General features: G+C 60.5%; 40 protein-coding genes (2 of these 40 only partly in view). 14 read left to right on the forward strand and 26 right to left on the reverse strand.

What is annotated here, in order from left to right:
- On the reverse strand, positions 1-1,210 hold the 5' portion of the coding sequence (locus tag R3C98_RS10760) for an amidohydrolase family protein (protein WP_371314089.1). The gene continues 248 nt to the left of window position 1, outside the view; the window shows 1,210 of its 1,458 coding nt (coding positions 1-1,210); its start codon is at positions 1,208-1,210; its stop codon lies beyond the left edge, outside the window.
- A 40-nt stretch (positions 1,211-1,250) separates the two neighbouring features.
- Positions 1,251-2,546: a phosphoribosylamine--glycine ligase gene (gene purD, locus R3C98_RS10765; RefSeq protein WP_371314090.1), complete on the reverse strand. Its 1,296-nt coding sequence runs from the start codon at positions 2,544-2,546 to the stop codon at positions 1,251-1,253.
- 42 nt (positions 2,547-2,588) lie between these two features.
- Here purD and R3C98_RS10770 point away from each other — a divergent pair, with 42 nt between their 5' ends.
- The gene (locus R3C98_RS10770) at positions 2,589-3,002 is read left to right on the forward strand and encodes a hypothetical protein (RefSeq protein ID WP_371314091.1); all 414 of its coding nucleotides are present in this window, start codon (positions 2,589-2,591) and stop codon (positions 3,000-3,002) included.
- Here R3C98_RS10770 and R3C98_RS10775 read toward each other — a convergent pair.
- On the reverse strand, positions 2,999-4,195 hold the full coding sequence (locus tag R3C98_RS10775; RefSeq protein ID WP_371314092.1) for a hypothetical protein: 1,197 nt from the start codon (positions 4,193-4,195) through the stop codon (positions 2,999-3,001). The two genes, R3C98_RS10770 and R3C98_RS10775, sit on opposite strands and share 4 nt — an antisense overlap.
- 320 nt (positions 4,196-4,515) lie before the next feature.
- Between R3C98_RS10775 and R3C98_RS10780 the strand changes: the two genes are divergently transcribed.
- The 3 genes from R3C98_RS10780 to R3C98_RS10790 all read left to right on the forward strand — a co-directional run bounded on the left by R3C98_RS10780 (position 4,516) and on the right by R3C98_RS10790 (position 7,333).
- Positions 4,516-5,133, forward strand: coding sequence for a hypothetical protein (locus tag R3C98_RS10780; protein WP_371314093.1), 618 nt, complete (start codon positions 4,516-4,518; stop codon positions 5,131-5,133).
- A 126-nt stretch (positions 5,134-5,259) separates the two neighbouring features.
- Positions 5,260-6,663, forward strand: a complete 1,404-nt coding sequence (xseA, locus tag R3C98_RS10785) for an exodeoxyribonuclease VII large subunit (RefSeq protein WP_371314094.1) — start codon at positions 5,260-5,262, stop codon at positions 6,661-6,663.
- 241 nt (positions 6,664-6,904) lie between these two features.
- Entirely contained in the window at positions 6,905-7,333 is a 429-nt protein-coding gene (locus R3C98_RS10790; RefSeq protein ID WP_371314095.1) for a hypothetical protein, read from the forward strand.
- Positions 7,334-7,389: 56 nt separating this feature from the next.
- On the opposite strand, the gene R3C98_RS10795 is transcribed toward R3C98_RS10790, so the two are convergent.
- The 6 genes from R3C98_RS10795 to R3C98_RS10820 all read right to left on the reverse strand — a co-directional run bounded on the left by R3C98_RS10795 (position 7,390) and on the right by R3C98_RS10820 (position 14,281).
- Entirely contained in the window at positions 7,390-7,599 is a 210-nt protein-coding gene (locus R3C98_RS10795) for a DUF3126 family protein (protein ID WP_371314096.1), read from the reverse strand.
- Between the two features lie 69 nt (positions 7,600-7,668).
- Positions 7,669-9,054 (reverse strand): hypothetical protein, encoded by a 1,386-nt coding sequence (locus R3C98_RS10800; RefSeq protein WP_371314097.1) that lies wholly within the window; start codon positions 9,052-9,054, stop codon positions 7,669-7,671.
- Positions 9,048-9,455, reverse strand: coding sequence for a hypothetical protein (locus R3C98_RS10805; protein ID WP_371314098.1), 408 nt, complete (start codon positions 9,453-9,455; stop codon positions 9,048-9,050). The genes R3C98_RS10800 and R3C98_RS10805 overlap by 7 nt, the downstream gene beginning before the upstream one ends.
- Complete coding sequence (locus R3C98_RS10810; RefSeq protein WP_371314099.1) at positions 9,452-11,185, reverse strand: SUMF1/EgtB/PvdO family nonheme iron enzyme; 1,734 nt, start codon at positions 11,183-11,185, stop codon at positions 9,452-9,454. The genes R3C98_RS10805 and R3C98_RS10810 overlap by 4 nt, the downstream gene beginning before the upstream one ends.
- A gap of 116 nt (positions 11,186-11,301) precedes the next feature.
- Positions 11,302-13,032: a hypothetical protein gene (locus tag R3C98_RS10815; RefSeq protein WP_371314100.1), complete on the reverse strand. Its 1,731-nt coding sequence runs from the start codon at positions 13,030-13,032 to the stop codon at positions 11,302-11,304.
- Positions 13,033-13,078: 46 nt separating this feature from the next.
- The gene (locus R3C98_RS10820; protein ID WP_371314101.1) at positions 13,079-14,281 is read right to left on the reverse strand and encodes an OmpA family protein; all 1,203 of its coding nucleotides are present in this window, start codon (positions 14,279-14,281) and stop codon (positions 13,079-13,081) included.
- Positions 14,282-14,648: 367 nt separating this feature from the next.
- Here R3C98_RS10820 and R3C98_RS10825 point away from each other — a divergent pair, with 367 nt between their 5' ends.
- Complete coding sequence (locus R3C98_RS10825) at positions 14,649-15,305, forward strand: phytochelatin synthase family protein (RefSeq protein ID WP_371314102.1); 657 nt, start codon at positions 14,649-14,651, stop codon at positions 15,303-15,305.
- Between the two features lie 11 nt (positions 15,306-15,316).
- Here R3C98_RS10825 and cysE read toward each other — a convergent pair whose 3' ends face one another.
- From cysE to R3C98_RS10845, 4 genes are all read right to left on the reverse strand, one after another.
- Entirely contained in the window at positions 15,317-16,129 is an 813-nt protein-coding gene (gene cysE / locus R3C98_RS10830) for a serine O-acetyltransferase (protein WP_371314103.1), read from the reverse strand.
- An 83-nt stretch (positions 16,130-16,212) separates the two neighbouring features.
- Positions 16,213-19,344 carry an efflux RND transporter permease subunit gene (locus R3C98_RS10835; protein WP_371314104.1) on the reverse strand — a complete coding sequence of 1,044 codons (3,132 nt, stop codon included), beginning with the start codon at positions 19,342-19,344 and terminating at the stop codon, positions 16,213-16,215.
- Positions 19,345-19,349: 5 nt separating this feature from the next.
- Entirely contained in the window at positions 19,350-20,531 is a 1,182-nt protein-coding gene (locus R3C98_RS10840; RefSeq protein WP_371314105.1) for an efflux RND transporter periplasmic adaptor subunit, read from the reverse strand.
- Complete coding sequence (locus tag R3C98_RS10845) at positions 20,528-21,226, reverse strand: TetR/AcrR family transcriptional regulator (RefSeq protein WP_371314106.1); 699 nt, start codon at positions 21,224-21,226, stop codon at positions 20,528-20,530. Before R3C98_RS10845 ends, R3C98_RS10840 begins: the two co-directional genes overlap by 4 nt.
- 128 nt (positions 21,227-21,354) lie before the next feature.
- Between R3C98_RS10845 and R3C98_RS10850 the strand changes: the two genes are divergently transcribed.
- Entirely contained in the window at positions 21,355-21,978 is a 624-nt protein-coding gene (locus tag R3C98_RS10850) for a nitroreductase (protein ID WP_371314107.1), read from the forward strand.
- Between the two features lie 3 nt (positions 21,979-21,981).
- On the opposite strand, the gene queF is transcribed toward R3C98_RS10850, so the two are convergent.
- Both queF and R3C98_RS10860 read right to left on the reverse strand, forming a co-directional pair.
- Positions 21,982-22,449, reverse strand: a complete 468-nt coding sequence (gene queF, locus R3C98_RS10855; protein ID WP_371314108.1) for a preQ(1) synthase — start codon at positions 22,447-22,449, stop codon at positions 21,982-21,984.
- A complete protein-coding gene (locus R3C98_RS10860) occupies positions 22,442-23,470 on the reverse strand; it encodes a calcium/sodium antiporter (protein ID WP_371314109.1) in 1,029 nt (342 codons plus the stop codon). Before R3C98_RS10860 ends, queF begins: the two co-directional genes overlap by 8 nt.
- Positions 23,471-23,639: 169 nt before the next feature.
- Between R3C98_RS10860 and R3C98_RS10865 the strand changes: the two genes are divergently transcribed.
- From R3C98_RS10865 to R3C98_RS10875, 3 genes are all read left to right on the forward strand, one after another.
- Complete coding sequence (locus R3C98_RS10865) at positions 23,640-25,487, forward strand: autotransporter assembly complex family protein (RefSeq protein WP_371314110.1); 1,848 nt, start codon at positions 23,640-23,642, stop codon at positions 25,485-25,487.
- Entirely contained in the window at positions 25,487-29,605 is a 4,119-nt protein-coding gene (locus tag R3C98_RS10870) for a translocation/assembly module TamB domain-containing protein (RefSeq protein WP_371314111.1), read from the forward strand. Before R3C98_RS10865 ends, R3C98_RS10870 begins: the two co-directional genes overlap by 1 nt.
- A gap of 265 nt (positions 29,606-29,870) precedes the next feature.
- Complete coding sequence (locus R3C98_RS10875) at positions 29,871-30,248, forward strand: helix-turn-helix domain-containing protein (RefSeq protein WP_371314112.1); 378 nt, start codon at positions 29,871-29,873, stop codon at positions 30,246-30,248.
- Positions 30,249-30,293: 45 nt separating this feature from the next.
- On the opposite strand, the gene R3C98_RS10880 is transcribed toward R3C98_RS10875, so the two are convergent.
- Positions 30,294-31,283: a LysR family transcriptional regulator gene (locus tag R3C98_RS10880; RefSeq protein ID WP_371314113.1), complete on the reverse strand. Its 990-nt coding sequence runs from the start codon at positions 31,281-31,283 to the stop codon at positions 30,294-30,296.
- 341 nt (positions 31,284-31,624) lie between these two features.
- Here R3C98_RS10880 and R3C98_RS10885 point away from each other — a divergent pair, with 341 nt between their 5' ends.
- Together R3C98_RS10885 and R3C98_RS10890 are read left to right on the forward strand one after the other, a co-directional pair.
- The gene (locus tag R3C98_RS10885) at positions 31,625-32,788 is read left to right on the forward strand and encodes a tyrosine-type recombinase/integrase (protein ID WP_371314114.1); all 1,164 of its coding nucleotides are present in this window, start codon (positions 31,625-31,627) and stop codon (positions 32,786-32,788) included.
- A gap of 637 nt (positions 32,789-33,425) precedes the next feature.
- Complete coding sequence (locus R3C98_RS10890) at positions 33,426-34,793, forward strand: tyrosine-type recombinase/integrase (RefSeq protein WP_371314115.1); 1,368 nt, start codon at positions 33,426-33,428, stop codon at positions 34,791-34,793.
- A 661-nt stretch (positions 34,794-35,454) separates the two neighbouring features.
- On the opposite strand, the gene R3C98_RS10895 is transcribed toward R3C98_RS10890, so the two are convergent.
- The 4 genes from R3C98_RS10895 to R3C98_RS10910 all read right to left on the reverse strand — a co-directional run bounded on the left by R3C98_RS10895 (position 35,455) and on the right by R3C98_RS10910 (position 40,292).
- Positions 35,455-35,610 carry a hypothetical protein gene (locus R3C98_RS10895; protein ID WP_371314116.1) on the reverse strand — a complete coding sequence of 52 codons (156 nt, stop codon included), beginning with the start codon at positions 35,608-35,610 and terminating at the stop codon, positions 35,455-35,457.
- A gap of 38 nt (positions 35,611-35,648) precedes the next feature.
- On the reverse strand, positions 35,649-36,758 hold the full coding sequence (locus R3C98_RS10900; protein WP_371314117.1) for a PepSY-associated TM helix domain-containing protein: 1,110 nt from the start codon (positions 36,756-36,758) through the stop codon (positions 35,649-35,651).
- Positions 36,759-36,768: 10 nt separating this feature from the next.
- Positions 36,769-38,946, reverse strand: coding sequence for a TonB-dependent receptor (locus R3C98_RS10905; protein ID WP_371314118.1), 2,178 nt, complete (start codon positions 38,944-38,946; stop codon positions 36,769-36,771).
- A 281-nt stretch (positions 38,947-39,227) separates the two neighbouring features.
- On the reverse strand, positions 39,228-40,292 hold the full coding sequence (locus R3C98_RS10910) for a GGDEF domain-containing protein (protein WP_371314119.1): 1,065 nt from the start codon (positions 40,290-40,292) through the stop codon (positions 39,228-39,230).
- A gap of 340 nt (positions 40,293-40,632) precedes the next feature.
- On the opposite strand from R3C98_RS10910, the gene R3C98_RS10915 reads away from it, so the two are divergent.
- Positions 40,633-41,247 (forward strand): MarR family transcriptional regulator, encoded by a 615-nt coding sequence (locus R3C98_RS10915; RefSeq protein WP_371314120.1) that lies wholly within the window; start codon positions 40,633-40,635, stop codon positions 41,245-41,247.
- 441 nt (positions 41,248-41,688) lie between these two features.
- Here the strand turns inward: R3C98_RS10915 and R3C98_RS10920 are convergent, their stop codons facing one another.
- From R3C98_RS10920 to R3C98_RS10930, 3 genes are all read right to left on the reverse strand, one after another.
- Positions 41,689-43,971, reverse strand: a complete 2,283-nt coding sequence (locus tag R3C98_RS10920; protein WP_371314121.1) for a hypothetical protein — start codon at positions 43,969-43,971, stop codon at positions 41,689-41,691.
- A gap of 785 nt (positions 43,972-44,756) precedes the next feature.
- On the reverse strand, positions 44,757-46,838 hold the full coding sequence (locus R3C98_RS10925) for a putative bifunctional diguanylate cyclase/phosphodiesterase (protein WP_371314122.1): 2,082 nt from the start codon (positions 46,836-46,838) through the stop codon (positions 44,757-44,759).
- Positions 46,839-47,704: 866 nt separating this feature from the next.
- Positions 47,705-50,044: a putative bifunctional diguanylate cyclase/phosphodiesterase gene (locus tag R3C98_RS10930; RefSeq protein WP_371314123.1), complete on the reverse strand. Its 2,340-nt coding sequence runs from the start codon at positions 50,042-50,044 to the stop codon at positions 47,705-47,707.
- Positions 50,045-50,228: 184 nt separating this feature from the next.
- On the opposite strand from R3C98_RS10930, the gene R3C98_RS10935 reads away from it, so the two are divergent.
- Both R3C98_RS10935 and R3C98_RS10940 read left to right on the forward strand, forming a co-directional pair.
- Complete coding sequence (locus tag R3C98_RS10935; RefSeq protein ID WP_371314124.1) at positions 50,229-50,591, forward strand: helix-turn-helix domain-containing protein; 363 nt, start codon at positions 50,229-50,231, stop codon at positions 50,589-50,591.
- The gene (locus R3C98_RS10940) at positions 50,588-51,895 is read left to right on the forward strand and encodes a type II toxin-antitoxin system HipA family toxin (RefSeq protein ID WP_371314125.1); all 1,308 of its coding nucleotides are present in this window, start codon (positions 50,588-50,590) and stop codon (positions 51,893-51,895) included. Before R3C98_RS10935 ends, R3C98_RS10940 begins: the two co-directional genes overlap by 4 nt.
- A gap of 295 nt (positions 51,896-52,190) precedes the next feature.
- Here the strand turns inward: R3C98_RS10940 and R3C98_RS10945 are convergent, their stop codons facing one another.
- From R3C98_RS10945 to R3C98_RS10955, 3 genes are all read right to left on the reverse strand, one after another.
- Positions 52,191-53,315 (reverse strand): PAS domain-containing protein, encoded by a 1,125-nt coding sequence (locus tag R3C98_RS10945; protein ID WP_371314126.1) that lies wholly within the window; start codon positions 53,313-53,315, stop codon positions 52,191-52,193.
- 212 nt (positions 53,316-53,527) lie between these two features.
- Complete coding sequence (locus R3C98_RS10950) at positions 53,528-56,044, reverse strand: cellulose synthase subunit BcsC-related outer membrane protein (protein WP_371314127.1); 2,517 nt, start codon at positions 56,042-56,044, stop codon at positions 53,528-53,530.
- A 2-nt stretch (positions 56,045-56,046) separates the two neighbouring features.
- A protein-coding gene (locus R3C98_RS10955; RefSeq protein WP_371314128.1) for a cellulose biosynthesis cyclic di-GMP-binding regulatory protein BcsB crosses the window boundary here: on the reverse strand, positions 56,047-57,671 show its 3' portion. It continues 583 nt past the right edge of the window; only the last 1,625 of its 2,208 coding nucleotides appear in the window; the start codon falls outside the window, past its right edge; the stop codon is at positions 56,047-56,049.

Here is a 57,671-nt window from a genome sequence, read left to right on the forward strand (position 1 = left end):
CCGCCGTACCCAATACGACGGATGGCGCATAGGTGGCCGCGCGGAGCGCCTGGTATGGCGACAGGCCAGCGCCCGCCAGCAGGACCAGTTCCTCTCCCAGCGACTTGCCGGGAATGTTGGTGAAGATGCCCGCATCCGTACCGGCCAGAAGCGTCACGCCTTCCTGCTGGAAGATGTCGGCCACGCGGGCATAGAACGCAGCGTCATCCGCCACCGGCGCCGGATCGTGCCCGGCCCAGTATGCGAAGTTCGGCGCTTCGGTCTGCTGTTCGACCGCGTTCAGCAGTTCCGTTCCCGGACGGCTTGTCGCGGCACCCTCCGTTTCCGCCACCAGCAGCAGGTTGCGGTGCGCCAGAAGCGTCGCCGTCACCGGCACGCCTTGAGCCGCGATCTTGCGGGCTAGGTCCCGCGCCGCGGCCTCATCATGGCGATTCCGCAGGCCGTGCCAGACGATGGATTCAATGTGCTCGATGGACTCGAAATCATCGGCCAGCACTTCCTCGAAACCGATATCGAACGGCTTTTCGTCCGGCATGCCGTCTTCGCGCACGCCTTCCGGCGAATGGCCAGTGACAGGCATGCCGCGCGCGGTAGCCTCTTCGATGATCGCCTCATAGGCCGGGCGGGTCAGGTTGGAGTAGACTTTGATGCGCTGGAAACCGGCCTCAACCTGCCAGTCGATGGCGGCCCGCGCCTCCTCGGCTGTGACGACCATCTGGTGGTTGATCTGCGCGTTCGGGCCGGGGCTATTGAGGATCGGCCCGGTGGTGACGAGGTGCGGCCCCATTACCTCGCCCATCTCGATCCGCTCTGCCAGCGGCAGATGGAACGGCAGGCCAGACATGTTGCGCACCCGCGTCACGCCCCAGGAGAGATAAGCGCCAAGCTCTGCCTCATCCCAGATGTGGACATGCATGTCGGTCAGGCCCGGCACCAGCGTCTGCCCGGCGCCATCCACCACTTCCTGCGCAGAGAGACCATCAGCGGTATCGCTTACGGTCAAGATCTTCCCGTCCTTTACCAGCACGAAGGCGTTTTCACGGATCGCGGGCGTTTCCCGCTCGAACCCAATGGTGCGCACATCTCGGATCAGGAGGTCACCATCGCGCCGGTCCGGTTGCGGCATCGGCTGTGGCAGCTGATCCATCGCGCAGGCCGACAGGGATCCCAGGGCAAGCACCGCCCCGAACCGTTTCAGGCAGAGTTTCACTCGTGTCTCCAATTCAACGCTGACCCGTCTCAGCCAAGGTTCAGCCGCGTTCCAGCGCGCGCCAACCGATGTCGCGGCGGCAGAAGCCTTCCGGCCAGTCGATGATGTCCACCCCGGCATAAGCCCGGTCGATCGCTTCGCGCAGCGTGCTTCCGCTGGCCGTCACGTTCAGCACGCGCCCGCCATTCGACGTCAGCATGCCCAGATCGTTGCGATCGGTCCCGGCATGGAAGACATGCACGCCAGGCAGATCGTTCGCCTTGCCGACATGCTTGATGACCGATCCCTTCTCGACGGAACCCGGATAGCCGGTCATCGCCATCACGATCGTGGCGGACGGCTCGAACTGGTCCAGTTCCAGCAGCGCCTCGAAGGCTTCTTCATTGCCATTCAGGCCGCCGGTCGCCGAAGCGAGCAGCGCCGGGACAATGTCGCCCTTCAGGCCCTTCATCAGCACCTGGCATTCCGGGTCGCCGAAGCGGGCGTTGAACTCCACCACTTTCGGGCCCTCGGCCGTTACCATGATGCCGATATAGAGCACGCCCTGATACGGCATGCCGTCCTTCGCCATGCCCTTCAGCATCGGCTCGGCAATCTCGCGTTTGACCCGCGTCATGATCTCGTCAGTGACGACCGGCGCCGGGGCATAGGCGCCCATGCCGCCCGTGTTCGGTCCGGTATCGCCATCGCCCACGCGCTTGTGGTCCTGCGCGGCAGGCAGGTAGATCGCGCCCTCGCCATCGGTGATCACGAAGACGCTTGCTTCCTCGCCATGCATGAACTCCTCGATCACCAGTGTCGCGGAGGCATCGCCGAAACGTCCGCCCAGCATTTCATCCACCGCCGCGTCGGCATCGTCCAGCGTTTCGGCGATCACCACACCCTTGCCGCCTGCCAGCCCGTCGGCCTTCAGCACGTAAGGTGCCTGCATTTTGCGCAAAAAGGCTTTTGCGAGCCCAGGTTCCGTGAATTCGCCATAAGCCGCCGTCGGCACGCCATAGGCTGACATCCGGCCCTTGGAAAAAGATTTTGATGCTTCGAGCTGTGCGGCTTCCTGGCTCGGTCCGAAGACATCGAATCCGCGCGCCCGCAGCACATCCGCCAGCCCCTCTGCCAGCGGCGCCTCAGGCCCCACGACAACAAGGTCCGGTTCCACCTGAAGTGTAAGTTTTACAAGGTTTTCGATGTCCGTGGCGCTGACGTCGAAGCACGGGCCGATCTCGTCCATGCCCGGATTGCCCGGCGTCGAATGCACGACGTCCACGAGCGGCGACTGGGCCATTTTCCAGGCCAGCGCATGCTCGCGGCCACCCGATCCAATGAGAAGAATATTCATGAAGCGCTTGATGCTCGGCTCTGCGTCTGAGATCAAGTAGGTATGAACGGACTAAAAGACATGAGCGGCCTGTGGAGCGGAGAGTTCCGGTACGATGCCAATGGCGAGTGCGTGAGCTTCACGGCGATGCTGACCGAAATCGACAGCAGGCTGTGCGGCACAACGCTGGAACCGGTGACGTTTGGCCCGATGCTGGGCTATGAGCCGGAATATGACGCGACCATCCGGGGCGACCGGTGCGGCCAGCATGTCCTGTTCTCGAAACGGTATCGGGCTGCGACCGGGATCATCCAGCCCGACCTGATCTATTGCGGCGCGGTGGATGCATCCTTCTCCCTGTTCACAGGGCGCTGGTCCTTCTCGGAAGACGCCCGCATCTCCGGCACCTTCTCGCTCAGCCGCGTCGCCACCAGCAGGGCCGCCTCGCTCGCCGTCCAGCTCGCCGCGGGCGCCTAAGTCGCCCCGGCCGGCATATCCAGCCGGCTGCCGCCAATCGGCCGAGCGCCCGCATCCGCCCCGCGCGGCGCCGCCTTGCACAGCCACATCATGTAAGCCAGGTCGAACGCGATCTTCATCACCACGATCAGCAACGAAACGAGGATGCCGTAGTAGGCAATCGAGATGTCCATATCGCCTGTCGCCGCCAGCGCCTGAGGCAGGCCGAAGATCGACATCGTGTAGAAGCCGAGCGCGACCGCGGCCATCGCCTTCCACGCCTCCAGGTCGAGCCAGTTCACCGTCTCCCCGCTCATCGCATCCGGCTGCAGCAACCCTATCGCCAAGGATGGCGCAACGATCAGGACAAGGATGGACAACAGCGCCAGCGACAGGGAGAAGCCCGTCGCCGCCACATGCACCCAGCGGCTCCAGCCCGCATCTTCCAGCCGCTTGCCATAGACGCAAAACGCCATCGGGAACAGGATCAGGTGAATCAGCAGAGTCACCGGCCCCAGCAGGAACGAACCGAAGCGGACAATCGACAACGCCGTGAAGCCGCGCACGAAGTCTTCCGGTCCGATACGCCCGGCCGGATTGAACAGGATATCGCCAAGGCTTGCCTTCCCGCCGGCCCGCAAGGCGCGGACTTCATAGGGCCGCGGTACTTCATAAGGCCGCGGCGCCTCCTGAGGCCGAGGCGCGATCGCCTCTGCCCGGCGCGGGGCCTGCCGCGGCCGCAACACCGCCAGTACGATCAACAGCGCGCCCGATCCGAACGCCATCGCAGCGGCCTTGATCAGCACCATCTGCATTGCCGCCTTACCGAATAGGATACGGAACTCCGCATGCATCTCTGCCGTGCTGTGCAGCTGCTGCCCGATCTCCGCAACCCGGGCCTTCAGCGCCGCCGTGTCCGGACCCCAGGCATTGGTCAGCACGCCTTCGAACAGGCCCGCCGCAAGCGCATACACACCGAACAGCCCCAGCGTGGCCAGTATGCCCTTGTTCAGCGGCCGTGCCGCCGACGAGACGACATACCAGGTCGGCCACGCGGTCAGCGCTGCCGCAACGGCGAAACTGATCACATAGAGAACGGGAAACAGGGCCGCCGCCGCCGCGAACACAATCAGCTTTACCAGCAACAGCAGGCACAGCCGTGCGGCAACACCGGATAGACCGGGCTGTCGCGGATTTCCGGATTGAGCAGTCATTCTGGCGTCTCCCTCTGCGGAAACAGTATTGCTCTCATGGGTTGATATTTCCCGTGACCACCGGTGCAATCCGGCGGGCCATCTTCACCGCTTGGAAAGTACCTTGCCGCTGATGGCGCCCATCTTGTTTGCAATCGCTCACTTATACGTGCAGGCAGGAACGGCCAAACCCGCCTTCAAATCGGGCGGGAATGTCCAAGGACGCCCTGGCCCGTTTTCGTTGGACGGGACCGGGTCTATCCGCCACCCTTTTCCTTTGATTGCGACACAGCCTGCCGCGTCTATCCAACCGGAAGGCCGCGCTGGGCAAGCTTGCGGGTATGAGCTTTCCAGTCCCTGCCCGCATGCACAGCCTGATCTCGCATTGGTGGTCCACCGTGCAGAGCGCTGTCGCCGACATGCTGGCGCGCTATGCTCCGGTCCGTGACGCAACAGAGCAAGCCGCGCCCCTGCGGTTGTCGCATGCCGAAGCGTGGGCCGTGCGGACCGCCATCGGCATCTTCGAGGCGCTTGTCCGCCGCATGCTGGTCGTCATGTGCGCGGAGTACGGCCCCATGGCAGCGCTGCCGGAGGGCGCAAAGCTCCTGTTCCGTATCGATGAATGCCCGCCCGTGCCCGTTATCCGGCGCGCACCTGCGGCTGATCCGGACTATTTCCTGAAAGCCCCTTCCGCCGGGGTACCGGCAGCCGACCGGCCCGCGGACGGTCTCGTCTCCGCCGCGCCGCTCCTGAAGCGCCTCGTCGCGCTCGCTGACGTGTTCGAGAATGGAGACCTCTACCTTCTGGCCATGAGCGCGCGGCTGCATGCCCCGCTGAAGCCCCTTCTGGCGCCCCAGCCCAAAGCCTTCACCGATCCGGCCCTGTCGCCGGAGCAGGCAGGCAACATGCAGCACCTGCACGAGGTCGCGCTGGACGCGCAGAGCCACGACTCCTCCTGACGCCGTAGCGGCAATCTGAATTCCCCGCTCCCTCACGCCTGTGACGGGAGGCGAAGGCGCTGGCCCCTTTGCTCCCCCTTGCCCCCGCCTCTTGCTCTGGCCCGCAACCGCGTCCAGAAAAGGGCCATGTCAGATACGCCCGCCTCCAATGATCCCGCCCTCAGCGTCTCCGATCTCGCCGCCAGCCTGAAGCGGACGATCGAGACCAATTACGACCACGTCGTCGTGCGCGGAGAATTGGGCCGGGTCACCATCGCCCGCTCGGGCCACATGTATTGCGACCTGAAGGACGACAAGGCCGTACTGAATACGGTGATGTGGAAAGGCCAGGTCGACCGGCTGCCGTTCCGCCCCGAGGAAGGCCTGGAAGTCATCGCGACGGGCAAGCTGTCGATCTATGCCGGCCGTTCAAACTATCAGATGATCGCCGCGTCCATGCGCCCTGCCGGGGCCGGGGCGCTGATGGCCCTGCTGGAAGAGCGCAAGAAAAAACTCGCTGCCGAAGGCCTCTTCGCGGCGGAACACAAGAAGCAGCTGCCTTTCCTTCCGCGGACCATCGGCGTGGTGACCAGCCCCACCGGCGCCGTCATCCGCGATATCCTGCACCGTATCCGCGACCGGTTCCCAGTCCGTGTGATCGTCTGGCCAGCCCTCGTCCAGGGCGACAGCGCCGCGGCTCAGATCACGGCCGGCATCAAGGGCTTCAACGCCATGACCGGCGAAGATCGACCGGACGTGTTGATCGTCGCCCGCGGCGGCGGCTCGATTGAGGACCTCTGGCCTTTCAATGAAGAGATCGTTGTCCGCGCGGCCTTCGAGAGCGAGATTCCGCTGATCTCCGCCGTCGGCCACGAGACGGACACGACGCTGATCGACTATGTCTCCGACGCCCGCGCGCCGACGCCGACTGGCGCCGCCGAGATCGCCGTGCCGGTGCGCCAGGAACTGCTGCTGCAAACCGGTGAAGCCGGGGAGCGCCTGAAGCGCGCCCTCTCCCGCCGGACCGGACAAGCGAAGGACAAGCTCTCCGCCGCCCGCCTGCCGCGCCCCGAAACCCTGCTGCAGACCAAGCGCCAGCGGCTGGATTATGCCGCCGCGACCCTGCCGCGCGCGGCCCTCGCCCTGACGCAGAAAGCGCGCGTCCGCCTCTCGCGCCTGACCATCAGCCCGGCCAGCCTGCGCAGTGAAATCCGCACTTCCAAACAGCGCCTGCGCGATGTCGCCGTGCGCGCCCGGCCCGCGCTGAACCGCCTGATGCAGCAGCGCGAAACCGCGCTCGCCAGCCAGGGCAAGCTGCTGGAGACTTTGTCCTACCAGTCGACGCTGAAGCGCGGTTATGCCCTTGTCCGCGACGATGCAGGCAAGCTTGTCCGCTCCGCCGGGCCGGCCGCCAGCGCTGCCAGCCTGAAGATCAGTTTCGCAGATGGGGACATCACCGCCGTACCTGGCGGATCTTCCGGCCCATCCCCAGCGCCTGCCTCGAAACCAGCCAGGGCCAAACCAAAAGGCCAGCAAGGCTCGCTTTTCTAGGGCGCTTCCGCCTACGGATAAATAAGGACTTGCAATCGAAAGCCGGAATCGTTACCCCGCCCACATGCACAAACACGCGCCCACCACCCAACAACAGACCCGGCTCATCCAGCCGGCGCGTGCTTGTGCCTGGCGACTGCCTGACTGACCCACACGTCCGACAGGTATTCGACCCAACAAGCCCCGCCAACCCGGCGGGGCTTTTGTTTTGGTCCCGCCAGAATAATGAAGGAACTGGAAGATGAGTTTTGAGACCGATGACGACATCGCGGAAGTGCTGGAAGGCTTCCGCGGCCGCACCTTGCCGAAGGAAAAATGGACCCATGCCGCACACTGGGCCGCTGCCCTCGGCCTGATTGCAGAAGATGCGGCAGCCGCCCATCGCGATATGCCCGGCATGATCCGCGCCTATAATGAATCCGTAGGCGGCAGGAACACGGACGCCGAAGGCTATCACGAGACGATCACCATCGCTTCGCTGAAAGCGGCCGAACATGCATGGCGCTCGGCGCCGGAGGGTGCCGCGCTGCACACGGTCCTGTCCGGTCTGCTGGCCGGCCCCTGCGGAAAGCCGGACTGGATTTTTGAGTATTGGCACCGCGACACGCTGTTCAGCGTGCAAGCCCGGCGAACGTGGGTCGACCCGGACATTCGCGCTCTGCCCTATTAGAGCAGGTACAAATGGCTGGAAGAGGACCGTTCCGATGCCGGGACGGTCCTGTCAGGCTAGCCAGTAATGTCTTCTTCCAGCACGGTCATCTGGAACTGGTAGGAGGTCTCGCCCTCGTCCACATCCTTGTAGACGACGGCCAGGAATTCGGCGCCGAGATAGACTTCGACAGAATCGTCCGTCTTGTCGCGCGGCAGCAGGCGCAGGCCGGGGTTCAGCTTCTCTTTGAGATAGGCTTCGAGGCGGAGCGTTTCTTCGCGGTTCATTATCGGTGTCCTTTTCTTCGCGAGGCGCAACCTAGTTGGTTTCGCTTGGGGTTCAACAGCAAGGCTGCATCAAATCCCGCCCGATTCCACAAGACAATGGGCCGCAAGCTCGTCCACATCATCGGAATAAGTCTGTGGCAACAGGCGCATCAGCTCAGCCTTGTCGATCTGGCCGCAATCCATCAGGGACAACACCATGGCCGTATCGGTCTGGATGCGCTTCATTTCCTGCACCGCTTCGCGGCTGGAGCCGGCCCGTTTCAACGCCTTCTCGTTTTCACGCGCTGCAATGTTCCGCACGGTCAGGTTCCAGGCCAGCGGCAGGATGTGATCGATGTTCTCGGTATGGGACAGCGCAGCGAGCCAGTCTTCTTCCAGGATATAGATAAAGCCCATGTTTTCTTCCGTGTACGCGACACCGACACGCGTAGCGCCACGGTCTGCCCTGATCTTGGCCGCGGTCCGCAACTCCGAAAGCGCTTCCTGCAAGGCGAGACTCCGGTCCTGCCCTTCCGGCAATTGCGACTGAGCCGCCAGCGCGATCAATGTGGTACCAACACCATGGTGCGCCATCTGGGACTGTTCCAGCGTGATGTCCTCTGGGTCATCTTCCATCAGCTTCGCCGCGCGGCTGAATGCGTTGTAGGCCAGCAAGGCGTCACCGCGTTTGCGCAGGCATTGGCCTTTCCAGAGCAGCAGCATCGGCTCGTTCAGCCCCCTCGCCACGGCTTGGTTCACATAGTCCACGACTGTCGAGCAACCCCGGTTCCAGCCCAGCGAATTGCCGTTCGCCTTGCGGTATTCCAGCATGGCGAGGCCAGCCGCACCAATGGACTGATCGGGCAGATCCAAACTGTCATCCAGCAGCGACTGGAACTCGCTGCGCACGGTTGCAGATTCCACCTGTCCACCCCAATCGTCCAGAGCGGCCTGCATCAGTACCCGTTCGCCGCTCGTCAGCAGGCTGACACTGCTCGTCTGGTCCGCGCGCAGCACCATGGCGACGACTTGGGAGGTCACCTCGTTCATCGTCTTGCCGAGAATGTGCCCGCGGGCGATGGACACGGCCCGGTCCTTGTAGGAGGCGATCTGTCCGGGTGATCCGGCTTGCTGAAGTTCCCGCGAAAGTTCGGCCTGCCGGCGGGCGGCCTCATTCTCTTCGCGGATGGCAACCAGCTGGGCCTGCGTCGATTCCCTCTGGCGGCTGGCTTCCCCCGCCACGATGCGCAGGTTCACTTCGTTCAGCCGCGCCTGCCGCACATATTCCGAGCGCAGGCCCTGAAGCTCAAAATAGAAATAGATCACGCTGCCGACCGCGATGACCGCTGCAGTCGCCAGCAGGGCTGCCAGAGCCCGCACGAGAAAGCGGAAGGATTGCTGCTCACCCTGCAGCTCCATCAGTAGGTCCAGCGAAGTAACCGGTGACCGGCTTGTCTCGTTTTCCTTGTTCACCACTCTGTGCCCCCGGATTCGTTCAACTTCGTGCCTCGCCAGACGCTCGGACCGAACATCGGCTCCAGCAACAGGCGCAGGCCGGTTTCGTCTTCATTCTCGCGCAGAAACGCCTCCGCGATCAGCAGCTTGATCCGCGTCTGGCGCATCCGCCACATCCTGAAAGCCGCACCGATGGCTGTGGCGACGAAGAAGTTCGACGCGCCGAGAATTCTCTCTGGATTACCGGAAAAAATGCGCTCGCCCACAGGCAGAGGATAGTGCCCGAACAGCGTCAGCAGGAACACGCTGAACGCAGCCAGCGCCGCCAGCATCGCCCCGATCAGAAGAGTCCGGTTCAGCCGGGATTCAGCTTTCAGCTGGTCCCGGTGATGGCTGATCAGGGGGCTGATGGACTGGATCATGACGGATCTGGATCCCTCGCGACGCGGAAGCCGATCGCATCGTCGCGGCCGCTGGACGGGAACGCATCGCGCACGGCAGAGCGGACATAGGACGGGATTTTCTCCCAGCTACCGCCTCGGACAGACCGCGAGCATTTCTCGGCGCCCGGCTCGGCCTCGGCCTTGCCAATGCGGCCCAGATAATCGTGGCTCCAGCAATCGGCGACCCATTCGGCCGCATTGCCATGCATGTCGTACAGACCAAAAGCGTTGGGCGGATAGGATCCGACCGGCATCGGCTGACGCGGCCATTTCCCTTTCGGCCCGCCATTGTAGAGGCGTCCGCCTGCATTGAAGTTCGCGTCCTTGTCGGTGAGATAGTCGCCGGTATTGAACGCTGTCGTCGTACCCGCGCGGGCGGCATATTCCCACTCGGCCTCGTTCAGCAGGCGATAGGGTTCACCCTCCACCTGTCCGTTCAGCCAGCGGACATAATCCATCGCTTCCCACCAGGTGATATTGATGGCGGGCATGGCGCCGCGCTTCCATTGGTCAGATCGCGTTTCGGCCTTCGCTTCATTCCCGGCGCACCCGCCTGCAGCGATGCAGGCGTCGAGATCGGCCCAGGTGATTTCCTTTTCGGAGGCTGCAAACAACGCGACCGCAGGTTCCCATTGCGGACCTTCGGTGTCCTTGCGCTCCGGCTCGCTTTCCGGGGAGCCCATCAGGAACGTGCCCGCCGGGATCGCCACCATTTGCGGGCAATCGGCGCAGTCCTTGAACTTGCGCGCTTCGACAGGACCGCCGCTAACCGCCGCTGCGAACGCCCCCTGACGCAGAAGGCCTGACACCGTTCCCGCGGCAGGTGATGCTGCCGGTCCCGCGACAGGCGCCTCACCTGTCGAAGCCGTGGAGCGCGTCCCGGCTGGCAGGCGGGTGGAGAGCACAGAGTCCGACACCACTGTCGGTGCTGGCGCTGCGGCGCCGCTGCAGCCAGCGAAGCAGAAATCCGCCCCCGTCAGGCCGGAATTGTAGAACGGCGTCTGCAAGCCCCCGGTCGCCGCATTCACGCGGTCTGCGACGCGCTTGAACACTTGTTCCGCGATCAAATTCTGCTGGGAAAGGGTCTGCGCCAGCGCGACGGCGAAGGCGGAATTCGCACCGTCACCATCATAGGCGACATAGCCGGGCGCAGTGGAATAGGAAATGAGCAGGCCGCGCGCCGGTTTCACTTCAGCCAGACCGCCAGCCGCACTGCGCGTTGCACTCGGCAGCGGATTGTCCCGGCAGGCATCCAGGATCACGAAGTTTACCGCATTGCCCGCATCCTCGACATAGCGCAGCGCATCGCCGAGGCGCGGTGCCTGGCGCCAGATGTCCTGTTCGGACCGGGCGTTGGCATCCACCGGCACGAGATAGTTCAGTCCCTGCGACTGAACGCCATGCCCGGCATAATAGATCAGGCCCACCGAGCCTTTGCCGCCGGCCTTCAGGCGCGCGCCATGATTGGCGAACGCCTCCTCCATCTGGTCTTCGCTGGCATTGAGAACCAGATCGACCTGAAACCCGACACCGGACAGGGATTCAGCCATCAGGCTGGCGTCATTTGCGGGATTGGCGAGCTGCCATCCCCGCTGCTGGTAGTCAGAATTTCCTATGACCAGCGCATAGCGCGGCGGCTGAACCGTATCGGCGCGCGCGGACAGCATGACAAAAAAGCCTGCAATTCCAAGCAGCAACAGACGAAGCATGGCACGCGTCCCCTTCCCTTGAGATCGTCACCTTCATCCCCAGCACTGGAACCTACCCTAACCGCAATTCGGCGGAGGGGAAAAGGGGGAGATAAAAACCGGCCGGGAAGACTTGGTCAGCTGGCTGGATGCTTTGCAGATGTGGGCAGCTTGGCCAGTTCCTTTGCCTGGCTGACCCATTCATCCCGCTCGATCCGGCCCTTGAAATGTTCCAGCTTGTTGTCCACCCATTCGATCTCCGCCGGTCCCCATTCAGCAATCTGCCAGTAATAGTACACGCCGATTTCGTTCAGCAGTTCGCACAGCATCGGGCCGATGCCGTTGACGACTTCCAGATCGTCCTCATTGCCGAAAGCCGGCTCGACCAAAAGGTTCGCCTTGTCACCGGGGCGCAGGGCGATTTTCAGCAGCTGAGCCGTGTTTTCGGGGTTCGCTTCAGGTTCTGCCTCATGTCCGGAGGCAGGCTCAGCCATGTGTGGCGGCGGTGCGGTTTTCGGGAACACCTGATCGATTGGCGCGAAGGCCGGCGGCTCCGTCCGTGGTGGAGTATAGGCCGGCTGGCGGTAGGTATACTCGCCCTCCCCGCGCAGGTGGCCGAAATCGCGCGCGCGGAGGATGTGGTTCAGGGCAGCCAACGTGTACTCGATATTGGCAAGACGGCTGTCGACCGCGCCCATGTCGAGCCGGGCATCCAGCTTGCGCATGGAGGACAGAACCGGAGTAAGGTCCGGCAGCGATTGCATCTCCACCCGCAGCGAAGCCAGCGCGGATTCGACGCTCGACAGCCGCGCCTGAACCGGCGTCAGGTCCACGCCCGACCGCGCCAGCATGGAGACCGTATGTTCCACGCCCGACAGTTTGGAGTGCAGCGACGCGCTGCCGCCTTCAATATCGGCGAGCTTGGTCTGCACGATGCGCATATCGTCCGACGGTGCGCGCAGCATGCCTTCGATGTTGCGGAACTCGTTGACCAGCGGCGTGAAATCCGTTTCCGGCAGGTCGATATTCGCGATCGCGTCCTCGATCTTCGACAGGCGCTCCTTCACCGAATCGAGATCCGGCACACGCAGGCCCGCCAGCGAAGACGACAGCGTCGACATGCGGATCATCAGCTCTTCGATATCGGCCTTGCGCGCCGTGTCGATCCGGTCAGCGAATTCGGCAAGCCGGGCTTCCATTGCCGCCATGTGAGTGCGAACAGGTTCGAGGAAGGCTGCCGGGGCCTCCCTGTTTTCGATGGCGAGTTCCAGCCGGGCGAGACCGGAATGGATCGGCCCGAGGTCTACTTCGGGTACCGTCTGGCCACGGACGAGTTCTTCCAGTTGAGCAAGACGAATCTCCACCGGATCGAGATCGGCATTCTGCAGGCCGGCCACTTCGTTCGAAACGGACAGAAGCGAGCTCTCAATATCCGACAGGCGGCCGAGCACGCCTTCCAGCGCGTCATCCGGCTGCTGCATCAGTGTTTCCATCCGGCCAAGGCGGCCTTCAAGCCCGCCCATGCCAGTCTCGCGAACTTCAGTGATCAGGCCGCGCATTTCGGTGAAGCGGTCATTGATCGCACCGAGGCCCGCACTCCCTGTCAGCGACAGGGCGCTTTCGATCCGGGCGAGACGCTCAACAAGCGGCGAAAGATCCGGCGGGGCGAGGCTGGAAAGGCTTTCCTTCAACTCTTCCTTTGTTACCGCCGCAGGCTTGTCTTTCGCGTTTTCGGCGCCCGCCACCAGCTCTTCATGATAGACCGTGACGTCCTCGAAGTTCCGGCGGAACCACCACCAGGCGAGGCCCGCCCCGCAAGCGGCAGCAAGAACCATCAACAGGAAAATCTGGAGCAGTAGGAACAGCATGGATTCTACTCGTGGCGGAGGCCGGAGCCCCCTATTGGGTTAAACTTCATTCCGACGCCCGCACAACGCGGATCTCGATCCGGCGGTTGCGCGCGCGCCCCTCCGGCGTGGTGTTTCCGGCGACCGGACGGGTTGCGCCATAGCCTTCGGCGATCAGGCGCTGTGGGTCGAGATTGCGGGCGATCAGCGCATTGCGCACAGCAATCGCCCGGTTGCGGCTCAGCGTCTCATTCTCGTCTTCCGGACCGGTGGAGTCCGTATGGCCTTCGATGCGCAGCGTGCCGGGGCACCTCCTCACAGCTGCCGCGACGGCATCCAGCAGCGTATTGCTGGAGGCATCAATCACGGAACTCGATGAGTCGAATTCGATGCGCGCATCCATCAGTAAATCGCTGAGTTCCGCCTCACACGTGATCACCGCCTCGTGCGGCAGGATGTCGACCTTGCCGACGGTGCCGAGCGGCATCGAGGCATTCGCATCCCGGCGCACCGCAGCCGCATCTGCTTCCGGCAGTTCGCAGCGCAGGCTGAACCGCCCCTTCTCGAACGCAGCCTGGCCAGTATCGCACCTGGTGATCGTGTTCACACCGCGCATCGCAACCTGGACATATCCTGCCGGCGGCTCGACATCCGCAATCTTCAACTGGTCGTCGACGCCGGTGATGTACGGAGGCGCAATCTTGTTGAAGGCATGACGCACCACCGTGTCCTTCGTGGCCTGGTCCGGCATCGCACCTGCCAGCGTCAGCACACCACTGGCGATTGTAAAATGCCAGGATGGCGAGGCAGCAGCCTCTGCAGTCACATCCTGAAGCGGAGCGACCGCGATGGTTTCGGACTCATCACGCGTCTCCGGCCGGGACTTGTACGGGCCTTGCGGCACCGTCACGCGGGTCACTGGCCGGGCCAATCCGAACGGCGTTGCAGAGGCGGCTTCCCGGGCGATCATCCGCGCCTTGTGCGCTTCCGCACCGGATGCAGGCTCGCCCGAAATCGTGACCGATTGTCCGCTGGCGGATATCCTTGCCCAGTCCACACCATTGGCGGCAAGCGCCTCCGTCACCGCGCGCCGGGTTGCACTCTGCACGCCAAAGGCAAACGGGCCGATCGCGATCAGGAACAGAAGCGCGAGACCCGCCAGCGGAACCAGGCCGAACGGCATGAATGGCAGGTGACCATCCCGGCGGACAAGCCGGCGCACGCGCACAGCGCGCGCCTCCCCATCCGCGTCGACGGTCTCAAAACTCACCCGGGCCGCCTCCTTCTGACGCGGAAATCTCTTCGAAAACACGCAGTTTTTCGGAGTGACAAACCTAGACGAAACCTTGGAGAGCAACAATATTTGCGTGCATGATCGGGCGCCATTGAGCACAGAAATGTTGGCACGCCAGAACTTATTCGTGCGATATACGAAATTTGCTGGATGGAAGTCCCGTCATGCGGGAAAATGTGTGTGCGGCGCATTGCCGGAAATTTTCGCCTGCCAAAGCCAGACATATCTTTCCGGCCGGGACATGAGGGAGTCGACCGTGGGTATCAGATACAGAGCCGGAATTCTGGCCTCCAGGATAAGCTACGAAATTTCAGCGTTGAGCCGCCGCCTGCCGGTACCGGATATGCCGTTGCCACTTGCTCACCCCCACAAGCTGATCGCACTCGATTCCGAGGCGGGCACGCGCCTCCTGCGCGAAGCCGAAGCTATCGCAGATTACGTTCCTCTCAGCATACATTTCGTGACGCAGGACGCACCCACTCTGTGCGGCCCGGCGAGCATGACGATGGTTCTGAATGCACTGGGCATCGAACGCCCAGGCTCGCGTGTGTCCGATCAGCACGGCCTGTTCGACCAGGAAAACATCTTCACCCGCGAGACTCACAAGATCACCCCGCGCCGCAAAATTCGGCGGGAAGGCACACCCTTATCGACACTGGGCCAATTCTTTGAAGCGCACGGTGTTGATGCGCATACGGTCTATGCCAGCTCGGTATCGCTGGACACCTTCCGCGAGACCGGCAGACAAATACTCGAAACGCCCGGCGAATATCTCGTCGTCAACTACAGACGATCAAAGGTCGGCCAGCTCTCCGGAGGACACATATCCCCCGTTGCCGCCTATCACGCGCCATCGGACATGTTCCTTGTACTGGATGTCTCCCGTTACAAGTACCCGCCTTTCTGGGTCACGGCGGAAGACCTGTACAGCGCGATGAACGTGAAAACTGGCGCGGGTATCACCCACGGATATGTCACGGTTCGTAAAAAGCCGAACTAGCGGCATACAAATCAGCTGTCAGCAGCGTCCGGCAGCGTCTGGTCCATCGTCTTGGCAGGCTGGCAGCAGGACGGGCCGGAAACAACTTTCGCCGGGACGCCGGCCACGGTGCAGTGCGCCGGCACATCCTTCAGGACAACCGAACCAGCCGCGATCTTCGCTTCATCGCCGATGTGAATGTTGCCCAGCACTTTCGCGCCAACCGACACCAGTACGCCGCGCCCGATCTTCGGGTGGCGGTCGCCAACTTCCTTGCCGGTGCCGCCAAGCGTCACGCCCTGCAGGATAGAGCAGCCATCGCCGACGACAGTGGTCTCACCGATGGTGATGTCCGTTGCGTGATCCAGCATCACGCCTTTGCCGATACGGGCAGCGGGGTGAATGTCGACACCGAACAGTTCAGACCCGCGGGACTGGAAGTGGAAGGCCAGCGTTTCACGTCCCTCGCGCCAGAGGACATTGGCGATGCGGTGCGTCTGAAGAGCCTGAAAGCCTTTGAAGAACAGGAAGGGCTGAAGCAGGCCACGGCAGGCGGGATCGCGCTCCAGAACGGCCATCATGTCGGCCTCGGCCGCATTGACGAGTTCATCGTGAGAATCGCACGCATCCGACAGAATGTCCCGCACCTGCTGGGTACCGATGGTCGAGTCACCGATTTTTTCCGCAAGGTGATAGGACAGCGCATCGCACAGCGAGTCATGCGCCAGGATCGCAGCGTTGATATAGCCGGCCAGCGACGGTTCATCTGCAGCAGCGGCGGCAGCTTCGAAGCGCAGGCGCTTCCATGCGGGCGGCGGGGCGCCGATGTCGGGATTTTCTGGCATTCCTCTTCCCTCTTGCTCAGGGTGTGGCGCTCACATGGGGCAGCTTGACGCAGGCATCAAGCCCTGCCCCGCTCACAATCGGTTTATTCACCGGAAGTCTCCGGGATGGCGGGCCGGTATCCAAACAGGCGGCGCACCGGTTTGTAGGTCATGATCCGGAAGATCGCGGGGGTGAAATACAGCGACAACAGCGCCGATCCGGCCACCCCGCCGCTGATTCCCGCCGCCAGCGGCAGCCAGAAATTATCACCGGAAAGGAGGATCGGGATGAAGCCGCCCATCGTCGTCAGCGTCGTCGCCACAATGTGACGTGTCGCATCCACGACGATTTCCCTCTGGCGGATCACATCGTCCGCCATCGCCCACGGGTCTGCCCTCAGCAGACTCAACACCACAATCGATGCGTTGATGGATATCCCGAGAAGGCCAAGGCTGCCGACGATCGCGTTGAACCCCATTGGCAGGTTGAACAGCCAGACCCCGAAGAAAGCGAGCCCGATGGACAGGAACCCGGTCGTCAGGATCAGCACCATCATGCGGAAGGAGTTGAAGACCAGCATGATTGCCCCGGCCATGACGAGGATCAACGGCACACCGACGCTGGCCAGGTCTGTCACGGCGCCTGCTGAGTTTTCCGCTTCACCACCGACCACAACACTGTAGCCCGCCGGAACGGTGAAGCCGGTCGCCGCGAGGCGGGCCTGGTAGTCAGCCAGAACCGGCGCCGGGATCGTGTAGGGTTCGAGATAGGCGAGTATCTGGTTCATCCGCTGGCCGTCCAGGCGCGTGATGACGGCCGTCTCCGGATCGAGCGACATTTGCCCGAGCGCAGACAATGGCGTGCCGCCGGAACCGGAGCCCACCGTGGCCGAGCGCAAATTCGACAGTTCCCGCCGGCGGCTGTCCGGCGCGATGACCATGACGGGCAGCTCTTCGGTGCCTTCAAGGACCGAGCCCGCGCGCACGCCTTCAAGTTCCGCATTCAGATCGGCCGCGAGATCCGTAAGGCGTTCACCGGTCAGAGCAGCCGCCGTCTCGTCGGCGTTGAGCTTCATGGTCGGCGCGCCGAGTTGAAGCGAGGCGACCGTGTAAGTTACGCCGGGCGTCTGGGCGAGGACAGCGCGCGTCTCGTCGCCGAGACGATTCAGCGTTTCGAAATCGTCGCCCAGAATACGGAATTCCACCGGCGCATCGGCCGGCGGGCCTTGTTCATAAGGCAATGCAAGGAAGCGCGCGGAAGGAAACTCGGCCCTGACCAGCTGCTGCACGTCGGCGACGATCTGGCGTGTACGGAGATTGTTGTCCAGCTGCACCCAGCCGGACGCCAGCCCCTCCACGCCGCGCGTATTGTTGATGGCGTTGTAGTACACCCGGGGCGCCGGCTCCCCCAGCACCCAGGTCACATCCTTCACCCCATCGAGGGACCGGATCAGTTCGGTCGCCCGCTGTGTCGCGGCCTGAGTATCTGCGAGGCTCGCCTCCGGCGGCAACTGCAGCGTCAGCTGGAACTGGTCGCGTTCGGTCTGCGGGAAGAACTGGTTGGGCAGCTGCCCTGCCAGCCAGAAGCCAAGGATCGCCGGGGCGATGCCAAGTACGATGCCCAGAGGCGGGAAGCGCAGCACGGCCTCCACTGTCGCGCGGTAGCCGTCGGACACATAATTGATCGTGAGACCATCCCGCCACCACCGGCGCGGACGGCTCGCTTCACCCTTCTCCCACCCGCGCGTGCGGTCGAACCAGCCTGCCATGGCCGGGATCACCGTCATCGAGATAAAGAAGGACGCGCAGATGGCGAACACGACCGACAGACCGATCATGCCGATGAATTCTCCCGCCGGGCCGGGCAGCATCGCAATCGGTGCGAAGGCCAGCGCTGTGGTCAATGTGGACGCCCCGAGCGGAGCGAACAGATGCTTCAGGCTGCGCTCAATCGCATCCAGCCGGTTCAGGCCGCGCACGCGCCACTGGTCAAAATCGTCGACCACCACGATCGCGTTATCGATCAGAAGTCCAAGCGAAATGACGAGGCCGGTTACCGACATCTGGTGCAAAGGATGGCCGAACACTTTGAAGAGGATCAGCACCAGCGCCACCGTCAGGGGCAGTGCCATTCCGACCACGAAGGCCGACCGCCACCCCATCGTCAGGAACAGGACACAGAACACGATCCCGGCAGAGATCAGCAAATTCAGTGCGAGGCCGTTCAGGCGCGCATTCGTGTAGTTGCTCTGGTCAAAAATCGGCCGGATGGTCAGGCCCGGCGGCGTGTCGCGTGCAAAATCCTCGACAACCGCATGCGCCCTGTCCGCCCATTGATCCACGCGTTGGCCAGGCGAGATATAGACACCGATCAGGATCGCCCGGCGGCCATTCTCGAACGCCATGTTCACCGGCGGATCGGTCAGGCCCTTGCGTACATCCGCGATGTCGCCAAGACGCACCGCCGTTCCATCGCCCCGCTGCACAATCGGCACGGAACGGACGCGCGAGATGGAGTCGAACTCCCCGCCGATCTGGAAACCGACATTGCCGCCGTCGGCCCTCAGGCGCCCGGCCGGGGCCTTGGCATCTCCCGCAGCCAATGCCGCTGCGGCTTGCCGGAAAGACAGACCCGTCGCCGCCAGCGCGTCCGGATCCATGACCACACGCACTTCTTCTGCAGGCAGGCCGTAGGTCTGAGTCAGTTCCGTTCCCGGAAGACGTTCAAACCGGTCCTGCAGGTCCAGCGCCATGCGCCGCATCACCGCCATCGGTGGGTCTTCCTCACTGTCCCAGCGGATTCCGACCACCAGCGTCGCGGCACCGACATATTGCTGCGTCACTTCCGGCAGGGACACACCGTCGGGGAACTTCGCCTTCGCCTGGTCGACCTTCTGCCGGACCAGCGTCCAGGCATTGTCCACCTCGATTGCGTTGAGGTCCTCACGAATGTCGATCCGCATCTGGGATACACCGGCACGGGAAGTCGAATGGACCTCCTTCAATTCCGGCAGTTCCATCAACGCCGATTCCAGCGGCTCGGTAACGAGCGCCTCCATCCGTTCGGCATCGGCACCGGGCAAGTAGGTTACGACGAACCCGTAGCGTTCGATCAGAGTCGGGTCTTCCTGCCGCCCGAGCGTGAACATGGCGCCCAGACCGCCGATCAGCATGACCATCATGGTCAGCACCGTCAGGCGCGGCAGGCGGTAGAAGAGACTGAGCGCCTTGATCATGGCAGCTATTGTCCTGCGACGTCGGCCCGCTGGGATTCGCGGGGGGTCACCGGCATGCCGGGTGTGATGCGTTGCAGGCCGTCGACGATTACGCGCTCTCCCGGCTGGACCGGGCCGCGCACATAGGCCCGGTCACCATCGCTGTGCACCATTTCGACCGGACGCGGCACCGCCGTCCAACCGGCATCGGACGGGTCCGCAACATAAACTGTCCACAGGCCACGAGACGCCGCAGAAAGTGCCTTCACCGGCACCCAGAAGCCTTCCTCGCCCACGCTGCGGTCCAGGGCGAGGCGCACGACGGCGCCCGCAGCAATGGCCTCCGGATTCTCGATATCGAAAACGGCCCCGACGGTACGCTGGTTCGCATCGATCACCCCGGTCACATTGCGCAGGCGCGCCGAGACTTCCCCGGTGTCGGCCGTCAGCTTGTATTCCTTGCCCGGCTCCAGCAGCGCAGCACTCGCCGCCGGCAGGCCGAGGCGGGCTTCAAGGTGGCTTTTCTCCACCAGTTCCAGAATAGGCTGGCCCGCGGCGGCGATGGCGCCTTCATCAGACAGGCGCTGCGTGACCACACCGTCAAATGGCGCTGTGATCGAGGCGAGATCAATCTGGACGCGGAGCGTATCGGCCTGCGCCTTTGAGGCCTCGACACGAGCGAGTGCGGTGTTCGCCTGCGCTTCCGCTTCGTCGACATGCTGTTGCGAGACATGGCCCTGCAGTTTCAGCTGGCGCTGGCGCTGCACCGTGCTGAGCGCGAGGTCGTGGGCTGCGCGGGCTTCCTCCACCTGCGCATTCGCCGAGGCAAGTTGCGCCTGCAGGCTGCGGGTGTCGAGTTTTGCCAAAAGCGTGCCTTTCTTCACCTTGTCGCCAACATCGGCCCGGATCGCGGCGATCCGCCCGCTGGAAGCAAAGCCCAGCATGCTGGTGCGGCGCGCTTCGGCGAGGCCGGTATAGCTTTCCTTCAGGTCGAAGGCTTCTGTCGGCTCCACGGACACCACTGCGACCGTCAACGGCGCCGGCGCCTCATGTGCGACTTTCGGCCCATCGGCGCTGCGCAGGCGGGTCGCGGCAAAGAACATGCCCGCGCCAAACCCGATCAGAAGAAGCAGGAAAACCAGCCCTTTCACGACGGTCGGTTTCTTCTCCCTGATCTCATTGCCCTCATAAGGGTGCGAGTGGGTCATGAGCGTGTTCCGTTCTTGTGCGGAAGGTCAGCAGGCACGGCGAGGCCCCGCATGACGATGTCCGCATGATAGGCGACGAAGTCGCCGTCGGTTTGGGTCGGACAGGGTTGCACGTCCGGCAGGAGCGGCATGTGGATCATCAGGAGCGCCAGGCCATGGGACGAGGCCCAGATCGATTTGGCCGTCTTGACCGGCTCCAGCGCCGGGTCGAACACGCCAAGGCCCTGGCCTTCCTCAACAAGGTCCACCAGGATCTTGAACGCCTGCCCCTTTGGCGTGGCGAGGAAGTCATCCCAGCTGAGCTGCCTGCGGGCTGCGAGTTCCTCCCGTGTCGGGATGGAGGAGAAGGCGGCGGCATAATGATGCGGACGGGCGGTCGCCGTAGAGACGTAGGTCGTGACACAGGCGCGGGCGCGGTCGTGGAAATTCATACTGGTGGCAGACACACGGTCCACCTGCTCCAGCAGGCGCTCGAAGAAACTGTCTTTCAGTTCCTCCAGCAGCTCTTCCTTCGAGCCGAAATACTTGTAGATCGCAGACGGGGAGTAATCGATCTCCTCGGCCAGCCGCCGGATCGACAGGCCGCTTTCCCCTTCCTTCGCAAACATGCGCTCGGCCGCCGCGAGGATCGCCTCACGCACCTTGTTGCGCCGCCGCGTCGCGGGGGTCTGCTCGAGGGTATAGTCCGAATCCATGCCGCGGCCACGATCAGCGTTCGAAAAGTGAACAGTGTTCACTAAAATAGTATGCCATCGCCCGCCCGGCAAGTACGGAGTCTGAAAGCCCGCTTTTCGCCCGGTTCAGTTCACTGTAGGGACGGCTTATGACGAAAAGGTTTCCTCCCGCTCCGCCGCTCGGTGAACCGATGCTTCCTGTGAGGGCCAGTGCAGAGGCCCGCGCGCTGCTGGCGCTGCGCCGCTCGGCCAACAAGCAGTTCATGGGCGCCCCCGGTCCTTCACCCGCAGATCTGGATGAATTACTACAGATCGCAGCCCGCGTTCCGGACCATCGCAAGCTCGCCCCGTGGCGCTTTGTCGTGTTCGAAGGTGAGGCCCGCAGCCGTTTCAGCGCAGGGCTGGCAGAAATCCGTGCCGGACGCGGCGATCCGGAGCCGGAAGTCGAGGCGGCCCGCAAATTGCTGCTGCGCGCGCCTGTGGTCGTCTGCGTGATTTCTTCACCTGTGAATGACGGCCGCACCCCGGTCTGGGAACAGGAACTCTCCGCCGGGGCGGTTTGCTACAACCTGTTGCTGGCCGCCAATGCCAGCGGCTGGGCGGGCAACTGGCTGTCGGAATGGCCTGCCTTCGATGCGGATGCCGGCAAGCTGCTGGGCCTGGAGGACGGCGAACGCGTCGCCGGGTTCATTTATCTGGGAACCGCCACAATGGCCCCGCCGGAACGCCCGCGCGCGGACATGGCCGAGAAAATCACCCGCTGGGAAGGCTGAGCCTCAGCCGCGTCCGCGATAAGACGCGACGCCGGTATCCGGCACATAAAGCCCCGCCGGCACCTCGCCCGACTGCCAGAACACGTCGATCGGGATCCCGCCGCGCGGGTACCAGTAGCCGCTGATGCGCAGCCATTTGGCCTCTGTGAATTCGAAAATGCGCTTGCCGATGGAGACGGTGCAGTCCTCATGGAAGGCGCCATGGTTGCGGAAGCTGGTGAGGTAGAGCTTCAGGCTCTTCGACTCAACCAGCCACTCACCCGGCGCATAGTCGATCACGAGATGGGCAAAGTCCGGCTGGCCGGTCACCGGGCAGATAGAGGTGAACTCCGGCGCCACGAAGCGCGTCAGGTAGAGCGTCCCGGCATGCGGGTTCGGAACGCGCTCCAGCTGCGCCTCTTCCGGGCTTTGCGGCTGGGCGGTCTGTTGGCCGAGCTGGCCGAGGTTCTGGTAGATCGGATTATCAGACATTGGGAAGCAGCGCCGGGACTGGAATGATGTTGAACAGGAGCCCCATGTAAAGCACGTAGCCGCCGAGCAGAAGGCCCCCTTCCCAGCGGGCGATCTTCTTCCCGGATATCCCGAACAGGAACAGGAAGAACAGCGACAGGACCAGCGCGCCGATATCGGTGGAGCTGACGATACTCTGCCCACCCGCCTGCATGGCTTCGCCCGCAATGTTGCCGGCATGGTTCTGCATCACGCTGAACGGGTGCACGAGCGCGGTCACGCCCAGGATGCCGAGGATATTGAAGATGTTGGACCCGATGATGTTGCCGAGCGCGACGTCCGCCTTGCCGGTGCGCGCCGCCGCCAGAGAGGTCGCGAGTTCCGGCAGGCTGGTGCCGATGGCGACGATGGACATGCCGATCACCGCTTCGCTGACGCCAATGTCGCGTGCAATGCCGACCGCGCCATCGACCATGAAGCGCGCGCCGAACACAATCCCGCCAAGCCCCAGCAATGCGATCAGCAGGCCTTTGACGATACCGTAGGGCGCCTCGACGATCTCGCCCTCGCCGACATGCATCTCGGCCTCCGGTGTGTCGCCTTTCTGGTCTGCCACCAGCGACAGGATGATGTAGAGGATCAGCGCTGTGACCAGCAGGAACCCGCTAAGCCGGGTGAACGCGTCCAGCCAGATCAGCCAGCAAAGCGCCGCCGTGGCGACGATGACCACCGCCGCATCCCGCTTCAGGGCGCCCGGATTGGTCGTGATGGGCTTCACCAGCGCCGCCGCGCCCAGCACGAGCAGGATGTTCGCCACGTTCGAACCCATGACATTGCCGATGGAAATGCCGACCGCACCGGTATCGATAGCGCGCAGGCTGGTCACCAGCTCCGGCATCGACGTGCCGCAGCCCACCAGGGTCAGTCCGATGACCAGTTCCGAGATGTTGAGCTTGCGGGCGACCGCGACTGAGCCGCGAACGAGTCCCTCGCCACCAAAAATCAGGAGGCCGAGGCCCGCCAGCACCAGAAGATAATCCATCAAAGGGCCTTTCGGAGAACCGGCTAAACATAGTTTACGGGCCATTCCGCACAATGGTTCCGCATCACACACCTGCGGCCTAACAGGAAGTTACCGCAGTTCATGCGAGATTCAGGCAATCTGAGCTCCCATATTCATGAAATACCGATGAATTTGGTCCAGAAATCGCATGGTTAAATCGATGCCCGGCCGTCACTTGCCTTCCCGCCCGCGTCAGAAGGGTTCGGGTCTTGCCCGCGGTGCTGCCAGCCTTGCGCTGGCGGGCACACTGTCGGCGTGCACGCTGCTGGGCGGAAATGGTGCGAATGGCGGTATTTCCGGCACCGTTTACGCGCCCGCCTCGCTGGATGGCGTACCGGACAATCTCGCCCCCCGCGCGAATGAAATCCTGCAGACCTACCAGTCCCCCCCCGCCTCCATTCTCGAAGCACGCCGCCGCGCGGACCGGGCCGCTGAAACGATCGAGGAATTCCTGTCATCGGAAGGCTATCTCGCCGCCAGCGCCGTGCCTCAGCGCATCGACACCGCCGCGACGACGCCGAAGATCGAAATCACACCCGGCGACCGGTTCCGCATCGCTTCTGTCACGGTGGCGATCGATGGTGAGCTTGACCCTGACACCGCCAACGAAATCGACCGTGCGAAGAAAGGCCTGCTGATCGGCGGGCCAGCGCACACCAGTTCCATAGAGCGGATGGACACCGTACTGGTGAACCATCTGAAGGAAGCCGGGTACGCCTTCGCCACGAGCGCCGACATCGATGTGCTGGCATCCCGCGCAGATACCTCTGTCGAAGTGACCTACACGCTGAGCCCCGGACCGCGGGTGAAGCTTGGCGAACTGGTCCTGCCGGACGATATCAAGACCCGCCCCTCCGCCATGCGCGTAATGCAGACCTGGAAGACGGGCGACTACTACGCGCCCGAGAAGATCCGGACACTGAGAACACGTTTGCGCTCCACCGGCCTCTATGAGGGGATCGGCATCGAAGTTGCCGAAACGCCCGACGCCGACGGCACTCACGCCGTTGAGCTGTTGCTGGCAGAATCCAAGCCACGCTCTGTCGGTATCGGCGCCTCCCTGTCGACGACCGAAGGCGCCGGCATCGATGCCTTCTGGGAGAAGCGCAATATCACCGGCCGCGGCGACACCGTTCGCTTCGAAGGCGCCGTTGCCAATATCAGCCGCAACCTGACTGCCCGCTACGAACTGCCAAACATCGGCCGCTATGGCCGGACGCTGGATGCGGAGATCGGCGCCCGCCAGCAGGAGACGGATGCTTACGACCTGACCGGTCTGAAGACCGGCGCGACACTCTCCCAGCCGTTCAACAAGAATTTCACCATCTCAGCCGGCGCCTATGTCGACCTGACCCGCACGGTTGAATACGAGCTGACACGCTCCGGCCCGTCCGATCCGATTGACCAGGTCACCTTCTTCACGCCGCTCAGCGCGACCTACAACACCGTCAAAAACACGCTGGACCCGCAGGATGGCAATCGCGTGCTCCTGACGCTGGAACCAAGTATTTCCACGGGCACCGTGAACGCGGTCTACACCCGCTACCTCACCAATGCGACGACCTATCATTCGTTTACGGACAGCCTGCTGGCTGCCGCGCGCGTGGAAGCCGGCGGGTTCCTTGGCGATACGGATGTGCCGGCAGACCGCCTCTTCTTCGCGGGCGGCGGCGGCACCGTGCGCGGCTATTCCTACCAGTCGCTCTCTCCGACAAACCTTGACGGCGATTATGTCGGCGGTGAAGCGCTGTTCGACGCCTCGCTGGAGCTGCGCTGGCGCAAGTCCAAGCGCTGGGGCTATGTCGCCTTCGTGGACTCAGGCGCGGCGGCTGCAGATTTCGGCGAAGTCTTCGGCGACCTGCGCAGCGCCTTCGGCCTCGGCGTACGCTACTATCCGGGCTTCGGCCCGATCCGCCTCGACATCGCGACACCCATCAGCCCACGTGAGGGCGACGATCCGGTGCAGATCTACATTTCCATCGGGCAGGCCTTCTGATGCCAGCCCTGAAGCCGCTTCTCACCCCGATCCGCAAACACAAGTGGGTGTCAGCTGCAGCGACCCTGCTGCTCATTGTCCTGATCGCCGCCATCTCGGCCCGGCTCTGGATCACCAGCGATGGCGGACGCGCCTGGCTGCTTTCACAGATCGATGGCCGCAAGGCAGGCGCCTATGGCACGATCGATGCCGAAGGCCTGTCAGGCGACCCGCTGGGCAGGATGCACCTGCGCCGCCTCGCCGTGCGCGATGCGAACGGAGACTGGGTCGTGGCCCAAAACGTGTCAGTGGACTGGGCGCCGATGGCGCTGGTCTCCGGCCTTGTCGACGTGAAAGCCCTCTCTGCCGGCGAGCTTAACTTCATCCGGCGCCCCGTCACCGAGAAGCAACCGCCATCGAGCGGCGACGGCGGCGACATCCGCATCAAGCTCCGCAGCCTGACCATTCCTGACCTTGCCTTCCAGGAAGGGTTCGCCGGACCGGAAGCCCATTTCAATGTCACCGGCCGGTACGACCAGGCCGGGCGTACACTCGCGGCGCGCCTCGATGCCTCACCGCGCGACACCGGAAATGACCGGTTCCTGATCGACCTTCGCCGCAATGCGACCGGCCCCTTCAGTCTCGATGCCGACATCAATGGCGCGCCGGGCGGTGTGATCGCAAATCTGATCGGCCTCGAAACCGGCACAGGCGTCACGCTGAAGGCGTCTGCTTCCGGCACGCCGGACACCGCCACGGGCGAGGCGACGCTGACCATCGGCGACCAGCCGGCCGCAACCGCGAGGCTGAAGATCAAGGACAAGCGCCTGACGGCCGATGCGGACCTCGACGCTACGCGCCTGCCCATGCTGGGCGGCCAGGTTGTGTCGCTGGTCGGTAACACGGCAAGCGTCCGCCTCGAAAGCACGACCGGGCTGCGGGAAGCGCCGTTCGGCGTGGAGACTTCGCTGCGCGCGGGCTCGCTGTCCGTCCGCGGCAAGGTCGACACGCGCAACTGGTCTCTGACCGAAGCTGCCGATCTGGACGTGGAAGTGACGGACCTCCAGCCGCTCCTCGGCGAGCCGGGCAAGCTCTCATTCATCGGCACAGCGGCAAAAGACCGGAAAGACTGGCTGCTGCAGGGCAAGGCCGCGCTGCAAGTAAGCGGCGAGAACGCCCTGCCGTTCGAACGCGCCGCAGGACCGGTCAAAGTCAGCATCGGCCAGCCGAACATCGGCTTCACGGGCGACCTGAAACTCACGCGCCTGCTGGGCCGCGTCAGCGCCGCCGCACCGCTGTTTGGCGAGACAACCGCCCTGCATGCCGAGGGCCGCTATGACCGCACCGCGCAGCAAATCGTGCTCGACAAGACCGACGCGATCCTCGCCACCGGCCACGCCGGCGTGACCGGCACCATCGATCTGGCTGAAAACAGGCTGGACCTTTCCGGTTCACTCGCCACGGCGCTGGACCCGCTACCCGGCGGAGTGCGCGGCCAGCTGAGTGGCCCGTTCACCGTGACTGGCGCCCTTGCCCGCCCGGCGATTGACTTCAGCCTCGCCGCCAGGGATCTGGCCGGCCTGCCGGATCCGCTTGTGCAACTGACGGGCACGGCGCCGGCGCTCAAGGCATCGCTCCAGGTCAAATCGGGCGCGCTCGGAATTTCCTCCGCGCGGCTCGCTGGCCAGCGCGCGGTCGTGACCGCATCCGGTAACTGGGCGTGGTCTGGCAACAGCGATGTGCGGGCCTCGCTCACACAGTCAGCACCGGTCACCGCTGGTGGCTGGGAAGTCACGCTTGGTCATGCGCAAGTCCAGCTTGGTGGGCGCTCAGGCGCGCTTCGTTATGGCATCGTCACCTCCGGCGGCACCGCCACAGGCGCCGGGCGGCAGGTGGATGACCTCGCCCTGACGGCCAAGCTGACCGACACCCGGGGCCGCATCACGGGCCCGCTCACCCTGCGCGCCAATGTGGATGGCGAACCCCTGTCCGCCGATGCGAACCTCGTCCGCGCGGATGGAGTGACACAAGTCGCAGACCTGACCGGCGCCCTCGGCCCCGGCACATTCACAGGCGCCGTATCCATCGCAGATTCCGGCGATCTTTCGGGCGACATCAATGTCGACGGCACGGCCCTCTCCTGGAGCAGCGGCGAAGCCCGCGAGGCCAAAGGCACGATCCAATTCGAACGCAAGGGCGCTGACCCGTTCGCCCTGAAAGCCGACCTGACCGTGACGGATCTCGCCCTCGGCCCGGGCCGCGCGTTGCTGTTCGACAAGGCGACCGCCACACTGCGCAACGCGCCGGAAGGCTACGACATCCGCGCCCGGCTGATCTCCGAAGTCCCGTCCTACCCGACCGACCTGACCTTCATCGCCTCCGCCAGCTTCGGCGCTCCGGCCGCAACCGGCATGTTCGAACTGTCCGGCACGGCGCTGGGTGAGCCCATAAACACAGCAGCGCCGGCCCATTGGCGGCTTGGCGACGCGCCGGAACTCGACGCGGACGTCTCACTGCTGAGCGGCCGCATCAAGGCTGGCCTGACGGGAGGCGGTGACGACACCCGCCTCATCTTCGATGCCACCGGCGTTGATCTCAGCCCCGTGCTCGCGCTGTTCGAGACCACAACCAATCGTACACGCATGGAAGGCCACGGCGACCTGCGCGTCTTCGGCACGGATCCGTCCGGCACCATTCATGTCGTTGCGGCGAGCGATGTGCCGGGACTGGATTCCTCGTTCATGATGAACCTCGACGGCACACTGGCCCCCAGCGGCCTCTCGGTCGATCTGCGAAGCGATTATGGCGGCCGGCTGATCCTGAAGGGCGACGCAGACATTCCGGTAACCGCCAAGGCCGGCAAGCTTGTAGCGCTGCACCGTACCGCGCCCTTGAAAGGCCAAGCCAGCCTGGCAGGCGACCTCGCCGTATTGCGCACCGCGGCGCTCGCCTTTGGTCATGATGTCAGCGGCACAGTCGACGCATTGGCCAATCTCTCCGGAACACTTGAGGCGCCGGCCTATAAAGCCAACGCCAGTCTCCGCGACGGCACCTACGAACTCGGAAGCATGGGCTTCCAGCTCTCCGGCATCACCGCCGACGCCAATTATGACGGCGATGCTCTCAGCGTGAGCGGCAAGGCCGGCGCACCAGGCGGCGGCACTTTCTCGCTCGAAGGCCGCCTCGCACCCGACAACACGGACCTCGAAGCCGACTTCCGGAACCTGCTGCTGTTCAACCGCGATGGCGACAATGCCCGCGGCTCGGGCAAGCTCGTCCTGGCCGACAGCGTGGACGCCCGCAGCCTGACAGGCGAAGTCACCATTACCCAGGCCCGGTACTCGCTGGACAACCTGCCCTCTTCTCGCCCCCATGCGATCGACGTGCGCTGGACCGATGATCCCCCCGCCGAAGCGGAAGCCAGCCAACTGCGCCGGACATTGGCACTGGACATCGCCATCAATGCCGACCGCCGGGTCTATGTGACCGGCCGTGGGCTCGACAGCGAATGGCGGGCGGATCTGAAGCTCACGGGCACGCCAGCCACGCCGCGGCTCAACGGTACAACCACGCTCGTCCGTGGCGACCTGGACCTCGCGGGCCGGCCCTTCGTCTTCGATACCGGCAAGATCACGTTCGACGGTCCCGTGAACCGGGCCCAGATCAATTTGTCCGCCGAGCGGTCTGTGAACGACTTCGATGTGCGGGTGAATGTAACCGGCTCACCCGTCAAACCGGTCATAGAGCTCTCCAGTTCGCCGGACCTGCCACAGGACGAAATCCTGTCGCGGCTCCTCTTCGGACGCTCTTCCATGGATCTCTCGGCTCTGGAGGCGGCACAGCTTGCCAGTACCATTGCCCGGTTGTCCGGAAATTCCACCGGATTCGACCCCGTGAGCGAGTTCCAGGCGGCCCTTGGCCTGGATCGATTCTCGATCGGAACATCGGAAACTGGCAGCGCCGAAATCGGTGTTGGTCAATATCTGAGCGATGATGTGTATCTGGAGCTGAAATCAGCAGGTGCGGAAGGCAGCTCGGTCGAGGTCGAGTGGCAGCCCAGACCGCAGGTTTCCGTAACGTCAGAGACGAGTGCCACCGGAGACAGCAAGGTCTCCATCCGGTGGAAAAAGGACTACTGACCCGCCGCTGAAAAGCCCTTGTATGACAGCAACTTATACAAGAATCACCCTTACAGTTGGCGCACCGGCACCCCAAGCGATAATTCCTGTTATTTTAGGCCTCTAGAGTACCTGTACATGCCTACTCAAAGAATGTAATATTCGCTATCGAATAGCGTCGGGTGGGTAGTGTTTCAAAATTTTAATAAGCGCCGGATTTGCTTCCACACCCTAAGAGCGAAAAGCTTGCTATCCCATAATCCGTAAACTTCTGAGGATAATGGACGTGCCAGCTCGCCGACAGACTACTTCCCGCGCCCCGACCGCAATCGACCAGATGGTTGGCGAGAAAATCCGAAAACTTCGCCTCGACAGAAACATGACACTTGCCGAGCTCGGCTCGGAACTCGGCATCTCTCACCAGCAGCTACAGAAGTATGAAACCGGCACCAACCGGCTGAGCGCCGGCATGCTGTCGAACGTCGCCGACGTGCTGCGCGTCGATATCACCGATCTGTTCGAAGACACGACCGCCAACAAGGGCAACGCCCCCGATCCGCTGGAAAAGGCGCGTAACGAGTGCCACTCTTGGATCAACCGCGCCAACTCCGTTGAAAAGCTCGGCGCCATGGCCCGCGTGCTGAAGGCCCTGTCGGCAGACTGATCCTGCCCGGTCGCAACGATCCAGTCGTCCGGCTTTCAGGCGCGCCTAGAAAGACCGGGCGATTTGCGATTCTGCGCCATGTTTCACCTGGTCCGGATGGACAAACGCGTCCCGGAACCAGGCCACCCTGCGCTCATCGAATATGGTCCAGAGCCAATCCAGCACGGCCTGGCCATGCGGCAGCCGGCGCACACGCTCTGTATAGGTGAGCCAGAACTGGATCGGCGCGATTTCCGGCAGGTTCAGCGGCTTCACGCGCTTGTCGACCTCCCCGATATAGGACGGCAGCACGGCTATCCCGCCCCCACTCGCGCAGACCTCGATCATCGCCGCCGCGGAATTCGTGACCAGCGAATAGTCGATCATCTTCTTCAGTTCAGCGACGCGCGGCGCCCAGCGCTCGATCTGGTGCACGTAGCCTTCGTGGAGGATGGTCTTGTAGCGATAATATTCGAACAGGCTGTTCGGCAGCTCACTGTACTGTTCCAGATACGACTCTGACGCGAAGCTCATATAGTGCAACACACCAAGCTTCCGGCCGATGATCTCCGGCGATTTCGGCTCGGTGAACTGAATCGCGATATCTGCCTCGCCTTCCAGCAGGTCCGGTACGGAATCCACGACCCGCATCCGTAGCTGGACCCTTGGATTTGCTGCCTGGAAGTCCGGCAAGCGCGGCGCGATCCAGTAAGGCCCCAGGCCATCGCCGGTCGCCAGCACAATACGCCCTTCGACGTCGCGGTCACGGTTTCCGGCATGCTCGAACACCTCGCCAACGGATTCTGCCATGGCATGAATGTGGCTCAGCGCGATGCGGCCGGCATCCGTCAGCTCCACGCCGCGCGTCGTGCGCACGAGCAGGACCGTGTTCAGGTCCTTTTCCAGCTGGTCGATCTTGCGGCCGATTGTCGGCGCGGATTCCTGCAACCGGTGGGCGGCGGCGTTCATGCTTCCGAGTTCCGCAACGATACGGAACACACGCATGTTATCCCAGTCCATCCGCTCGGTCATTATAATGCCATCGGGCTCGCTCACGCTCTTCACCTCTACCCCGTCAGATGAACAACTACACAGGTAACATGCTACCAGCGCAATACTTTGGCGCAGGCGCTGGGGTAATTGACTTCAGGATGCTGGAAATCCCTGCATGGTGCCGGCTGCAGGACTCGAACCCGCGACCCTCTGATTACAAAACCCTTTGAAGCCATGTTTCATGCGGTTTCAATGCGTTCCAATTCTCCAATAAATACAATTCACTATGGACGGTCTCCCGTTCATTCCGTAGCATCTTGTTGCGTCGAATTTCATCGATTTTGGAACCCCAGTGGAACCCCACAGGAACCCCAAATCGACGATCATGAAGGGAGATTTGTACAATGTCGCGCGTCAGAATTACCGATCGCACACTGTCCAAACAGCATGACATTCCTGCCGACCAAAAACGGATCGAGCTGTGGGACAACGTCCTACCGGGCTTTGGCGTCCGCGTCACGGGTCGAGGTGTGAAGAGCTACTTCGTGGTGACCCGCCTCGGCCGACAAAAGATCCGAGTGACCCTTGGCAAGTACCCTGCACTCCCGCTTGCCGATGCGAGGGACAAGGCGCGCGAAGTCCTGGAAAGCGCAATGGGCGGCATCGATCCAAGGAGCAAGGCCCCGACCGCGCCCAAAACCATCGAGGCACTTATTGAAGAGTTCGAGCGCCGACATTTGCCGAGCCTGAAGCCTAAAACACAAATGCAATACCGCAATGCGTTGAAGAACTTCGCCAAGCGCTTCAAGGGACGCGACCCCGTCACCATCAACAAGCGCGAAGTGCGTGCCATGCTCGATGATATGGTCGACGACGGCACGCCTATCCATGCGAACCGAAATCTCGCCGTCGTCCGAAAACTCTTCAACTGGGCAGTTGAGCGAGGCGTCATGGATATGAGTCCGTGTTACGGCTTGAAAGCACCCTCGAAGGAAAAGCAGCGGACGCGGTTTCTCTCGATGGCCGAAATCAAGTCGCTCTGGTCGGCCCTAGATACCGTTCACCCGATCCAGGCTGCCTTCGTCAAAACCCTGCTCCTTACCGGACAACGCCGAGAGACGGTTGCGACCATGCGGCGATCGAATATCGAGAGTGGCGTCTGGACGATCCCCAGGGAGAAGATGAAAGGTGACCGAACACATTCGATACCCCTTCCGAACCAGCTTATCGAGCTGATCAATGATCTTCCCCGCCAGGGAGACGAAGACATCGTCTTCACACATGATGGACGAAGCACATTTTCGGGGTACTCGAAACTGAAACAGCGCCTCGACGAAGCCGCCCCGATGGACGAATGGCGCTATCACGACCTGCGCAGAACAGCCGGAACGCATATTGCCAGACTTGGTTTCCAGAGGCTGGTCGTCTCAAAGATACTTGGGCACGTGGAAAGCGGTGTGACACAGATCTATGAACTGCATTCGTACGACGAGGAAAAGAAAGCCGCGCTGCAAGCTTGGGCGGACGAGGTGTTCCAGTACTGTAGAGCCACTCTACCTAGCGAGTGATAGTGCTCGACGGAGGTCGCGACCACATTCCCAAGCTGACGACGAGGGTTCGATTCCCTTCACCCGCTCCAAATTTATGTCTTTATATTCAATGCGGTGGAGATCATTCCGCCCAGCAAAACAATGTCACACTCCCTCCAGCTAGAAACCAGCTAGAAAGGTGTCGATACGCATGAACATTTTCCGAAGTGCTGCATGAACCAATCGGAACCGAAGGCTGTGAAGGAAAACGATTTGAACTTCAGCAGCCCAACACAATTCGCACCGACGCAACCGAACCGCATATAAGACGCGTACGGATTATGATGTCAGCACGGAAGTGACGGGTATGATCTCGAAATCGAAACCATTCTGGCAAGGCGCAAGACTTGAGGTACTTATCTATCGCTGGACCAGAGGGTCGTAGGTTCGAATCCTATCGCTCCGACCATCCCCTCCTCAGGCTTAAGAACCTGAATTTGTTGGGAATAATCCTGTAAATTCAAGCCCCACAAGCGCGCGCCGTATCTGGTCGCTCTTGGGCTATATCGGACAAAAACGGACAGAATCCGACGTCCCGAGGTGGCTTATTGGTGGCTCAGGAATGGCACATAGCTTGAAAGCCACCGTCTTCAGACCCGAAGGACACGAGACGGACATGGCTATCAACAGGCTCAAACTCACTCAGACGAACGTTCAGCGCCTGATCAGAGCGCACGGCGGAACAAAAAAAGAGCGCCACTGGGATACCGAAGTGCCGAGACTCTTTCTTGCGATCACACCGAACGGCAGTGCGGCCTACAAGCTCCAGATCGTGAAACCGGACGGCGGCAAGACAGACGCCAAGCTCATTTCAGTGGATGATGGTTCCCCCGAGATCGCCCGCGCTCTGGCGACGAAAGAACTGGGCCGTATGGCGCTGGGAGACGCCGACCCGGTCGCCCGCCGCCGGGCAAAGAAGGAGGAGGCAAAACGGGAAGCCGCTGCGACGTTTGCCGCCCTGGCGAACCGCTTCATGGCCTCCCCGGAGAAGTCTCCTCCCAGCATCAAACAACGCACCTATGATGAACGGGAGAGACTGCTGCGAGTTCATATTTTGCCTCAACTGGGCGAAGTGCCGTTCAGAAAGATTACCAGACCTCGTGTCCGGGAACTGGTCAGGCAAATTCAAGCTGAAGCGGCAAAACATCCGCGGGCCCAGGAAGGGAGCAATCCCGGCGCAAGGCTCGCCAATGAGTGTCAGGGCGTTATCCGGGCAGTATTCAACTGGGCCATCGAAGAAGAACTCGTCGAGGTGAATCCGGCGTCTTTCCGCAAGCTTTTCCGGGACACACCGGACAAGCGCCCCCAAATGCCAGAAGAAGCCCTGAAACTCATGTGGAATTCGTTGAGGTCCAACATGGGGCGTGACGAGGATCGCAACAGCTGGACATCTGCTCTCGCAATCATGTTGCACGCAGTGACCCTTCAACGGCCCGCAGAAATCGTCGCGGCCCGGCGCGAACAGTTCGATTGGACGCCGGGACAAGAGACGTGGCGAATACCGGCAAGCCAGACAAAAACGAACGAGACCTATGAAGTCCCCCTGTCCCCTCTCGCCGCTGCGCTGTTTCTCGAAGCCCTGGCAAAACACAACCAAGCCTGGGTGTTCCCGAACCAGGTCAATGACGACCACATTCGTCACGATGGACCTAAGCAGCGTTGGATACGCGTCCGAAACAAGCTCGTGAAACAATCGAAGGAAAACGCAGAATCCTGTCCGGTTGAGGGCGTACAGCTATATGACTGCCGTCGCCTTGGGCGCACGCTTATGGTACGCGAGCTGGGGGTTTCCCCAACAATTGCTGAAGCATGTATCAACCACGCACCGGACCGGTCGATGCAGAGTCGCTATGATGTGGGCAACAATGTTGATGAAATCCGTCGGGCTATGAACTTGTGGGGGAAACACGTTGGAAATCTCGTTGGTGACAACCCGATGGCCGACGCAATCAATCATTCAGCGACGAACTTGAAAGCAGGCTAATATGGAATTGCCGTACCAAGAGGTTTCCAAAGCTTACGACGAGGGTTCGATTCCCTTCACCCGCTCTAATTTTCTTCAATTAACTCAACATGTTATTTAATTCCTAGCTTCTCGAAAGCATGTGCACGGCGTTCCAGCTAGAAGAATGGATCCATCCATCAGTGTTATTGGGAATGACACGACGTCCTGATTGTTCAGAACTGCGGCTGGTCAACTGCAACTGTGTAGGAACGTTGCCCGTCCCGATGGCCAAGACTCGCGATACGGAAACTTCAGATAACGTCCCAGTTCGTTAGAAATACAAAGCTCCCAGAGCGCGCACTCCGCCGTCCCTTTATGGTAGCATTTGGGTTCGATCCCGGACCGCCGATTACAAAAATGCGGAAGGAAAAGTCGCTCAATAACAATCTCTACAATTACAAGGCTTTAGAGTTTTTTCGCAATCACAGAAGTCCTGAAAAATACATAAAAAACCCGAATTTGCGCGCCAGTTGCGCGCCAGTGAGCTATGCAAATTTGTTTGAATCCTGCTTCAAACTCGTCAGTATGGCGATCAATTCCTGCACCTCATTCGAACTGTACCTGACCGCCGAAAGAGAACGGTAAAGCCGTATTCCACCAGATCGACCACTCGCAAGCGCGGGAGCAAGCGTGAAGCGCTTCAACGCTGTTTCATGAATAGAAAGCCGAGAGCAAACAAGCTGCTTCCAGCCGCAAGCGCGGAAAGCGCATCTGGCCAGCCTTGAAACAACAACGCCAAAACGAGTCCGGATAGGCTGATCGTGAACACGAGCGCCGGGAAGGCGAAGATCATCATGAGACCACGCCGCTCAGGGACGTTCGGGTCTGACGGCCTCACGACAACACCTCCCGACTATACCGTTTGCCTCGTGCCAGCCAGAGATAGATTCCGCTGCCGAGCACGATCAGCGTGACGAGATCCAGTGCGGCCCACACCAGTTTCAGGAGCACGCCGCCATAGTCTCCAAAGTGCAGCGGCCGCGACAAGGACAAAGCCTTTGCATACCATGGCATGTGGCGCAGGCCAGCCACCTCACCGGTGCCGGCATGGATCAGGACCGGCGCAATGATGTGCTCGGTGACAGCGGTGTTTCCGTGCAGGAACACCGCATAGTGTGCCTCGGTCGAAAAACCGCTGCCCGGAAAAGCAACGAATTGTAGCGTCATCTCCGGAGCTGCCAAAACGGCAGCATTCACCGCCTCATCGAGAGAGGCAGTTGCCTCCCCTGCCGGTACGCTTTCATTCTCCGCGACAAGGTCTGCCAGCTCTGCGGCGCGCCAGGTGTCGATGATCGGCTGTTCGAGCGTGTTCACGACACCGGTCAGGCCAACAACCAGCACCCAGGCAGTCGTCACAATGCCAAGCAGGTTGTGATAGTCGAGCCACCTCACCCGCACTGACTGTTTCCGGCGAACTGTACCGAAATCTAGTTTCCGCATGAATGGAGCATAGAGCACGACGCCTGACACAATTGCGAACACGAAAAGTGTGCCCATCGCGCCAAGGAACAACATGCCCGGCAGGCCGAGGAACATGTCCGTATGCAGCTGCAACAGGAACTCCATCACGCTTTCGCCGGCATCTGCCGGTGGCACGAGATCACCGCTGGTCAGGTCGAACGAGGCAAAATGCATTTCGTTACCCGGCACGTCTGCACGGGCACCGGTGGTGACATTGACGACCGGCCGGTCAATGTCAAAGCTCATGAATATGGGTACTTCGCCGGGCCGGTTCTCGATTGCCGCCGCCAGGACGTCATCAAGGTCAAGATGCATCCCGCCGGGATTGGCAGGCTCCCACGTCGCGGGGTTCAGGGCGGCATCAATCTCGTCATGAAAGATCAACGGCAACCCCGTCAGGCACAGCATGAACAGGAACGCCGTGCAGATGAGGCTGGTCCATTTATGGATCCAGCCCCAAGCACGGATGGTGGAAGCGCGCATTCCGTCTCCCTCAGAAGTCGATCGAGGCCGACATCATGAAGGTGCGCGGATTGCCCAGAATGAGATAGTTCGCCCCCGGATACCCACCGGTCGATGCCCAATAGGCCTCATCGGTCAGGTTTTCGATGCGTGCACGCAGTGTCAGCGCCTGATCTGCGACGTCCAGGGTGTAACGTGCGCCAATATCGACCCGCGTCCAGCTGTCGAGCGCCGTTGCATTGGCCGCGTCGACATATTGTTCACCGGTGAACACAATACGGCCGTCCAGCGTCAGACCCACCAGCATCGGCACATCCCATTCACCGTTCAGGGTTGCCTGGAGCTCCGGAACACCAATCGGTGAATTGCCCTGGTTCACACCGCCTTCCGTACGGGAGAGTTCGGAATCCAGTAGGGTCGCCCCGCCGATCAGGCGGACGCCCTCTACAGGCTCACCAAACACGGTCACTTCGATACCAGAATTCTCCTGCTCGCCCGATGCACTGAACACCTGGTTTGCAACAATGGCATTTGGCCGGGTCAGCTGAAACAGCGCGACCGTCGCACCGAAATCGCCGCCATCGTATTTCACACCGGCTTCGATCTGCTCACCTGTGAACGGTTCCAGCACTTCGCCGGCATTCAGGATCGTAACGCCGCCACTGGTCGCCGGCGCGATCTGACCGGGCTGGAGACTCTCGGCATAGTTCCCGTACACGGATACATTCGGTGAAACCCTGTAAACAAGGCCCAGCGCCGGGGTCACCTTGTCGTCGGAATAGCCTGACAGGCGCGTGCCGGTATTGTAGTCGAAACTGGTCGTTTCAATGTCCTGCTGGCGCAGGCCAACCGTTGCAAGCAGGCGGCCATCCAACAAGGACATCGTGTCCGCGATGGCGATGGATTGGTTCGTCACCGCCTCGGTCTTCAGCGGATTGCCGAGATCACCGCCGATAAAGAAATCTGCTTCCGGCATCGCCACGTCGACCGGATTGTAGAGATCGGTTGCAAACGGGGTGAAGAAACTGGAGAAGGCATAGGCGTTCTTGGAGTCCAGCTGCACCTGCGAAGCGGAAACGACGACCTTATGGCCGACCGGACCGGTGTCGAACGCGGCGCTGAGGCCTGCATCCAGCGAGAGAACATCGTCTTCGCGGGTATTGTCGAAACGGTACGCCGTCAGGCTGCCGTCGGCCGCAGCGCTCGGGTTCGCCAGGATGTTCGCTTCTTCTCCGTTCCGGGCCCCCGCCCCGACCCATACAGTCACGGCATCGGTCACGTCATACTCACCGCGCACCACACCGAAGAGCTGTTGTTCATCTGTGTACGTCCATGGCTGCGCGAAGTTGCCGTCGGAGCCCGGGACAGCCGGTACGCCTGCCAGCGGAGTCACTTGCGGGCGAGGCGCATCGATGTGGTTGTCCTGGAAACCAATGTCAGCGGAAAAGCGGAAACCTTCGCCAGCATAATCAGTGCCGAGGGAATATGCGCCAAGGGAGCGTCGCTGGTCTTCGACAGAGGTTTCGCCATCACGCAGCACGGCGTTGAACCGGACACCCCAGGCGTCATCCGCGCCGAACCGCTCGCCGACATCCACTGCGGCATAGGACTGGCCACCGCTTTCCATGCCGATGGTCGCGCGGCGCACACCGTCTGCCGGAGCGCGTTTCAGAACAAGATTGATCGAGCCGCCAACACCGGAGCCTCCCGGCGCTGCACCGTTCACGAACGCATTTGCCCCCCGAAAGACTTCCACCCGCTCCACCAATTCCCCAGCCAGAAATTGACGCGGCAGGACACCAAATGCACCATTCAGCGTGATGTCGTCCGAATAGACCGGAAAGCCGCGCAACACGTAAACTTCCTGGAAGTTGCCAAAGCCTTTCGCAACGCGAACGACCGGGTCATTCTGAAGGACATCGCCGATGCTGTCGGCTTGTTGGGCCGACACCAGATCTGAAGTATAGGCTGTGCCGGAGAAAGGTGCGTCAAGGAAATCGAGATTTCCCAGCAGGCCCGCCCGGCCACCACGCGCAACCTGGCCACCGGAGTAGACTTCCGGAAGCTCGACCTGCGAAGTATCTGTTACAACAACAGTTTCGAGGACGCGCTCGCCGTCTTCGTCTCCTTGCTGCTGCGCGATTGCGCCCTGACCCAGCGCACTGATGGCCACGCCTGTTGCGAGAGTTTTCCAGAAGACCGATTTCACAGGTTCACCATTTGTTGAGAATGAGTTTCACCCGCTGAATAGGTGCAAATCATTCTCAGAACAAGCCAAACGCAACAGTTCGGCCTGCGTCGTCTTGGCGCAAGCAGAACGACAATTTGTTTCGCCCATTCAGCGGCGAGGTAAGTTGACGAAACCCAAGGACTGGCGGCCCAAGCGCACGCATGGTTCTCCGAATATACCAAGGGCGTCTTTGTCGAACGCCCATCGAACGCTCATCCGGAAGAACCTCGAAAGAGGTGCTTCGATAATCCTGCTTGTTTTCAGGGATTCTGCCGCCCCGGAACATCCCCAGCTGGCTCACTCAGGACCTGATTACGCCCGCCCGCCTTCGCATTGAAGAGGCAGGTATCGGCACGGCGGAACCAGTAGTCGGCTGTCTCCCCAGGCCTGTATTCTGCGACACCAATCGACAAGGTCACCCTGCCGATCACGTCTCCGCTATTACGAATGCGAAGCGGACGGCTACCCACGTCGCCCAAGAGCTGAGTCGCGATTTTTTCCGCTTCCCACGCCGTCATTCCAGGCATCACGAGGACGAACTCCTCACCGCCAAATCGAGCGGCAAGCCACCCCGGTCTGGCAAGGCTTCTCAACTTCGCTGCGACGAAGCGGATCACATGGTCCCCGACATCATGCCCCCAGCGGTCGTTCACGCGCTTGAAATGGTCGATATCGCAGACAAAAAGGCTTAACGCAGCCTCGCCCCCTTGTGCATCGGCGACAAAGCCCAACAGCTTCGTATCCAGCATACGCCGGTTCGCGAGACCGGTCAGCCCATCCGTCAATGCCGCCGTCCTGGCAGCTTCGAGGTCTGCCGTGAGGCGCTCCACCTGATCCAGGGAATGGTTCAGGGCGATCGCCAACTGGGCATTGTTCTGGGCGATTGTATTTGTTTTCGCTGCGATTTCCGTCAACATCTCCTCGAAATCAGTCACACTGCGTGTGGACCTGACTTTCTCGATCGATTTCCTGAGACCATCTGCATAATGCGCCGTTTCAGCGCCGGTTTTGCGGATACTGGTCGAGACATCGGAAAGCTCTGCTGCGAACGCTTCGCTCGCGTCGACGATACGCATGGATAGTCTGGTGTCGGTGAAATATTTTTCGAACAGCCCGGCATTTACATCTTCAGTGAAGGCATGCCCATCAGCCATGAGGCGTTTGATCTCACGGCAAAGGTCGGGGTGCTCTTCCGCTTTAAAGGTCGCCCAGATCTCGTAATTTTCCGGATGGGTCGGAATATCAAATTGAGCCAGCATCTCTAGCGTGTCTCGCGCGATGGAACGTCCGTGCTCACCGCGATACGTCTTGAACCGGTCAGACATCTGCTGGTGCCCCATCGTGCGAGCCCTTCCGTACGAATACCAACTGGTGCTTCTCGGTTCGTCGGACGCACAACCAGTCGAGCGGCGAACAGAAAAATGGACCACCCGCCCTTCTCAAAAGGCTGCCAGGTTAAATCAACTCCAATTTTGACGTTCAGTTCTGTGGTGTTTTTGGCAGCCGTCCCCTTACCTCCATGCCACCGGCAAGATAGCATCCGGTCGTGCCAAATTTGTCTTCTGGTCATTTGAATTCACTTAGATACAGGAACAGCTGACGTATTTCGAATATGGGTAGGGGGAGTGGAAAATTGTGTGTTTAGGCCATCGGGAATTGGCGAACATGCTCAGCCAGGAACTCGGCGTGAGCGTTTTCACAACTGAATATGATATCCTGATACTGCTCCACGAGGCGGGCGAAGCATCGTTCACAGATCTATATTTCCATCTGCAAACGTCAGGCTCAACTATTGGCAGGAAACTCGGCCGGCTCCGTGACAAGGGGCTGATAAAGTCCCGCCTCAATGAAACCGATCTGCGCAGGCGAAAATTCGTCCTGCCGGACAATGTACGAAAATTCCTGGACACAGAACTGGCCTATTTCAGCTCCTGGGAAATTCCCGAGGCCGAGCCAAGGGACAAGGCCTTGAGTCTGGTGAAAAATCTCAAGCGAGACCTTGGCGTCGAAGTCCTCGCTCAGAAATACAAATTGATCATAGGCTGTTACAGCCAGAATGGCCCGAGCGCCTCCGCCTTGCTGGAATTCGCGGCTATTTCTCAGGGGAGTTTCTTCACCAGGCTCAAAGAGCTGCAGGAGAATGGGCCGATCCATTCCGTCAAGGAAACTGACGATCAGCGAAAATCCAGGATTTACCTGTCCGAACATGTGGCCGGGGCGGTCGCATACGCGCACGCTGAAATGTACAAATGGGCTTCCCGAACACTGCCTTCGATCTGATGGGGCGGAAACATCTATGGTGACTGTTCTGAATGATGCCCTGCCGATTGATCCTGTGAAGTCATGAACGGCTACCATCAAATTTCAGATTTTATTGGTGCCCAAACGTACACATTCCAAATAAAATACAAATTGTGCCCGTCGTGACGGACCACCCGCGATTCCCGGAAATCATCTTGCCAGCCCAATTCTTGTTGAGACTTATACACAGGACTGACAGCCAGCTGCCAAACCGCCTCAGGGCGGGGCCTCCTGACTGCAAGGCCCGATCACGGCACGGGAGAAAAACCTGACATGACCAGGCGAATGCGCCGAGACTTGATGATCCAGGACGGTAAGCGCTCCCCGGAAAGAGAGAACAGTTATATTCGGTCCAAAGACAAGCGGACAAAACCAATCGGCCGTCAGAGGTTTCGCGTAGACCGCGGTCGAAATAGCTCCTTACCGGTGTCCGAGTCGGCGGCTGACATCGGCATAATAGGCAATCATGCCCTGCTCCAGCTGCCTGATCTCGTCGCTGTCGCACGCGCTTTGCCTCATCGCTTTGTCCAGACCATCAATCAACCTGTTGGTTTTCTGGTCATTCACCAGCCAGTCCATGAAGCGAGCATCTGCCGTTCGCACGTCGGACCGCCACAGAGTCCTGAAATGCGGCTCCAGCGAGGCGGGTACCCTGTATTGATCCCGCGTCGTCCAATTGGTGACCCGGGAGATTTCATATCCATAGGCATCCTGTGTGACTGTCGACATGCTGGAAGTCACCTCAAAGACCGGATCTGTTTTCTTGAGACATTTTGGCCAGGCCTCCTGATAGTTCAGCAGGTAGGTGCCGAACGCGCCGTGAATGGCCGACAAGTTGGCCAGCTCCCGCTCGAAAGCTGGCCCTGCAGCCGGGTTCATCATGGAGAGGCTGGCGCCGGCAAGGGCGATCATCGGGCGATAGCCACGCGTGTAGTGCGCATCGAGTTCCCGCAAACGGGACATGTCCCGGTTGACGAGGGCATTGAGGTAATCGCCGCCGTCCAGCCGGCGGAATGGCGCCTCATCGGCGAGCCGTTCATCAAGCGTTTGAGCGATTTTCCGAACATTCCCATGCCCGAGATCATCCCCGTAGAAGTAGCGGCTCTCGAACCTTATCAATGCATCCGCGCCTGACAGCTCGCCAAGTTCCTTCTGCAAAGCACCCGAAAGACGTTTCTGCAGGTTTTGCCTGACCCGCCTGACATCCGCCCAGCCATCCTGCAGCTTTCCGATTTCCAGAAGTTCGCCATAGAGCAGGTCCATGTCCTGTGCGAATTTCACTTGCGTTGCCAATTGTTCAAGTGACCGCTCACTTTTGTCAGTACGCTGAAATGCAGCCTGCTTAAGTGCCGCGGCAAAATCCTTGGCCATTTCGTCCGTGCGAGCCTCGAAGTGCTTGCCGATTCCACGGCAGACCGCCGGCCTGCTCAGAGGACACAAATCATCAGCACCTGTCTGAGACGCCCAGGCGAGCATGTATTCGGCGTCGCTGACATTATTGGCGTCCCGGACAAATTTTTCACTTGCTGGTTTCAGATAGGCATCGAGTTTTGCCTGGACTTCCGCAAGAAAGGCCTCGTCCTCATTTGCATGGCTACGTGAGACTTCAATTAGAAGGTCAAACCGGTCTTTGTAGCGGTCATAGAAGGCCAGCATTTCGGCGCGGTTTGCTTCTGCCTGCAGGACATTTCTGCGGTGCGCGATGTCTTGGTTCAACTGACTGAGATTGTGCCCATACTGGCTGATCCCGATGCCGCGCCACATGGTATCGAGCCTTTTGAGTTGCTCGACAGTCATGGGGACATCGCTTTGCAATTTATCCGACCGTATCTCGACCCAACGGTCGGCCACCTCACTTCCAAATTTCCACAGGAGATGATCCTGATGTGGCTGGCCTAATCCGACCATATAAGCGAGCTGATTGGTCTTTTGTCCCTGAATGCGGTCTTCCGGCCGGCAGGCGCCGCGCAACAGGCTGGCATTCTTCTTTAACTTGTCAGGGGCAACTATTTGATAAGGAGCACCGAAGGCTTTCCTGAAAGTGTCAGTGTAGAAAATATCAAACTGTTCTACCGGACCGCGCCGTGTCTCCTGAAAGGTCAGGGTCTCATCCCGCCAGGCTGCCAATGCCCTGGGACACTTCCCCTCCGCCATGTCAGGATGCCAGCCTTCGAACGCCGCTGACAGCGCCGTAATCCTTGCCAGCGCGGCTCCTCCATTGCCATCACTTGCAAAGAATGCCTTTGCGCGCTGAGCACCTCTTCCATTCGTGCCAAGCTGCTGAGACGCTACGGCAACCGAACCGACATCGCTGACAGCCATGTCAAAGATCAACTCACCGCGCCGGTCTCCGGACTTTGTGGTGAGTGATAGAACGCCGATGGCAGGGTCATACTTCCCGTCCAACGGAATATCGGTCTCGGCATTGATCAGGTGTGGTGATGAGCCATTGAGAACTTCGATTCTGAGGAAACCTTGCACATCTGTCCCATCCACATCCAGGGCAAGCGTCGCTGGAAAAGGATTACGCGACTCCAGGATCAGGCCCGACCAGGACCGCGGCAGCTCGGTAACGGTCTTTTTCGAGAGAGAACGCTCTGTTTGACCTTCTGCCGTCGAACCTCCGCAGGCAGCAAGGACAATGAATAAAACCGCACAAACGACCGCGCAGAGCATGAAATGACCATTTACGCTTCGCGTCATTTGTTTCCCACTCCAAGCGTTTCGGGCTTTCCCTCTCGGCTTGCCCTGAGGTTGTCATAACACCTGATCCCGAGAATTTGAAAATGCACCCTTCCCGAGTTTGAAATCCAATTTTTGTTCAGGCCGGTTCATCCAGCGGCTTGTCCGCTACAACCAAGCCCGCAGCAGCCAGAGCCGCACCTGATGAGCCGGATCAAGGTAAGACGCCTTTCCGTCCCGGGAACCGCAGATGTATTAGAGAAAGTACAGCACGAACAAACAAGTATTCTGAACGACTGCACTTCGACAAAATTTCCTGCATCACACCAATTGGCAGGGAGAAACTTGGCTCTGGCGCGTAGGCGGAGTTTCGCACCTGTTGATCACCTGACAGGAAAACTGGGAGGCAGAGCCACTGCTTCCTCGCCTTCCCCCCGTGACCTTCGTGAAGGTTCGAGAACGGCTGGACTTTTCACGTGCGAACGCCAATCGCTCTTGTTGGCAGCCAGCGCTGGTCTGAAGCTTCCTGTCTCCACATCTTGTACGGCATCCCGCGAGATGTTGCAGACTGTCCAGGAAAGACTTCTACGACATTCGGGAGACAAAGGTCCAGATGGAGGGTTGCATGAGCGACCAAACCGGCCTCCGACGAATATGTTCTCTGATCTATCGACCGCCGGCAAAGCCTGACTATGCGATCTGAACAATCTTACTGGAGGGGCTGTGCATCCAATCGCAATGACCTCTTCGGGCCAGCGCGGTGCGTCCGGTCGCAACGTCTACAGAAACCCTCACAAACCTGACAGTCAGTTATGCGCCCACAATTTCTCTTCAGTCCTGACCATTTCCAATACAGCTGTGTGTGCAGATCTCGCGGGAACTTTGCGTTGCAGAAGTCCCGCTTCAATCAATGCCTGAGGCCCCATCGGCTTACCAAAGAGATAGCCCTGCAACTCTGTACACTGTTCTGCGATTAATACATCCATATGCTGCTGGCTTTCTACGCCTTCCGCAGTAGTCTTCATGCCGAGATCCTTGGCGAGATGAAGAACGGCGTGCACGATCGCACGGCACTCGTTGCTTGCTTCCATCTGCTGAACGAAGGATTTGTCGATCTTGATCTTGTCAAAAGGAAAGATCTGAAGCAACGCGAGGGAAGAATATCCGGTACCGAAATCATCCAGCGAGATCGTCACACCAAGACTGCGCAATGCCCGAAGCGTGGACAGAATTTCTTCGGTATCTTCTACAAGAGCTGTTTCGGTTATCTCGAAATCAACCCGCGCGGGATCGATTTCGAACTGGGCGAGTGCCTGCGCGACCGTTGCGACGATCGCCCCGCTCCTGGCTTGCAGCGGCGACAGGTTGATTGAAATACGGATTGACGTATCCCAGGTCGACGCCTCCCGCAACGCCTCCCGAATGATCCAGTCACCGACCACATTGATCATTCCAGCCTGTTCAAGAAGCGGAACGAAAAGGTCCGGGCTGACCGATCCGCGAACAGGATGATTCCAACGGATCAGCGTTTCAAATCCACCGATACGCCGGGACTGAGTGTGAAATAGCGGCTGGAAATTGAGTGCAAACTCATTGCGCTCCAGAGCATCTCGCAGGTCGTGCTCGAGGGCGACTGCCTTGGCAGTTTCAGCCATCATGCGCGGCTCGAATGCCCGGTGCGTGTTCCGGCCGGACTTTCTGGCCTCCAACAAGGCAAGATCTGCACACTTCAATAGCTCGGGTGCATGGAAAGAATGTTCAGGGCACAATGCAAAACCGAGACTGACGGTAGACTGAACTTTTACTCCATCGATGAAGACCGGCTTGCCAAGTTCGTACAGGATTTCGTCTGCAAGCGACTTGGCATCATTGCTAACTGCAGCATCATTTTGAAGAATGACAAAGCCGTCAGACCCAAGGCGGGCAACCATGTCATTTTGACCAACGAGTTTTTCCAGGCGCCGCGCGATGACCTGCAGGAAGGCATCGCCGATCGTGTGACCGAAGACATCATTGATCGTCTTGAACCGGTCGAGATCCAGCGAATGGAGCGCAAACGCTGGGGCTTCACCTTTGCTGGACGCGATGGTCTTGCCAATCGCCTCCAGAAGAAATTCCCTTTTCGGAAAGCCAGTCAGCGTATCGAAGTGTGCCAACTGGTAGATCTCTTTTTCCGCTTCATGTTTTTCCGTGATGTCGGAAGCGCCCCCCCGATACCCTTCGAACACACCGGATTCGCTGAAGACGGGCTTCGCCGACATCTGCCACCATCGCGTGGCCCCATTCAGATAAACGGGGGCGCAGAGATCGTTGAATTCATCCTGATGATCCAAGGCAGCGCGCATCTGGGACAGATCATCCTTCGCTTCCTGATGGTCTGCGTCGAAAAAACCAAGCAGAGGCTGACCTTCAAGCTGGGCAACAGTAAAACCGGTCCGCTCAGCAAGGGCGTCCGAGGCACGCACTAGCCGTCCTTCCGCATCAACTTCCCAAAGGCAATCCGAGACTGATTGTTCGAACTCATTGAGTAGCAGGCTGATGACGCTTTGTTTCTTTTCCAGCTCATTTGCCTGATCTCTCAGCCTCACCTGCTGGAGCCACGTCCTGACATAGTTCGCATGATTCCAGAAAAGCGCGCGTATCATGATAATGGTGAAACAGATCAGCACCGCGATCATGATCCATTTGTCTTGGTCTGTCCCAGACCGGAGAATTCCAATCACGGTTCCAAAAGACAGGGACACCACAAAGGGGATCGCGGCACTGGGCAGCGTGGACAATACGAATGCGGCGCCTGCCATCATTCCGGCACAGACGCAAAGAATCACTGTCGCTTCATAACCAGATGCCTGAGGCAGGAACAGGACCGGACATGCTGCCCAGGTCATTCCAAGCAATGCCGACTCCGTGATCGGACGGGAAAGCGCTTGCACCGACCGGGGCTTTGGCTGAGGCTTATGCTCGACAGCAACCACGTGGTCCGGACTCCCAACACTCCCATGACAACCATCAGGCCAGACCAGAATGGAAGTGAGGCGGAAGGATGGTGCCAGACCAGGATAGCGACCATGACAACGGAATTGAAGAGACTTGCGGTCAATCCAAATGGAAGCAACATACGATAAGTATGTAGCTGCATGCCTCGAATGAAGGCTGCATGCTCGCCATCCCGGTCGAAAACTTCGAAGAGATGCTCCGTTTGGCTAAGTCCAATTTGTTTAAACATTTTCCTGCGCCCCCCAAAGCCGCCGGTTCGTTCGGGTAACAAGCCCTCATGTGCCTTCACTTTAGTAACGAATGGTGGAAAAACAGGGCCAACCCGCCACGTATTTTCATGCAAATTTACTGTATTCTCACGAGGCGGTTTGTATCGTGCTTTTCGTGAGGCCTTGTTCCACAGCTTCAACATCGATGTGCAGGGACTTCGCATCTCGTGTGACGCAGTTCCAAGCACTGCCGAAGTCATCACAGACCACTGACAACTCCATTATCCGAACATTTACCGCGGATGCTCTCGCTGGATATCGGAGCTCTGTACGCCGTCATGCATCAGCACACCTTTGCATCCTGCCCCCGTTCCGGAAATCCGATGCAGCGGACAACGAACCTATGGCGCAGACCTGCCCGAACGCTCGATAACAAAGGTGCGCCTTGCCCGTTTCGAACGGCTGTTCTGACGCGCCCTTCCGCTCATAGGCAGGCGGTCATCTTAAAGACGCAAGAGGGAACGGGTTTGCCTGCGCCCAATTGATCTTTATGCAGACCACTCGACACCAGTTGCGACCGCAATAGTCGGTTTTGGTCGTCCCAGATAAAAGCCTTGCAGACTTGAGCAACCGGCAAAAGCAGCAAGGCGCGCCTGTTCTTCTGATTCTATTCCGACCGCGGTCAGCTCTATTCCAAGCGTTCGCGACAATCCTGAAATGAGGCCGGCCATCGCATAGGGCACTTGCCCGGCATCCCCTTGTTCAAGCAGGGAACGGTTGACCTTGATCCCGTCCGGCTTGAGTTCCCCAAGATGCGTCAGGGAGGCGTGCCCAGACCCGAACCCGTCCAGGACCAGTTTCACACCGAGTCCGCGCAGTTCCTCGAAGACCGGCTTCAGTGCCCCGATATTGCCACCGATCGAGACTTCAGGAATCTCGATTGTCAGACGCTGAGCAGGAAATCCTGTACGGCACAGAATGCGCACAACGGATGCGCTAAAACCGGGTGACAGAACCTCCGTCGCACAGAAATTGACATGCAGCTGTACTCCGCCCTGTGTCCCGGGACACAGGTTCACCGCCTGCAGACACGCCATCTCCAGCACATGCTGGCCAAATGCGATGATGTCACGGCTGTTTCGGGCACTCTCCATGAAGTCAGCAGGCGCAAGAAGACCAAACTTCGGATGGTTCCACCTGGCCAAGGCTTCAACACCGGCAAGTTTACGGGATTTGGCCTGAAAGATCGCCTGGAAAACGACTTCGATGTCTCTGTTGGCAATGGCACTGAGCAGGTCGCGGCGAAGCGCTGACTTTCTCTCAAACGCGCACACCATCTCGTCGTCCGGAATCACAACGGATCCGCCACCCCTAGCCTTGGCCTCGTAGACCGCCATATCTGCTCGTTCGAGTGTGTCCTGGAAAGGCTCATTTTCCAGCCTGAGCGCACTACCCATCGATGCTGTTATACTAAGTTCTGCCCCGGCATTCAGAATGGAGGCCCCGATCTTCAATGCAAGGCTTTCGCTGAGCTCCTGCAGACTCTGCCTGTCAATTACGCCTTCCACAATGCAGCAAAACTCATCGCCGCCAAGCCGAAAACCCTGAACGCTGATGCCTGGCCAATCAGCCGATGATATCTGATGGCCCACATGCCGGAGAATTTCATCGCCTGCAGAATGTCCATGGCGGTCATTGAGGTCCTTGAATTTATCGAGATCGATGTAAAGGATCGCGCCTGGGCGGCACTCGGACTCCCCACTCTTCAGGATACGGTCAAATGCATGCCTGTTGCCGAGCCCGGTCAGCAAATCCGAACTCGCCATCATTCTGAGCTGGCGCTCAGCGGTGGCTCTTTCCGTTACATCGCGCACAGTTCCCCGATAACCACAGAACCTGCCTTGCCGGTCAGTGACAGGATCTGCGCTGACTTCGACATAGCGCAGTTGGTCCTTGATTTTCAGGCTCGCTTTTATGTCGCGAAAGGCCTGATTCCGGCTGACGGCCTTGCGGAACTCAAAGCCATCTCCGGCCCAGTCGGATAGAAGGTCTTCCCAGTTTCGTCCAACCGCGTCTGCATACCCGAAAAAGTCAATCACTTCCCCATCGGGACCGATTTCGAAATGCCAGTCAGACGCCATACTGGCATAATGAGCATGACGATCGCGCTGGCTGGCTTCATCCAGAAGCGCCTTTTCCAGTTTGGAATAGGCCGTTTTCATCAGGTGCTGAGGAACGGACGAGGCTACAGCCAGCGCAACCGACAACACACTCAAGATCACGGCCGTGACCGCTGACTGGTCTTCACCTGCCGCATGGATCTGAAACGCCCCGCTGACCCCGACATATGCGAAAAGGAAAAGCACAAGACCGCCTGTATAGGCCGCACAGATGACAGGTCTCGTAAGCGCGCCCCATACGAGCGGGGTCGCCGATAGCAGTAGCAATGCCAGCCATGCGCCCTGCCCGTCCAGGACAACCATCGGAAACAGGTTGAGCGGCAGAATGATACAGACCAGAAACGCGCGCAAATTCGTATGCATGTCGCGTATCGCCAGATAAAGCGCGCTGAGGAGCACCAAGGCTGTCACGATATCAAGGTAGGTACCCGCGTTCAGGCCATAGTCTCCAGAGACAGACATGGCACCGATCGTGACAGCCATGACAAATAGCGCAGTCAGGGATGCAAACACGACGGTCCGACGCTGCAACGCGCGATACCCTCCAGGCGCTGGAACCGCTCCACGAGAAGAGTCTTTATTCAATGCTGCCATCTGGATGAACTCCTCACCGGCTGCTTCTAGCATGTCCTGGTTGGCGAACTCTTTGTCGGGAATGCTGAAATCCGGGACCTGGTTTAACCTATCGTCAACCAGGCCGGGCATCATCGCGCATTCCAGGCAATCACGGCAGGTGGATACTGTCCGCTTTGATGCAATTTTGGAGCATTAATCTTCAAATCAGGCTTCTATGCATTATTTATGATGCTCTAAAAACGCACCGCATGGTCAAACATGACAATGTATGGTATTTGAAGCATAAACTCCTGAAAAGAATACCTATGCCTCACAAATGACACACAAAATCGATTTTTCTACCGCTTCCAGCTCTGCCATTATTGCAACGCTCGGCAAACGCCTTGATGAGATCCGCCTCAGCCGGAACATCGCCCAGGCCGACCTTGCAGAAGAAGCTGGCATCTCCCGCAGCACGCTGACACGGCTATCGGATGGCAAGCCCGTCTCGCTGGATTCCTTTGTGCGCATCATGCAGGCACTAAGGCTGACCGATCATCTCGCCGCCCTTCTGCCCGACCCCGCCGTGAGACCGGTCGACCGTGTTCGCTTCGACGGCGCCAAGCGCCAGCGCGCCAGCAGCAGACGCACCGAACCAGCAGAATGGCGCTGGGCCGAAGAAGCCAGGGACGAAGAATGACCGACACGGCGCGCGTCATATTGTGGGGCAGCGACATTGGCGCCATCACCTGGTTGCCCGACCGCGGCCTTGGCGTCTTTCAGTATACGCCTGAATTCTCGCGCTCAAGGATTGAAGTCGCGCCCCTGATGATGCCACTGGCGGATAGGCCTTACGAATTTCCATCCCTGTCCCGCGAAACTTTCAGAGGCCTGCCTGGCATGCTCGCCGACAGTTTGCCGGACAGGTTCGGCAATACCCTGATCAATGCCTGGCTCTCCGCGCGGGGACGCGCCCCCGGCAGTTTCACTCCCGTCGAACGCCTCTGCTACACAGGCACCCGCGGCATGGGCGCGCTCGAATTCAGACCGCTGATCACTGATGCGCCACGGTCATCTCGAACTGTCGAAATCGACGCGCTGGTAGCACTGGCAAACCGCGTGCTCGACGAGAGAGTGGCGCTCGAAGGAAAGCTCGCCGGTGATGACGATCATCATACTATTGAAGACATCCTGAGGGTCGGAACATCGGCTGGCGGCGCTCGCGCGAAGGCCGTACTGGCCTGGAACCCGGATACAGGTGAGTTCCGCTCAGGCCAGGCACCGGTCGCCGGTGGCTTTTCCCAATGGCTCATGAAGTTTGACGGCGTTCATGGCAACAAGGACCGGGAACTCGCCGACCCTCAAGGATTTGGCCGGATCGAATATGCCTACCACCTGATGGCGCGCGCAGCAGGTATCGATATGGAAGACTGCCGCCTGCACGAAGAAGGAGGACGCGCGCACTTCATGACGCGGCGCTTTGATCGCACACCCAAAGGCGGCAAGCTGCACATGCAGTCTCTTGGCGCCCTGATGCATTACGATTTCAACAGTGCCGGCGCTTATGCCTATGAGCAAGCCCTGCAAACCATTCGCCGCCTGGGCCTTCCGATGCGCGATGTCGAGCAGCAGGTCAGGCGCACCTTCCTGAACGTGCTTGCCCGGAACCAGGATGACCACGTCAAGAACATTGCCTTTCTGATGAACCGGCAGGGCGCCTGGCGGCTCTCGCCCGCTTTCGATATCGCATATTCCTACAATCCGTCAGGAAACTGGACGAGCCGGCACCAGATGAGTGTCAACGGTAAACGCGATGGGTTTGAGGTCGACGACCTGGTCTCGTTCGCGAAGGTCGGCGGCTTGAAAGCGGCAAAAGCCAGGACCATTCTGCAGGAGGTATCCGGCGCGGTTTCGCAATGGCAGACCTTTGCGGACCAGGCGGGCCTGACAGATACCGATACGGTCCGGATTGAGCGCGCGCATCGCCAGACACTGTTCGTCTAGCACATCACCGAAGCGCCTGCCCCGCGCCAGGTCAGAGACCGGATTAAATCGGGCAGGTACCGCCGATTCAAGGTAATTTGGGAGGTCTCTCAGCCTGGCCGCAAAAAAACAGGCGAAGCATCGCTTCGCCTGAAGGTGCCCTAAAGAGATAAGGAAACGCCAAGCCAGCAATCCAGCCCGCTGAAGCTCCCTGGATCGACACTTTAAACCTGGTTTGACGGGAATTCTATTTGATCCTGCAGCCTGGCTGCACGAGGTCAGAATATGCCATGCCGCGTCCTTCTGAACCTCACGCTCAGGCTGGCGTCTGAACCATGACGACAAATTTGTCCGAGGTGGCAGCGTCTTCATGAACGCGGGCGCGTTCCCGGATTGTCAGGTAATTCCCTGCCGCTGAACGAACCCTGATCGTGTGAGCAAGGTCCTGCCGGGTACCGGACTGCAATTCTTCATAAGCAGCCCGGACGCCTTCCCGATCTTCGGGATGAATGCGTTCAACCCAATCAAATACTTCTTCATGCCGGGGCGGTGAAGCATACCCGAATATGTCTGCCCATCCCTCGGAATAAGAGACCCCACCTTCCCGGACGGACCAGTCGATAATGCCGGCCGACATGATTTCCCCGGCGATGCGCGCACGTGCCGACATATTGCCCCGCTCCAGCGCCAGGCGGTCCTGCCGGCGCCACTCATTCTGAATAAGCGACAGGACCAGAAGGATCGCAATCAGGGAGGGACCGATGAGATAGAGCAAGTCGGTTCGAAATGCATAAAGGGCCGCAATTGGCCCCTTTTCGGCCCGCATGACCAGGATGTGTGCGAGGCCAGCGCCTGTGTTCTCCTCGGCATAGACACTTCCTGCCTCGTTAAGGCGCCTGCCCAGCTCCGAGAGCGCCTTTTGACGCCTTTCCGATGCACGCAGCACCTGGCGGGCTGCTTCAAACAGGGCGAGATCGTCTCGTGTGGTCTGCCCACCACTTCCCTGGCTCGACACCAGCAGGTCACCATCCTCGCTCAATAGAAAAGAAGGTGCGCCGGACTGCTGCAATATCTCCATGAACTGCTCGGCCCTGAACACAAGAACAGCCCTGTCTCCGGCTGGGCCCTGCATGTCAGGACGGTAGAGAATGTAGCTTCCCTGGACGGCTTCGATACGCTGCAATCCGAGCAAGCGAGTGGAAGAATTTTCACTCTGCGCCCACGCAGGCGACAGCGGCGGCACATCACCGAACGCCGTACGCGCTCCGCCATTTGCGTCTTCGAGAAGAATGCCCGCGACGTCCCTGAGGGCGAGTTCAGCCCTCAGCTCTACTGCAGCTTGCCGGCGCGATTTTGCATCCAGCCCCTGGTCGAGTACGGCCTCGACCTCCGGCTCCAACTCTTCCGCAAGGAGCGATGCATTGATGAGTTTGTTATCCACGCTGGCCGCCAGAGTGCCTGCCCACATCCTCACAGCGGATGCATCCGTCTTTCCGGCGCGTCCGGCTTCAAACTGCGCAAACAGCATGAAACCCAGCAAACACCCGAGAATGCCAGCAACATGAAGCGAACGATATATTGTGGGATCTGACAGTTTGCGCCAGCCGACCCGCCTGTTGAAACCTGGTCTTGAAGTCCCGGACCGATTGGTCATCATCTTCCCCAAAGGTCATTTGCAAAAGGATCGGGTTCGAGGTCCCTGCGCACCAGGCCGCGGCGTCCTCCCGGCGTGAACGTCAGGGAAATCCCGGCCTGCACGTCATCAAACACGCCAGACGTCAGGCCCGACATGTGCGCCGTCGCGATCCAGTGCTCGCTCAAACGGTACCCCGCGGCAAACTCGACTGCGCCTGAGATGGAGGCAGACGACGTCCTGCCGGACACAGGCAATCCGGAAGGCGCATTCTCCTCGACATATTGATGCGCGATGGACACGCCGGCGCGATACAGGGTTTGTCGCAACGCATCCGTCTGAAAGTTCAGCTCCCAGCCCGACTGCACAAATATCTGTGGACTGAAATACCCCGCCTGGGAGGCCGACTGGGCCGAAAGATTCCTCCGATAGGCATCATATTGAACGAACGGTCCGGTGTTGAAATAATCAAACCCTTCAAGCCGGAAGGCCCGAGACAGGCTGATCCTCAGGTCATGACGGCTGTTGGAAAGCGTTCCCGCACCATCAAGGCTCGAAACACCTGCATTTGATCCCAAGACAAGATTGCTTCCCACAGGGGTGCGCAAACTGAGGTCTGCGCCGGTTTCGAGAATCCGACCCACCAGCCGGGCGCCTTCCCTTTGCTGACCGCCAACCAGGGCCAGGGCGTTGTCGCGCCGCCCCTGCTGGTAAATGCCTCCTTCAACAAAAGTTTCAGCGAACCTGTGCGCGACACGCACATGCCCGACAGGCTGGGGCGCAAGATCCGCGCCGGCAGGCGTTATGCCGATTTCAGCCGAAACCCGCACATCACCTTCTTTCAGATAAGAGAGGTAAGGGCTCCAGAAGAGCCCGCTCGAAAGATATGGCACACCGGCGCCCGAGGAGGGCGACACATCGAGGCCCACAACACCAAACTCCACCAGCTGCCCGCCGATCAGCCCACTGACAGAAGTTCGGTAGGTTGCAGTATCAAACTGTCCATCAGGCGAGCCGTCCTCCTGCTGCCGCATACTGAGACTTTGTCGGACGGACAGGTTTCCGAGCCCGCGCAGTTCAGGCGCCTTACCCGGAGCAAGGCTCACGGCCAGGAAATAGTCGCCCCTGTCGGATGCGATCCCGGCCCGCTGCGCGACCAGGCGGCGGCTGAGATAGGAGGCTTCCGGCGCCGAGCGCGAAAGCCGCGCCAGTTGCCCGGTTCGCGCCGCAGCGAGGACCCATCCATCGGCAAACCGGTCTTCACCCGTTTCGACATAGAGGCGCTCGAAAAGGGTATACGCCTCCTCAGCCTTGCCGGAATTGAACCGCGCCCAGGCCAGCTGCTCCTCTGCCGCAACACGCGTGCCGGGAAAATCCAGGGCCTTGACAGAAAACTGACCGGCTTGCTCATACTCTCCTGCGTCCAGCGCGTCAGCGGCTTGCAGGAGGTAGAGAGCGCCCCGGCGTTCGGCGACACTTTTATCATTTCCAGGATCGGCCAGGAGCGCTGCGCCGAGATATTCATGAGCCGCCGCATAGTCAGCGGCGTTTGCGGCGCTCATGGCAAGGTCCAGAAAAATCTGGCTTTTCAGATGTGTCGCATCGGCAGTGAACTCACCTAAATCGCCCTGCTCTTCCAACGCACGAAGGGCGCCTGGCAACGCCCCAGCCGCACGATACGCCAGCGCGAGCCCATAGCCTGATTCAGGATTGCTAACTTCCACACTCGCCGCAGCAAACAGGGACGCAGCCTGCTCGGGATCGGTTTCGAGAAAAGCCCATGCCAATCTGTTCAGGAAATCCGGGCGTCGTGATTTTCTCGCCGTTTCGACCGCCTCAAGGAGCATCCCGTCCCCGAACTGGCGCTCAAACAGCTCGCCCAGCAATTCGCTTCGGAGCCCTTTGATGAGGCCACTCCCCTGTAGCTCATCTTCCTGCGTGAAGACCGGAAGCTCCAACAACCCGGCAATTGCCTCAGAACCGAGATTTACACCTGTCCCTGTCAGGATCTCTGCCGCCAGCTGAGGGTCGCATGTTTCTATCGTGTGCAGGTAGAAGTCAGCGAATGCGCCAGCGGCATCCTGGCCCTTCAGGGCCTCCCTCCGCGCCCGAAGGAATCGCCTGTCCTCACATTCTCCGGCTTCCAGGCCACCGAGGGTCTGCAAAACTGTATCCCATTGATGCCGTGACAGCGCGTCGGAGACTTTCTCCTCCTTGACTCCCACAGCAATCCGCCGGCGCAAGTCCGCTGGGACCTGCCAGCCGGGGTATCCCGCAGACATTTCCTCCAGCCGCCTGGATGAGAGCGCCGCAGAGCCGCTTTGTGCCAGGTTTCGGACCTGTTCGATGTCCGATGCCGGCGGTTCCTGCAGGTCTTCCGGATCGCCGGACAAATCCGGATTACCGGGAATCCCGATCGCCCTGACCGCCGGGTCCTGCTCAATCCGGCCAGACCCCGTCTGTGCATTTGCGCTTCCCTGGAGGGCAAGTCCCAGCCCTGTCAGCAATGCGGGAACGGAAATGGACCGGCGCATCATGCTCAGTCGATCCTCGAGCGCATGTAGCGCGCAAGTCCGGCCAGTAGCGTCGCCATTGCGAAGAGCAGAACACCAATGCCGAGCACCCAGGCCCAGGGCGCCCTGCCACTCATCATGCGGACGCGTGTTGTCGCATCCGCGGTTCCGGCAAAGAAGACATCCGCCGGCGCCTGCGTGACGAACGTCGCCGGATGGTCACGCCAGATTGCCGCCCCGCCGCTCATCTGGCTCCAGAATGCAGGCTCCACCAGGTTTTCAACAGCGACGAGCAAACGTTCCGGGGTTTGTGCCGTCACGACGGTCAACAACCGCCCCGTCCCGGGCGCTGTTTCTCCTGCAACGATAAGGCCATTTTGCCCCAGCGTACGAACCGAGAGGGCCTGAGGCAGGTCGACCGCCCCACTGACAAGTTGCGCCGCAACCGTCTGGCTGCGGCTCGACAAGCGCAACTCAGCCGGCAGCCGCCGCGACAGGCCTCCGGTCGCTCCGACAAGCAGCGCGTCCTGCTGCTTTGGCACTTCACCGATCGCATAGTCTGCGTCCGTGAAAACGGCCCCGTGCAGTTGCCCGAGCTTGGCAGCCATCAGCCAGGTCGCCGCCAGTGTTGCCGAATCGCTGTCTGAGGCAACAATCGCAAACGAACGGCTTTCCAGTCCTGAATAGGGATATCCGGTCTCCGAAACCAGGGCGAGATTCGGAAGGACCGCCAGCCGCTCGGCCGCAGGGAGCCTGATCGTCGACGACCCTTTCAGGACGAAGGCGAGATGGCGCATGCTGCGGCTCACACAGTGCCCTTCCTGGCGGGCTGACAGCTCTACCTCGAACGCAAGCCGGTTCAATCCCGGCTTCAGGGCTGTGGCTTCGATCAGCATCACATACCCCGGATTGACTTCGCCATTGGCGTTCTTCATCGGGATCGCGCGCTGGAACTGGCCGTTGGCCAGAATATTGATAACCGAACTCGGCTCAAGATGGGCGCCGTAGGCAAAATCGAGTGCCAGCTCCACCTCTTCTCCTTCTTCGAAGTGGACATCGGCTGGTAATTCGAATTCCAGCTCGATCGCCTTGTGCTCCACGCCGAATACCGATGTGTCGCCAAGACCGAGCTCGGAAAACCGGTAGGTGCGATCTACTCCCACCGGTCCCGTCACCGCTGGAACGCCGGCAGCAGGCACATCATAGGGCGCCAGGAGAAGTTCGGGCGCATCATCCATGGGAAAATCCATGGTACTGAACGCAGCTACGCCCCGCTCAACCCCCTCCGGCGTACTCCCGGAAATCACGAGCATGAAATGCTCTTCATTGAATGGCGACGGGCGGATCGACAAATATGCATATCCCGGCGGGATGTCCTGCCCGGGCATTCTGAGGTCTGCAGGAAGGTCTTCCTGTGCCGCGATGACGATCAGGTCCATGGCATCAAATGCCCTGCTGCCCCTGCCCCCGGACGGATCCGAAAGGTCTGAAACGCCGAGATGCGAGATTTTCGGCAGGGTATGTTTAAGCCTGTTGCCGACACCCTGGGCAGCAAGCGTGCCCCATTTCAGCGTGTCTGCCGATACCTCATCAGCGGTGACAATCCCAAGCGATTCCACACCTCCGACCCCCGGCGTGATGATGGCATCCA

It is taken from the genome of Hyphomonas sp. (genome assembly GCF_041398465.1).
GTDB lineage: Bacteria > Pseudomonadota > Alphaproteobacteria > Caulobacterales > Hyphomonadaceae > Hyphomonas.

Bases quoted from the DNA above. Each gene is read 5' to 3' on its own strand.
- purD (WP_371314090.1), bottom strand. From the start codon at position 2,546: ATGAATATTCTTCTCATTGGATCGGGTGGCCGCGAGCATGCGCTGGCC.
- R3C98_RS10770 (WP_371314091.1), top strand. From the start codon at position 2,589: ATGAACGGACTAAAAGACATGAGCGGCCTGTGGAGCGGAGAGTTCCGG.
- R3C98_RS10775 (WP_371314092.1), bottom strand. From the start codon at position 4,195: ATGACTGCTCAATCCGGAAATCCGCGACAGCCCGGTCTATCCGGTGTT.
- R3C98_RS10780 (WP_371314093.1), top strand. From the start codon at position 4,516: ATGAGCTTTCCAGTCCCTGCCCGCATGCACAGCCTGATCTCGCATTGG.
- xseA (WP_371314094.1), top strand. From the start codon at position 5,260: ATGTCAGATACGCCCGCCTCCAATGATCCCGCCCTCAGCGTCTCCGAT.
- R3C98_RS10790 (WP_371314095.1), top strand. From the start codon at position 6,905: ATGAGTTTTGAGACCGATGACGACATCGCGGAAGTGCTGGAAGGCTTC.
- R3C98_RS10795 (WP_371314096.1), bottom strand. From the start codon at position 7,599: ATGAACCGCGAAGAAACGCTCCGCCTCGAAGCCTATCTCAAAGAGAAG.
- R3C98_RS10805 (WP_371314098.1), bottom strand. From the start codon at position 9,455: ATGATCCAGTCCATCAGCCCCCTGATCAGCCATCACCGGGACCAGCTG.
- R3C98_RS10810 (WP_371314099.1), bottom strand. From the start codon at position 11,185: ATGCTTCGTCTGTTGCTGCTTGGAATTGCAGGCTTTTTTGTCATGCTG.
- R3C98_RS10815 (WP_371314100.1), bottom strand. From the start codon at position 13,032: ATGCTGTTCCTACTGCTCCAGATTTTCCTGTTGATGGTTCTTGCTGCC.
- R3C98_RS10825 (WP_371314102.1), top strand. From the start codon at position 14,649: ATGCCGTTGCCACTTGCTCACCCCCACAAGCTGATCGCACTCGATTCC.
- cysE (WP_371314103.1), bottom strand. From the start codon at position 16,129: ATGCCAGAAAATCCCGACATCGGCGCCCCGCCGCCCGCATGGAAGCGC.
- R3C98_RS10835 (WP_371314104.1), bottom strand. From the start codon at position 19,344: ATGATCAAGGCGCTCAGTCTCTTCTACCGCCTGCCGCGCCTGACGGTG.
- R3C98_RS10840 (WP_371314105.1), bottom strand. From the start codon at position 20,531: ATGACCCACTCGCACCCTTATGAGGGCAATGAGATCAGGGAGAAGAAA.
- R3C98_RS10845 (WP_371314106.1), bottom strand. From the start codon at position 21,226: ATGGATTCGGACTATACCCTCGAGCAGACCCCCGCGACGCGGCGGCGC.
- R3C98_RS10850 (WP_371314107.1), top strand. From the start codon at position 21,355: ATGACGAAAAGGTTTCCTCCCGCTCCGCCGCTCGGTGAACCGATGCTT.
- queF (WP_371314108.1), bottom strand. From the start codon at position 22,449: ATGTCTGATAATCCGATCTACCAGAACCTCGGCCAGCTCGGCCAACAG.
- R3C98_RS10860 (WP_371314109.1), bottom strand. From the start codon at position 23,470: ATGGATTATCTTCTGGTGCTGGCGGGCCTCGGCCTCCTGATTTTTGGT.
- R3C98_RS10865 (WP_371314110.1), top strand. From the start codon at position 23,640: ATGGTTAAATCGATGCCCGGCCGTCACTTGCCTTCCCGCCCGCGTCAG.
- R3C98_RS10870 (WP_371314111.1), top strand. From the start codon at position 25,487: ATGCCAGCCCTGAAGCCGCTTCTCACCCCGATCCGCAAACACAAGTGG.
- R3C98_RS10885 (WP_371314114.1), top strand. From the start codon at position 31,625: ATGTCGCGCGTCAGAATTACCGATCGCACACTGTCCAAACAGCATGAC.
- R3C98_RS10890 (WP_371314115.1), top strand. From the start codon at position 33,426: ATGGCTATCAACAGGCTCAAACTCACTCAGACGAACGTTCAGCGCCTG.
- R3C98_RS10895 (WP_371314116.1), bottom strand. From the start codon at position 35,610: ATGATGATCTTCGCCTTCCCGGCGCTCGTGTTCACGATCAGCCTATCC.
- R3C98_RS10900 (WP_371314117.1), bottom strand. From the start codon at position 36,758: ATGCGCGCTTCCACCATCCGTGCTTGGGGCTGGATCCATAAATGGACC.
- R3C98_RS10910 (WP_371314119.1), bottom strand. From the start codon at position 40,292: ATGTCTGACCGGTTCAAGACGTATCGCGGTGAGCACGGACGTTCCATC.
- R3C98_RS10915 (WP_371314120.1), top strand. From the start codon at position 40,633: ATGCTCAGCCAGGAACTCGGCGTGAGCGTTTTCACAACTGAATATGAT.
- R3C98_RS10920 (WP_371314121.1), bottom strand. From the start codon at position 43,971: ATGACGCGAAGCGTAAATGGTCATTTCATGCTCTGCGCGGTCGTTTGT.
- R3C98_RS10925 (WP_371314122.1), bottom strand. From the start codon at position 46,838: ATGACCTGGGCAGCATGTCCGGTCCTGTTCCTGCCTCAGGCATCTGGT.
- R3C98_RS10930 (WP_371314123.1), bottom strand. From the start codon at position 50,044: ATGATGCCCGGCCTGGTTGACGATAGGTTAAACCAGGTCCCGGATTTC.
- R3C98_RS10935 (WP_371314124.1), top strand. From the start codon at position 50,229: ATGACACACAAAATCGATTTTTCTACCGCTTCCAGCTCTGCCATTATT.
- R3C98_RS10940 (WP_371314125.1), top strand. From the start codon at position 50,588: ATGACCGACACGGCGCGCGTCATATTGTGGGGCAGCGACATTGGCGCC.
- R3C98_RS10950 (WP_371314127.1), bottom strand. From the start codon at position 56,044: ATGATGCGCCGGTCCATTTCCGTTCCCGCATTGCTGACAGGGCTGGGA.